Genomic DNA, 40,555 nt, shown 5'->3' on the forward strand with positions numbered 1-40,555 from the left:
CCGGAACCAGTGATTGGTTCCGGATTGTCCTACAGCAGAAGGATCGGTCAATGGATCCTTAACTGATCAGCATTGCGCCAATGCGGGGCCTTGTCGTATCGGGTCGTGGCCATCAGGCACTGAGGCGGAAGCGCTGGACCAGCCCCTCCTGCTGCTCGGCAAGGGAGTCGAGCTGCTTGCTGGTCTCGGCGACCCGCTCTATGCCCTGATAGTTGAGATCCGAGATGTCGGAGATGCGGTTGAGGTTGGTGGCGATGTCGGCGCTGGTGGCCTGCTGCTGCTCGGCGGCGGAGGCTATCTGGCTGGACATGTCGCTGATGAGCACCACGATGCCCTGTACCTCTTCCATGGCGTTGTTGGCCTGGGAGCTCTGATCCACGCAACTGTCCATCTCGCGGGAGCACTCCTGCATCACGTTGACTGCCCGGGCGACGCCTTGCTGCAGGTTCTCGATCATGGTCTGGATTTCGCTGGTGGACTGGGCGGTGCGGCCAGCCAGGTTGCGCACCTCGTCGGCCACCACCGCAAACCCGCGTCCCTGCTCGCCGGCGCGGGCCGCCTCGATGGCGGCGTTGAGGGCCAGCAGGTTGGTCTGCTCGGCGATGCCGCGGATGACGTCGAGGATGTTGCCAATCTGGCCGCTCATGGCGCTCACGTCGCCAATCACCTTGCCGGTCTGCTGCAGCTTGCCCGCGAGCTGGTGGGTGGTGGTGATGTTGCCTGCCATCACTTTGCGCCCCATCTCGGAGGCTTTCTCCACATCCTGCACCCGCTCCAGGGTCTGGTTGGCGGCCTGGGCCACCTCCCGCACCGAGGCCTCCATCTGGGTCATGGCGGCGGCGACCGAGGCGGTCTCCTGACGCTGTTTCTCCAGATCCGCCCGCACCGATTCGGTGGTGTGGCGGTTGTCGTGGGCGGCGCTGTTGAGCTGGGTCGACGCCTGGGAGAGCTGCTTGAGCACATCCCCCATCTGGTGGATCAGCAGGTTGATCTGGCTGGCGAGCTGGCCGAATTCGTTCTGGCTCTTGAAGCCGACGCGCTGGGTCATGTCACCCTGGGTCACCTCGGTCAGCACCCGCAGCAGCTCTTTCAGGGGGCGGCGGATGGCCTTGCCCAGGGTGAAGGCCACCAGGATGGCGACGAAGATGGCGATGGCGATGCTGATCCCCTGGGTCAGGGTACTCTGGGTCTGCACCCGATCGGAGGCCTGGATGCTGGCGTTCATCAGCTGCTGGCTCTGGGCGGTGATCCCCTCCAGCTTGTTCTGGATGCTGAGGATGAGCTGGCTAGCCTGCTTGCTCTGCTCGCGCATGGCCTGCTGCTGCTTCATCAGGGCCAGGTATTGGGAGAGCACGCCGTCATTGCCCGTGGTGTCGCGCACGAAGCCATGGACGTAGTGGCCCATGTTGTTGTCGAAGTCCTTGAGCTCCCCCTGGAGATCCTTGATGGTGCTGTTGAAGCCCTCGATCTGCATCTTGTTGCGCTTGAGCGCCGCCTCGATGGGGGCGGGGATGCTCTGGTTGAGGGCATCCATGGTGGAGAGCTCGATGGCGGATAGCTTGGTGGTCAGGGTCTCGGAGAGCATCTTGATGAAGCTGTCGTCGATGGTGACCATCATGTCCCCCAGGTTCTTCTTGAACTGGGGCAGGCTGACCTGGAACTGGCCCTTGGCCTGATTGACCTTGTGCAGCCGGGTGAGCAGGGCCTCGTGTTCGCCGGGCAGGGTCTGGGTCAGTTGCAGGTAGTCATCCACCAGCTTGACGAGGACTGTCATGTCCGCCTGCAATTGGGGATGCACCGCCACCTGCTGCTTGAGGCTGGCGACCATCTTGTCGACCTGGCCCTTGGCCTGTTGCAACTCGGCCACTTCCGCCGGCAGTTGCTTGAGATCCTGCTCGGTCAGCACGTCGGTGAGCCATTTGTTGGCGCTGAGCAGGCTTATCTGGGTCTGGCTGCTGGCGAGTACCAGCGGCATGGACTCCTGGGTCACCTGATCCAGGGCGCCGCTGAGTTCGCTCTGGCCGCGAAAGGTCAGTACCGCACTGGCGACCATGACGGCGACCAGGATGGCAAAGCCCAGATAGACTCTCTGTAGGATCGAGAGGTCTGACATTGTTTGTTTCATTATTGTCCCGCTGTCTGTGCAAAAGTCCCTTGCCTGAGTACCCCGTCCCTTTGATACCCTGCATGCCCCGAAGGGGATGCCGTTGTGGTTCGCGGGACGTCTCCTCGCTATCGGTATTCTTCACAATAACTGAAGCGATTGGGACAACGGCTGTGCCAAATGTCGGCTTGTGTCACACTTGGCGCGTTGCGGCGGCCTGTTTGGGAGCCGCTTGAGCTTTGTATTGAATTTTCTTTTTCCTATAAAGGAGTTACCCATGGCGCAAGAAACCATTTTCAGCAAAATCATCCGCAAGGAGATCCCCGCCGACATCCTTTATCAAGACGATCTGGTGACCGCGTTTCGCGACATCCAGCCCAAGGCCAAGACCCATATCCTGATCATTCCCAACGTGCTCATCCCCACCGTCAACGATGTGGAGCCGGATCACGAGCTGGCGCTGGGCCGGATGTTCACCGTGGCCCGCAAGCTCGCCAGCGACGCGGGCATCGCCGAGGACGGCTACCGCCTCATCATGAACTGCAACCGCCACGGCGGGCAGGAGGTCTATCACATCCACCTGCACCTGGTCGGTGGCGAGCCCCTGGGACCCCTGCTGAGCCTGTGATGCGCCTCGTCCCGTCGACCGGCCTGCTGTTGGCCGGTCTGCTGCTGGGAGGCTGTGCCTCCCAGTGGAAAGACATGTTCGTCTCCTACTCGGATCAGATGGTGCCTCTGCGCAACCAGCTGCTGCTGGGCCATGCCGCCGAAGCCCTGCCCGAGGTGCGCGAATCGACCCCGGGGGACGACACCTTCGTGCTCGACCAGCTGGAGAAGGGGCGCATCGCCTGGCTGGCGGGTCAGGACGGCCCCAGCAAGCAGGCCTTTGCCACCGCCGACAGCCGGCTTGCGTGGGAAGACAATCAGGCCGAGTACCGCCTGAGCCAGGGACTGGCCCAGGCGGGCAGCCTGCTCACCAACGATCAGACCCTGGCTTACCAGGCGCCCGATTACGAGCGCACCATGCTGCACCACTATCTGGCGCTCAACTACTTGCAGCGCGGGGATGCCGACGGCGCCCTGGTAGAGGTGCGCCGTGCCAACCAGGTGCAGGAGCAGGCCCTTAAACGGCGGGCCGACGAGGTGCGCAAGGCCGCGCAGGAGGGGGAGCAGGAGGACGAAGCCGGGGAGATGCGCCAGCTGATGTCGCGCGGCGCCCCCGAGCTCGATCGCCTGATAGGCCAGGTGAAAAACGGTTTCCAGAACGCCTACACCTTCTATTTCTCCGGCGTGCTCTACGAGGCGGCCGGGGATCTCAACGATGCCTGGGTCGATTACCAGCGCGGCTACCAGATAGCGCCGGACAACCAGAGCCTGCAGGATGCCTTGCTGCGCCTGGCCCGGCTTCGCGGCTCTCCCGAGGAGCTCAAGGAGACCGAGCAACGGATGGGCCGCAAGGCGCCGCCCTTGGCCAAGGATCAGGGCCAGCTGGTGGTGCTGTTTGAAGATGGCCTCATCCCGGCGCGCCGTGAGCTCTTCCTACCGCTGCCCATCTCCACCTCCAGCGGCGATTTTCGTACCTTTACCGTGGCGGTGCCCTATTACGACAATCGGGCCAGCGACGGCGCCCCGCTCACCCTGTCGGTGGGCAAGGGGGTGGCGCAGACCAGCGAGCTGGTGAGGCTGGAGGCGTTGGCGGCCAAGGATCTGCAGGAGCGGCTGCCTGGCATGCTGACCCGGCAGGCCCTGCGGCTGGTGGCCAAGGAGCAGGTGCGGCGCACCGCCGCCAAGGAGGGGGGGGATGTGGGCAACATCCTGGTGGGGATCTTCAACACCCTCTCGGAGCGGGCGGATACCCGCAGCTGGCTGACGCTGCCCGCCAAGGCCTCGAGCTGGCAGGGGATGGTCCCGGCCGGGAACGTCACCCTGACCCTGGGGGCGGGCAGCGCCATGCGTACCCTGCCACTCAGCGTCCACGCCGGGCGCACCACCCTGGTGTGGGTACAGCGCCTGGGGAGCGGGCTCACGACCCGGGTGATGCCCCTCTAGGGGGAACCGGATATGGCAACTCAGATGAATGACCGGTCGGGCCGACGGCCACCGGCAAGGAGAGCAAGATGAAAGCACAAGGGTTGGCCCTGGGCCTGGTTCTGCTGCTGGCGGGCTGTGCCACCAATACTTCCGGCGTGGCGCTCTATGGCGCGGCCGGTGCGGCGGCGGTGGCCGAGCAGCATCAAAACGTCAACGTCACCCTGACCGAACTCAGCCGGCGCCAGCAGAACGGCCTGTTGCAGGTCAACGTGGCGGCGGCCAGCACCCAGCGTGGTGACAACAGGCTGCAATATCTCTTCTACTGGTATGACGACGCGGGGCAGGAGGTGGCCAGCGATGGCCGCGGCTGGACCCCCCTCAAGTTGCATGGCTACCAGACCCGCACCCTGTCCGCCCTGGCGCCGAGCCCGGCCGCCCGGGGTTACCGGATTTACGTTCGCGAAGTGATGGAGGAATCCTACTGATGAAAATGAATCATGCCCTGCTGATCCTGACCGGCGCCCTGCTGCTGGGCGGCTGCTCCAGCACCACCGTCAGCTATGGCGATCCCACCGAGACCGAGACGGTGACCGTCGATTACGGCTCCTCCGACTTGCAGGCCATCGCCGACAAGATGGCGGATTCCATGCTGGCGTCCCCGGCCACCAGCGAGATCACCGCCGGGGGCCGCCCGGTGATGTTCATGGACTCCATCCGCAACAAGACCTCGGAGCACATCGACACCGAGGCCATCACCGACACTATCCGCACCAAGCTGCTGCGCTCGGGCAAGTTCCGCTTCGTGGACATGAGCAAGGTGGCGGCGGTCAAGCAGCAGCTCGAATACCAGCAGGGCAGCGGCATGGTGGATCCCGCCACCATGGTGCGGCTCGGCAAGCAGACCGGTGCCCGCTACATGGTCTATGGCAACCTCGCCAGCATCGTCAAGGACAACGGCAAGGTGAAGGACGTCTACTACCAGATGACCATGAACCTGATGGATGTGGAGAACGGCGAACTGCTGTGGGCCGATCAGAAAGAGATCCGCAAACAGGCCAAGAAGTCCACCTTTGGCTGGTGAGGACCCGCGGGGGCAGGGGGATCTGGCGGAGCTGGCGCTCCTCGCCAGCCTGCCGGCGCCCTGGGATCAGGGGCGCCTTGAGCCGCTGGGCCAGGGCCTGACCAACGGCAACTACCGGCTCTGTCTCCCCACTGGCGAGCAGGCCTTCCTGCGCCGCGGTCATCCGGATCCGGTGCGCCTTGGCATCGACCGGGCCACCGAGTGGCAGCTCTACCAGGGGGCGGTGGGGCAGGGGCTGGCGTTGCCCTGTCATCACGGCGATCCCGCCACCGGCCTGATGCTGCTGGCGTGGTGCGACGAACCCAACTGGGCCGAGCAGGCGCCGCCTCTCGCCGCGCAGCCCCGCCTGATGGCGGATGTGCTGGTGCGGCTGCACCGCCTGCCGGTGCCGACCGTGGTGATGGCGGTGCGGGCCCACAGCGGCGGGTATCGGCAGCGTCTGGCCCATATCCCTCCCTGGCTGCCCGCCCTGGAGCGGGCCCTGCTCGCGAGCCGGGAGCCGGACGACTGCTGGCTCCCTTGCCATCACGATCTCAATCCGGCTAACTTGTTGGGGGCGCGGCCCTGGGTCATCGACTGGGAGTACGGCGCCGCCGGTCATCCTGGGTTCGAGGTCGCCAGCATTCAGCGCACCCACGGCTGGAGCGAAGAGCAGCGGTGCCAGTTGGAGAGCTGCTATCTTGAAGCCATGGACGGGGCAGCGACGGGGCTGGGGCCCCGGGGATTCCAGGCCGATGCCTTCCTGCCCTGGGTCGATTACATCGGCCTGCTGTGGGCGCTGCTGATGGCCGAACAGCAACCCGGGCCCGAGTATCAGGCCCTGATCGACATCAACCGCCAGCGCCTGGAGTGATGCCCGGCAACGGCCCGCGCGACGCGTGTATTCAATGAATGGGAGGCATGCATGGTGACCACATTCTCATGGCGTCAACCGCGTAGCTGGAGCCTGCTGCTGCTCTGCCTGCTGCTGACGGGTTGCGCCACCCGGGTGATCTACTACTGGCTCGACTCGGCCATCGTCTGGCAACTGGACGACTACTTCTCCCTGGACCGCAGCCAGAAGAAGCTGCTGGACCAGGAGGTGAAGGGGCTGATGGCCTGGCACCGGCAGCATGAGCTGCCCATCTATGCCCGGGATCTCGACGCCCTGGCCAAGGCGGTGGCCAGCCCCATGAGCCCTGCCCAGGTGACCCTGCATCTGGACAGAACCCAGGCGAGCCTGACCCGTACCCTGGAGAACGCCATTCCCCGCACGGTGCGCCTCGCCAAGACCCTGACCGACGAGCAGGTGGCTCGCTTCATGGCCGATCGGGTGACGCGCCAGCAGGAGCGTCAGCACGATTTTGCCACCCAGTCGAAGGCCGAGATGATCAAGGGCTTTCGGGAGAAGATGAACGAGCGCCTGGTGTTCTGGATTGGCAAGGTGAAGCCGGCCCAGGAGCCCCTCATCACGCAGTGGGCCGAGTGGCAATACGAGATGATGGCCCCCTGGCTCGACTTTCAGGAGGCCTGGACCAAGGAGCTGGATCGGCTGATGAAACAGCGCCAGAGCCCGGATTTCGGCCAGGAGCTGACCCGCTTGCTCCAGCAGGGGGACGGCCTGATGGATGGCCGCTTCACCGGCTACACGGACCAGTCCCGCCAGCGCACCATCCAGTGGCTGAGTGATCTCAGCCACTCCATGGATCTCTCCCAGCGGGCCCACCTCTACACCCTGCTCAAGGACTATGCCGAGGACTTCGAGGGCATGACCCGCAGCCGCTGAGGACGCGATGAGACAACACAAGGGCGGCGGGCCCCGGGCCTGCCGCCCTTGTTCTTGTGGGGCAGGCTGTGGTAGCTTGCCCTTTCTATTGTGTGGGAATTAACTTTTGAACCTGACCGACAACGTGAAACTGGCGGCGATGACCCTGCTCATCACCCTCGCACTGTTGTTCTCTACCCTCTCGGTGGAGGGGGTCAAGGTACCCGCGTTCCAGCCCTCGGCCCAGCAGGCCCACTCGCTGGCGGAGGGGGCGGCGCCTGCCGACGCAAGCCCGGCGGCCCACGGCGTCAGCGGCAGTGACGATGGCATCGTCAAGTTCGTCGGCTCCCACCAGAATCACCTGCTGCGCCTCGAGCACTCCCTGAGCCGCGATCATCAGCCCGGCAGCGTGGTCTACGAGCTGGTGATGAGCTGGTCCCAGCAGGCGATCCTGCTGCTGCTGTGCGGCCTGCTGTTCTATGCCGCCCTCTTCTACCCGGGGACGAGCTTTCGCGATCACTTCGCCGGCATTCACAGGCGCCGCCTGCAGCGCCGGCATCTGCAGTACCGCTTCGCCCAGAGCTTCCTCGCCTGACCCCGATGGGGTCAGCTTGCCACCTGTTGCCTCATCTTCTCTCTGTTGCTGTTCACTTTTAGTGAACGGCTAGGCTGTCTTGTTTCATTTTTTTGCACGGCGCGACCCCGGTGTCGCCCCTTGCCATCGCCTGACAGAGGCCGATTTCATGAGAAAAAAGAGTCATACCGTGTTGAACCGCATGAGCCTGTGGCAGTACGCCCTGTTGCTGCTGATGCTGGTCACGTTCGCGTTCTATTCCCTGCCCACCTTCTTCGGTGAGCAGCCCTCCCTCGGTCTGCACGGCCAGTCGCGCCTGAGCGACGCGCAGCGCACCCTGCTGGCCGAGAACCACATCGACCCCCTCAAGCAGATCGCCCAGGGTGGCCGGATAGCGCTGGTGTTCGCCAGCCAGGGGGAGCAGCAACTGGCCAAGCAGTTGCTGGAGCAGCAGGGGCTGGACAGCGCCGCCCTGACCCTGGAGTTCTACTCCAACGCCCCGGCCTGGATCAGCCGGCTCGGCGCCGATCCCATCAAGCTCGGGCTGGACCTGCGCGGTGGCTCCCAGCTGCTGATCGGGGTGGACGTGGATTTTGTCATCGACAACCAGACCAAGAACCTGGTGGATACCCTGCGCACCCGTTTTCGCGAGGCCAACCTGCGCGGCGCCAGCGTGATGCGCACCGCCCAGGGGAGCGTGGCCGTCACCCTGCCCGACGTGACGGGGCAGGAGGCCTGGCTCTCCATCATCAAGGAGAGTGCCGGTACCCGCCAGGATCAGTGGACACTGAGCCGCTCCGGCAATGCACTGACCCTGGTGCTGAGCGACGCCGAGCGCACCTTGCTGGTGAACAACGCCGTGACCCAGAACCTGTCGATCCTGAAAAAGCGGATCAACGAGCTCGGCATCGTCGAGGCCTCGGTGGTGCGTCAGGGGCAGGACGGCATCCGCATCGAGCTGCCGGGGGTGCACAACCCCAAGCAGGCGAAAGAGGTGATCGGCGCCACCGCGTCCCTGGCCTTCTATGAAGCCAAGGCCGACAGCCGCTTCTTCATGGCGGATCGCAGCGGCCAGGCAGTGGGGCTGGCCCGCCAGCCGGTGCTGAGCGGCGAGCACATCGTCGATGCCCGCGCCAACATGGGGGAGATGGGGCAGCCCCAGGTCAACATCGTGCTCGACACCCTGGGGGGGAGCAAGATGAACCAGTTCAGCCGCCAGCACGTGGGCAAGCCCATGGCCACCGTCTTCACCGAGTACAAGACCAACGCCGAAGGCAAGCTGCGCGCCCGAAGCGAGGTGATCAACGTCGCCACCATCCAGACCGCCCTTGGCAACCAGTTCCGCATCACCGGGATTGGCAGCCTGCCCGAGGCCCAGGAGCTTGCCATGCTGCTGCGGGCCGGGGCCCTCACCGCGCCGCTGAAGATCCTGGAGGAGCGCAGCATAGGCCCGACCCTGGGTCTGCAGAACATCGAGGCGGGCTTCACCGCCCTGGCGTTCGGCATGGCGGGCATGATGCTGTTCATGATGGCCTGGTATCGCAAGTTCGGCTGGGTCGCCATCACGGCGCTGGTTGCCAACCTGCTGATGCAGGTGGGCATGCTGGCGGTATTGCCGGGGGCCGTGCTGACCCTGCCGGGGATCGCCGGTCTGGTGCTCACCGTCGGCATGGCGGTGGATACCCATGTGCTGATTTTTGAGCGGATCAAGGACCGGCTGCGGGAAGGGGGTTCGTTGGCCAACGCCATCGACTTTGGTTATCGCTCGGCGTTTCGCACCATCTTCGATGCCAACATCACCACCCTCATCTGCGCCGTGGTGCTCTATGCCATCGGTTCCGGGCCGCTGCAGGGCTTCTCCATCACCCTGATCCTGGGGCTCATCTCCAGCATGGTGACCGGCATCTGGGGCACCCGCGCCATCATCAACCCCCTGTGGGGCAACAGCCGCGCCAAGCTGCTGAGGGTATGACCATGAACCGACTTCATCACCATGACGCCGCGCCCGTGAGTCTGCATGACCTGCGCACCGACCGCTTCCTGCCGGGAAGCCTGAACCACCTGACGTCGAGGGAAGAACAATGCTGAGAATGATCCTGGCCATGGGGCTGACCCGCTGGCGCTATATCGGGCTGTGGGCCTCCGTGCTGCTGACCCTGGCCTGCGTGGCCATCCTTGCGACAAAAGGGCTCGCCCTCGGGCTCGATTTCACCGGCGGGATCCTGCTGGAGTTTCGCATCCAGACCCTGAAAGAGGCCCATGAGCTCAATGCTCTGCTGACGGCGCCCCTGGCGGGGGTGGTGGAGCTGCACGGCGCCGGTGTGCCCGGCGAGTGGCTCATCAAGCTGCCCCCCCACGCGCTGCCCTGGGCGGCGGAGGATCTGGCGACCATGCTGGGGCAGCAACTCGCCTTGCCGGTGGAGCTCTTGCGCACCACCATCGTCGGGCCCCAGGTGGGCGCAGAGCTGTTCCAGCAGGGGATGCTGGCGGTGCTGGTGGCCTCGCTCGCCATCTCCGCCTACCTGGCGGTGCGCTTCGAGTGGCGCCAAGCCATCGGCATCCTGGTGTCGGTACTGCACGACGGTCTGGTGGCCATCGGGCTGCTCGCGCTCTTTGACATCGAGTTCGACCTCAACGTCATCGCGGGCCTGATGGCGGTGATAGGCTACTCCCTCAACGACAGCATCGTCATCTCGGACCGGTTGCGGGACTTGCTGGGGTCTCGTACCCGCATGGGGATCCACGAGTGCTCGGACGTGGCCATCAAGGCCACCTTCAGCCGCACCATGATCACTTCGGGCACCACCCTCTTCACCGTGGGGGCCCTGCTCCTGTTCGGCGGCGACGCCCTCTACGGCTTCTCCTTCACCCTGTTCGCCGGCATCCTGGTGGGGACGCTCTCCTCCATCACGGTGGCCTCCACCGTGCAGGAGCTGCTGGGGCTCTCCCCCCAGGCCTACCAGAAAAAAGAGGATGAGCTGGCCGAGGCGGCGTGACCGGCGAGCGCCCTGTCACGGGGCTCATGGGCGGCCAGTGCGGCCGCCCCGGGCAAAAAAGGAAGGCGAATGCCTTCCTTTTTCCATTCTGCCAGAGGGGGGCGGCGGTCCCGAAGGCCGGGTTGGGGCGGCGGGTGTGACGCGGCCGAGCAGAAGTTGAAAAGTGTAATGAAATGCATGTTTTAGGCGCTATTTTCGGGGCCCGCATCGGCTACCCTGGCAGGGAGTCTATGGATGGAGTAAGCACTCATGAATATCGCTCGTCGGCTTCAACTCATTGCCCTGCTGGTCATGCTGGCCCTGGGGTGTCTCAGCTGGTTCAGTATCAGCAGACTCTCCTCCGCCAATGCGGATCTCAGCTATGTAACAGACAACACAGTCCCCAGCATTTCCACGATCAAGGAGATACAGACAGACTTCTACGCCCTGCATTCATTGATCCAGGCGCACGTGCTCAACACCGACGACGGCAAGATGAGTCAGATAGAGCAGAGCATTGCATCCCTTCACACCAAGATGGACGCCCTGCTGAGCCAGTATGAAAGCGGGATGATCTCCAATGAGGAGGACAGGCAGCTCGTCGCCGATGATCGGCGCCTGGTTGCGCAATATAACCAGTCTTCTGAAGACGTCCTGCGCCTGTCCCGCGAGAACAAGAATGTGGAGGCCAGAGAGGCGATCGACGCGGAGCTTGCCCCCTTATTTGAGCAGCTTTCCCAGGCCATCGACAAGCACGTCCACTTCAACATCCAGCAAGGTGACGCCGTCAAGCTGCGAGGCGAGCAGAATGCCGATAGCAGCATGCAGGCCCTGTTGTTCATCTCGGTGGGCACGGGAGCCCTCACGCTGGTGCTCTTTCTCTGGCTGTTCAGGCAGGTCGCCAATCCCCTCCGTCTGGCCATGGCGACCCTGTCCGAGATCCAGCGCGACCTGAACTTCACCCTGCGGGCCAATGTGAGCCAGTAGGACGAGATCGGCCAGACGCTGACGGCGGTCAACCGCCTGCTGGACACCTTGCAGCAGACCTTCACCGAGTTCTCGGTGGGCAGCCTGCAGATCAAGAGCACGGCAGAGTCCCTCTCCCAGGCGGCCCAGCACATGGCGGAGTCTGCGAGTCAGGCCAATGACGCCACCAGCCTTATCGCCGCCGGGGTGGAGGAGATGAGCGTGAGCATCACGGACATCTCCCAGCGCACCCAGGAGACCAGCCGCATCACCAATTAATCCGGCAAGCTTGCCAGTGACGGCGGGGCCACCATAGAGCGCACTGTGCTCGCCATCAACGACATCGCCGACGCCATTCGTCAGGCCTCCCGCGATGTGACGGCGCTGGGGGAGGGGATCTCCCGCATCGGTGGGGTGGTGAACGTCATCAACGATGTGGCGGGGCAGACCAACCTGCTGGCGCTCAACGCCGCCATCGAGGCGGCGCGGGCCGGTGAGCAGGGACGCGGCTTTGCGGTGGTCGCCGACGAGGTGCGCAAGCTGGCGGAGCGGACGGCCCAGTCGACCCAGGAGATCTCAAGGACGGTGGAGGCTATCCAGCAAGGGTCCGAGGCCACGGTGGCCAGAATGGTCCTGGTGGAGGAGAAGGTGGCGCAAGGGGTGGCCATGGCGACGGAAAGCGGGGCCATCATCACCCAGATCCGCCAGGCCTCCCATCGCGTCATGGATCAGGTCGGCGAGATCACCCTGGCCATCCGCGAGCAGACCTCGGCGGCGGAATCCATCGCCCTCCAGGTCGAGCAGATAGCCCAGGTGGTGCAGCAGACCAGCAGCACGGCGGAGGAGACTTCCGCCGCCGCAGAGGAGCTGAACGTGACCACGGAGAATATCCACCAGCAGATCTCCCGCTATCGCATCCAGTGATGCGCGGATCGGTTGTTCTCTCCCCGCCATGCCCATGGCGGGGATTTTTTTATGTCAGAACCCCGAACCGGGCTGTTGCAGGAAGGCGGCCTCTTCCTCCGTGCTCGCCCTGCCCAGGATGGCGTTGCGGTGGGGGAAGCGGCCAAAGCGCTCGACGATCACCTGGTGGCGCCGAGCAAAGTCGGCAAAGCCTTCGAAGGTGGCCCGGGCCGGGCCTGTGGCCTGCTCGTCGGCCAGGGCCTCGAACAGGGCGACGCTTCTGGCCTGCTGCTCTCTGGACTCCGCGTGCTCGAGGGGCAGATAGAAGAAGACCCGGGCCAGCGGCGAGAGCCCCTTGTCGACCCCGAGGGTGAGCCCCTTGAGGCACAGCGCCCTGGCCTTGTCGTCCTGGGCGAAGGCGGCGGGGGTGTGGCGGTGAAGGTTTCGCGGCAGCTGGTCCAGCAGCAGGATGAGGGCCAGGCGCCCTGCGGGATCGCCCTCCCAATGGGCGAGCTCGCCCGCTGCGGCACGGGCCGCCAGTTCGCCGAAGCGTGAGGCCAGCAGGGCATCGGTCTCGCTGCTCTTGCCCCACCAGAGGGGGGCCTGACGGGCGGCACGGGGAGCGTCGTCTGCGTCATCGCCAAACCAGAAATCGAGCAGAGGTTGCCAGGGTTGCATGGGAACTCCTTGGGCCGGTGGCCGTGAAGTGAAAACGGAGCAGGGGATCTGCCATGGGGGGCTGCCGCCGTGGCGGCTTCCCGTTACACTGTGCCATCTTTTGCCCCAAAGGGTGATCCCCGGATGGGCCAGTGATCCCCTGACCCCCTCATCACCCTGACCGGGGCAGCCCGGATGTGTCCCACTCAATAGAAGGAATGCCAGATATGGCCGGAGCCAGTTTGTTGACCCTGCTCGATGATATTGCCAGCGTGCTCGATGATGTCGCCCTGATGACCAAGGTGGCGGCGAAGAAGACGGCCGGGGTGCTGGGGGACGATCTCGCCCTCAATGCAGAACAGGTCTCCGGGGTGCGGGCCGAGCGTGAGCTGCCGGTGGTGTGGGCGGTGGCCAAGGGATCGTTTCGCAACAAGCTCATTCTGGTGCCTGCCGCCATCGCCATCAGCGCCCTTATCCCCTGGCTCATCACCCCGCTCCTGATGCTGGGGGGGGCCTACCTCTGTTTCGAGGGGGCGGAGAAGCTGGTCCACAAGTTCCTGCCCCACGAGGAGGAGGCGCATCAGGCGGCGCCGGTGCCCGAGGATCTGGCGGCCTATGAGCGCCAGAAGGTGAAAGGGGCCATTCGCACCGATTTCATCCTCTCGGCGGAGATCATCGTCATCGCCCTCGGAACCGTGCAGGGGTCGAGCCTGGGCCTGCAGATCGCCGTGGTAGCGGGCATCGCCCTGCTGATGACCGTCGGGGTCTATGGCCTGGTGGGGCTCATCGTCAAGCTCGACGACATCGGTCTGCACCTGCTGCAAAAGCCCGATGGCGGCGCCGTGCGCCGGGCGGTGGGGCAGGGGCTGCTGGTGACGGCGCCCCGTCTGATGCACCTGCTTGCCCTGGTGGGCACCATCGCCATGTTCATGGTCGGCGGCGGCATTCTGGTCCATGGCTGGCCCTTCCTCCATCACCTCATCGAAGGGACGGCGGGCACGGTGGCCGCCCTGCCCGGGGTCGGCGGGGTACTGGCCGTGGTGACGCCCACCCTGCTGAGCGCCCTGGCCGGCGTGGTGGCAGGGCTGGTGCTGGTGGTGGCCATGACCCTGGTGAGCAAGCTTCAGCCCGCCAAATAGGTCGCTTGTCGGGGGAGGGCCGACAGGGGCCGTCGCACCCGGGGGCGCTCTTCTGCTGGTTGCCTCGAATGGGGGCTAGGCAAGTGCCTGGCCCCCTTCGTACTATCCGGTTTCACCCGCCCGCAGAGGCGGGATGACCCGATATGGACGCAAACAGACAAGGACAACCATGAAACCACCCGTTTGGCGAGATGATCACATCTATGCCGCCCCCGACGATCCTGCCATCGAGGCCGCCTTCCAGGAGGCTGCCCGTGCCCTTACCCGGCTTGACGCCCTCCTGGCGGACCTGCCGGATCCCGCCCATCCCGTTGCGGATGCCAATGCCCTGCGCCACCTGTTGCGGGCCATCCGCCGCGAGGCCAACGGGGTGAAGACCCTGGCCTGGAACAGCCAGGTCTATGGTTACAACCGGCTGAGCCAGAACGGGCGCGACGAGGAGGCCCGGGTACTGCTCTCCCGGGGCCAGCAGCTGGAGGCTACCCTGGCCCAGCGCAGCAAGCCGGTGGACCTGTTCTGGGTTCGCGCCCCCGAGTCACTGGTGCGCACCCTGCTGCAAGACCCCGAACTCTTCGAGCTGGCCTACCACATCCATCACGACAGAGCGCAGCAGGATCAGTGGCTTTCGCTCGAGAGCGAGCAGCTCATCGAGGGGTTGGCGGTAGACGGCCTGCAGGGGTGGGGGGATCTCTATGACAACCTGGTGGGGCGGCTGCTGCCGGTGGTGGAGGGGGTGCCCATGGGGCTTGCCCAGGCGGACAACCTGCTCGCCCACCCGGACAGGGCGCGGCGCGCCAGTGCCTGGCACGCCATCCAGGGCGCCTGGGAGGCGGAGCAGGAGACGGTGACCGCCATTCTCAACGCCATCAACGGCTGGCGCAACGAGCTCGGCCGCCAGCGTGGCAAGGGGCGCAGGCTGGATGCCCTCGAGGTCACCTGCCATCAGGAGCACATCACGGGCGCGACCCTGGAGACCCTGATGGCGGCGGCCGGGGAGCACAGGGAGCTCGGGCGCCGCGCCTTGAGGGCCATGGCCTGTGCCCAGCAGATCACCGACTTCGCCCCCTGGGATCTCTTTGCCCCGGCGCCCCAGGCCGTGCACGGCAAGTTCGGCTTCGAGCAGGCGCTGAATCTGGTGATGGAGGCCTTTGCCGCCTTCGATCCCGAGATGGGGGCGTTTGTCCGCATGATGGCCGACAAGGGGTGGATTGATGCCGCCCCGAGCGAGCACAGGCGAAGTGGCGCCTATTGCACCGAGTATGCCGATCCGCCCGAGCCAAGGGTCTTCCTCACCTTCGAGGGGACCATGGACAACGTCATCACCCTGGCCCATGAGCTCGGCCACGCCTGGCACAGCTGGTTGCTGCGGGATCTTCCCTTCGAACAGCGGGGCTACCCCAAGACGCTGGCGGAGACCGCCTCCCTCTTTGCCGAGATCCTGGTGCGCGATGCCCTGCTGGCCGCCACCGACAAGGTGGAGCAGCGCCGGGCCATCGCCTGGCTGGACGGGGAGCGGGCCGCGAGCCTGCTTCTCGACATCCCCGCCCGCTTTGCCTTCGAGCGCGCCCTGGTGACGGCGCGGGAGGCGGGTTACGTGGGGGCGAGCCAGATGCGGGAGATGATGAAATCGGCGCAGCAGCAGTGGTATGGTGACGCCCTCAGCCAGTATGACGAGCTGTTCTGGGCCAGCAAGGGTCACTTCTCCATCGCCGAGTCCGGGTTCTACAACTACCCCTATCTGTTTGGCTATCTCTTCAGCCTGGGGCTCTATGCCCAGCATGCGCGGGCCGGGGGCGAGTTTGTGCCCGCCTATCGCGCCCTGCTGCGAGATACCGGCCGCATGAGCGCCGAGGCGCTGGTGGAGAAGCACCTGGGGGTCGACATCCGCGAACCCGGGTTCTGGCAGGAGAGCCTGCGCTATGTGGAAGAGGCGGTGGTGCGCCTCGAGCGGCTGGTGTGATGCCTGCCCGCGAAGGTGGTGGCTCTGGCCACCTGGATTTCACGACGGGCCAGGCCCGTCCCTGACGATGAGCGTTCGATGCAACAACGAGTCTATCCACAGCAGTGGCAAAATGATCACATCTACCCCTCCCTCGACAGCTGTGTCCTCGAGGCGGACATGAGCCTGGCCCGCGCCAGCCTGGCCGAGCTGAGCGGTTTTATCGAGGGACTGGCCCAGGTTCCGCGCACCCCAGGCGCCTTGCAGGACTTCCTCAGGGAGGTACGCCTGCGGGCCCGGCGCATTCGCGACATCGGCTGGAACATCGCCGTGCTGGCCGCCTGCAAGGGGAGCCAGGACGCCCGGGATCCCCTCGCCAAGCAGGTTGCCTCCCGGGCCCGTGCCCTCAATGCGGATCTGTTCAAGACGCTTGCCCCCATCGAAGATCTGATGCTGGGGCTGCCTGCGCCCGAGTTTGAGCAACTGATGGCCGACCCCCTGCTCGGGGAGGAGGGGTACCGGCTGCGCCACGAGCGTCGCCTGCAGGATCAGCGGCTGCCGGTGGAGGCGGAGCAGCTGGTCATCGGCCTTGGCACCGACGGCCTGCACGCCTGGGGCAACCTCTACAACGATCTGGTGGGCAAGATAAGGCTGGTGATCGCGGGTCGCGAGATGGGGTTGGCGGAGGCGAGCAACCTGCTCTCCAGCCCGGATCGTGCCCTGCGCAAAGAGGCCTTCGATGCCATCAGCGCCGGCTGGGAAGGGGAGCAGGAGACGGTGGCAGCCATCCTCAACGCCCTCAACGGCTGGCGCCTGGAGCTCTCGCGCCAGCGCGGCAAACACCGGCGCCTCGATGCCCTGGATCTCTCCTGCCACCAGAGCCACATCGAGCGGGCGACCCTGGATACCCTGATGGCGGAGACCTGGCAGGCCCGCCATCTGGGCCAGCGGGCCCTGGGGCTGATGGCCGGTCACCTCGGCCTCGAGGTGCTGGGGCCGGAGGATCTCTTTGCGCCGCCCCCTGCCGCCAGTCGCCGGGAGATCCCCTTCGAGGAGGCGGTCGACATCATCGCCCAGGCCTTCGCGCGCTTTGACCCCGAGATGGGGGACTTTGCCCGCATGATGGCCGAGCGCGGCTGGATTGATGCCGCCCCCACCCCCAACCGGCGCACCGGGGCCTATTGCACCAAGTTTGCCGAGCCGGTGGAGCCGCGGGTCTTCATCACCTATGCGGGCACCATGGACAACGTCATCACGCTGGCCCACGAGCTCGGTCACGCCTGGCACAACTGGCTCATCCGCGACTTGCCCATGAGCCAGCGCAGCTACCCCATGACGCTCGCGGAGACCGCCTCCATCTTCGCGGAGACCCTGGTGCGCAGCGCCCTCTACGAGCAGGCCCGAAGCGCCGAGGAGCGTCTGGCCATTGCCTGGGCGGATGCCGATGGCGCCGCCACCTTCCTGGTCAACATCCCGGCCCGCTTCGACTTCGAGCGGGCCCTGGTGGCCGAGCGCGAGCAGGGCTATGTGTCGTCGGCCCGGCTCAAGGGGCTCACCGACGAGGCCTGGGGGCGCTGGTACGAGCAGAGCCTCGACCGTTATCACCCCCTGTTCTGGGCCGCCAAGGCGCACTTCTCCATCGCGGGCTTCGGTTTTTACAACTACCCCTACCTCTTTGGCTATCTGTTCAGCCTCGGGGTCTATCAGCAGCTGATGAGCCGCCAGGCCGCAGGGGAGGCGGGGGTGGCGAAGGCCTACCGCGCCCTGCTGCGAGACACAGGTCGCATGAGCGCCGAAGAGCTGGTCGAACGGCATTTGGGGCAGGACATTCGAAAACCCGCCTTCTGGCAGGGGAGCCTGGCCCTGGTGGAAGCGGCGGTGGCGCGCTTCGCCCAGTGCGGCGGGTAACCTCGCCAGACCCGGTTTGCGCCATGTCCCGCCGGGGCATGGCGCTGCCACAGCGGCCCCGACGCGCGGTTTGGTGGCCCGAAGGGGCGTGATCCAAAGCAAGAAAGTGGGATGTTTTGGTGGCGCAAGGCCCTGTCGCTGGGGTAGTTTCGATAGAACCGACACAGTTTTTGAGGTCTTGTCCATGATCATCTATCTGCATGGCTTTGATGCCACCAGCCCCGGCAATCATGAAAAAGTGCTGCAGTTGCAGTTTATCGATGATGATGTGCGTTTCGTGCACTACAGCACGGTTCACCCCCGCCACGACATGAGCCACCTGCTCAAGGAAGTGAAGAAGCAGCTCGACATGAGCACCGATCCCAAACCCCTCATCTGCGGCGTGGGCCTGGGTGGCTACTGGAGCGAGCGGATCGGGTTTCTGTGCGGCATCAAGCAGGTGGTCTTCAACCCCAATCTGCACCCGGAAGAGAACATGCAGGGCAAGATCGACAGGCCGGAGGAGTACGAGGACATCGGCACCAAGTGTGTAACCGAATTTCGTAATAAAAATTCAGGAAACTGCCTGTGCATCCTTTCCGTTCAGGATGAAATCCGCGATAATCGGGACACTGAACGTGAATTGAAGAACTATTACGACATCGTATGGGATGAGCGCGAGACCCATAAGTTCAAGAACATCTCGCACCATCTGCAACGGATGAAGGCCTTCAAAGAAGCCTGAGCCATCACGTCAACCGATTTCGTTTTAGGGAGCCAATGGCTCCCTTTCGTTTTGAGGAACCAAGGAAAATCATCATGATGAATATTGTCGTTGTAGGCGGTGGCGCCGGTGGTCTCGAGCTTGCGACCAGCCTGGGCCGCAAGCTGGGCAAGAAGAACAAGGCCAGGATCACCCTGGTGGATCGCAATCGCACCCACCTGTGGAAGCCCTTGCTGCACGAAGTGGCCACCGGCTCCATGGATGCGGGCATCGACGCCCTGAGCTACCAGTCCCACGCCAAGAACCACGGCTTCGAATTCCAGCTCGGCAGCCTGACCGACATCAAGCGCGACGAGAAACGCATCGTGCTGGCGCCGATCCACGACGAGAGCGGCGCCCTGGTGGTCAACGAGCGGGAAGTGGCTTACGACATCCTGGTGATGGCCATCGGCTCGGTCTCCAACGACTTCAACACCAAGGGCATCAAGGATCACTGCATCTTCCTGGACAGCCCCTCCCAGGCGCACCGCTTCTACAACAGCATGATGAACCGCTTCCTGCAGTTCGCCACCGAATACCAGCCCGGTGACAAGGTGAAGATCACCATCGTCGGCGGCGGCGCCACCGGCGTCGAGCTCTCCGCCGAGCTCTACAACGCGGTGGAGCAGCTCTACGCCTACGGCTTCAAGAACCTCACCACAGACAGCCTCAAGGTGACCCTGGTGGAAGCGGGCCCTCGCATCCTGCCGGCCCTGCCGGAGCGCATCAGCGGCTCCGCCCATCAGGAGCTGGTGAAGCTGGGCGTGGACGTGCGCACCGCCACCATGATCACCGAGGCGACCAGCGATGGTCTGCACACCAAGGATGGGGAGCTGATTGAAGCAGATCTCATGGTGTGGGCCGCGGGCATCAAGGCGCCGGACTTCATGAAGGAGATCGCGGGCCTGGAAACCAACCGCATCAACCAGCTGGTGGTCCACGAGACCCTGCAGACCACCCGGGACGAGAACATCTTCGTCATCGGCGACTGCGCCGCCTGCCCACAGCCGGACGGCAAGTTCGTGCCGCCCCGCGCCCAGTCCGCCCACCAGATGGCGACCCAGGCGTTCAAGAACATCCTGGCCAAGATGAATGGCGGCGAGATGAAGCCTTACCGCTACCACGACCACGGCTCCCTGGTATCCTTGAGCCGCTTCTCCACCGTGGGCAGCCTGATGGGCAACCTGATGCGCGGCTCCATGATGGTGGAAGGCTACATCGCGCGCCTGGTCTACATCTCCCTCTACCGGATGCACCAGGTGGCCCTGCACGGCTACATCAAGACCGGCCTCATCATGCTGGTGGGCCGCATCAACCGGGTGCTGCGCCCGAGCATGAAGCTGCACTGAGTGCATGGCGGCTGCCGCTGCGAACATCAAAAAGGAGAGGCTTGCCTCTCCTTTTTTTATGGCCGACGCGGGGCGCTCCTGGCGGCGCCTGCCGCCGTTCAGGGCGAAGACGCAGAGGGCCGGTGCAGCTGCCGTCGTGTCTGCAGCATCAAGGCCCCGCTTTCATCGTGGCCGGAAGCCCTCTCCCCAGCACCGGTGCCCAAGGTCGCTTTGCGGGGGAAAGTGTCACGACACAGGCCCTATGGATGGCACCTTGATGAACCTGGCTGGCGCTGTGCTTGAAGCCCCTGGCCACGCCGGGCTTATGCTTTGGCAAACGCCTTGCTACCATGACGGCAACGGTGCTTCGCGCACCCAGTCCAACTCACAGGAGACCTCATGATCCTCTCAACCACCCCCACCCTGGAAGGCAAGACCATTCGCGAGTACCGCGGCATCGTCGTGGGCGAAGCCATCCTCGGCGCCAACATTTTCAAGGATCTGTTCGCCGGTATCCGCGACATCATCGGCGGCCGCTCCGGCGCCTACGAAAAAGAGCTGGCCCGGGCCCGGGAGATCGCCTTCGAGGAGCTCAAGGAGCGTGCCCAGGCGCTGGGGGCCAACGCCGTGGTGGGCATCGACATCGACTACGAGGTGGTGGGCCAGAACGGCAGCATGCTGATGGTCAGCATCAGCGGCACCGCCGTGGTGATCTAGCCCGCCAGTGCCCGGCCCTGCATGGCCAAACGCCCCGTCACAAGCCGACCCCGAGGTCGGCTTTTTGTTGGGTGTGACGCGCAAAGGTGGGCGCAAGTGAGTGGGGCTCAAGGCCTGAACGTATCGAACGCTCCGATGATTCTGGGCTGGCCGGGAATGAGGGAGAAAATGGCTCGGCCCGGAGAAGGTGCGGGAACATGGGGAGGCACAGGGCCTGAAGGTCGGCAAAGTTGTTCAATTTTGCTATTCGATAATGAGTTATCGTTTGATATATCTAAACAAAAAATGACCTGTCAGGGGTCGCAGAGCCCAGGTCGGGACGAACATGGCGAGGTGCAGGCGGCACTGTACTCGCATCCCGCCCATAAAAAGAGGTCGCCCGGGCGACCTCTTTTTCGTCTGCTAGTTCGCTGCGGATCAGGGCAGGGCATCGGCCCGGAAGGTGTTGCAAGGATCTGTGTCCCTCGTGTCTCAATCGATCAGGGCAATGCATCGGGCCGGAAGCTGGCGCGGATCTGCGGCACCAAGGGTGAGGGGTCGAAGCCTTTCTCCTCCCCGAGCACCGGGTGGAGCAGGGGTTGGTCCCGGATGGGGGTGAGGTCCCCCGCCAGCAGCTGCCTTGTTGCCTGGCCCATCTGGTAGAGCTGGCGCACCGGGTCGAACTGGCGGGCGAGATCCAGCCCGTCCCCGGCCCGGGTGAAGGCCATCATGGGGATCTGGTAGCTGGCATCCCGTGGCGGTTTGGCGCCGTGGATGCCCTTGCCCGCCGACATCAGGAAGGGCTGGTGGTCCCCGAAGGCCACCACCAGGTAGCGCTTGCCGGAGTTGTCCAGGGTCTTGAGCAGCCGCTCCAGGGAGGCCATGGCGTCCACCACCCCGGTGTAGTAGGTGTTGAGCAACTGGGTATCCGCCGGGCTCTGATCCGGGCAGGCGCCGCTGCGTTGCTGGGCCCGGTAGCGATCCCCGTCGAAGGGGCCGTGCCCCTGCATGGTGACCGCGTAGGCGAACAGGGGCTGATCGTCCTGGTTGCTGCGTTTGAGCAGGTGATCGATGAGGGCATCGTCGGAGATGTAGAGCCCCTTGTGCTCGAGGGCGCTGAAGCGGGTATCGAACCAGCGCTCCTCATAGCCGAGGGCCGGGATCGCCTTGGCGCGGCCCCAGAACTTCTCCACATAGGGGTGGGCGAACAGGGTCTGGTAGCCGCTTTGGGCTGCACTGCGCGCAAGGCCGGGCACCTTGTCCGAGAGGTAGTAGTAGGGCACCACCCCCTGTTTGAGCAGGCCCACCGGCAGGCCGGTGTTCATCTCGAACTCCGCCAGCACCGTCATGCCGCCCGTGGTGGGGGAGTGGATGGTCTTGCGCCATTGGGCCACGCTGGCGGGCAGGCTCAAGGTGGGGGCGGGGGCGCAGAGACGGCCCTGCCAGTCAAGCCAGAGCGACTCGTATTGCAGCACGATCACCAGATCGAAGCGGGGAGCCCTGGGCTGGGCGGGCAGGCTCAGCTCCGGGGTGCGCTCGTTGATCTGCAAGGGGTAGCGAAACACGTTGCCGCTTTGCAGCATCTCGTCCACCAGGTTGAACAGGTAGAGGCCGGGGCCGGCGCGGATGATGTCCCTGTGGTAGTTCACCGCCCTGTCCACGTAGCGGATGTTGGCCCCGAGCAGCTTGTTGCCGGTCTGGGTGGCGAACACGCAGAGGGCGAAGAAGGCGGCGGTGGCGGCGGCGGTGCGCAGCAAGCCCCGCAGGATCCAGCGGGAGAGGGCGAAGCGCCACACCAGAAAGAGGAGCCCCAGCACGACGAGCACCGGCACCACAGGGTGCTGATCGAGCAGGATGTGCAGCAGGGCCAGCAGGTTGCCCAGATCGTCCCCCCCCAGCGGCACCCCGTAGATGGCGATCTTCATGAAGTTGGCGAGCAGCCCGATGCCCGAGAGGGCGGTGAAGAGCAGCCCCATATAGAGGCTGAAGCCTGCGAGGGCACAGAGGCTCCAGCCCAGCACCATGCTGCCCCAGGCGAGGTAGTAGTGCTCTGGCCGAAAGCCCGACCAGAACAGGAATTCCCCCAGCTTGAACACCACGAAGCCGTGCAGCAGCACGAAGGTGAGGTTGCCAAGCAGCAGGCTGCCTGCCACCCGGGCGCGGTAGCTTCGGCGCAGCCGCGGCAGCAGGGCCTTGAGCACGGCGGCGCTCACCAGCAGCACCAGCAGCAGGCTGGTCATCAGGTAGAGGAGGTTGAAACCGCGCTCCGGCAGGGTCTGGAGGATCTGGCTGTATTCGGCGCTCTCCGGCCTGTCTGCCAGCAGCAGCCCGATGCGCAGCTGGTAGCGGCTGTCCAGGGCGTCGTCGGGGGCGCGCAGGGCGCTGTTGAGGCTCAGGGTGCAGCGCTCCTTGCGGCACTTCTGGCGCTTGTCCACCGCCTGGCTCAGCTGATCGATGCGCACCCCTTTGTCGTTGAGCAGCTCCACCCGCACCTTGTCCCCCTCCTGCAGGGGTTTGAGCAGTTGCCACTGGCTGCGCACCACCAGATAGAAGCCCCGGTTGTCACTTTTGTAGAGCAGGCTGTAGCGATTGAGGGTAGCGATGGGCTGATCCGCCGGGCCCAGAATGAGGGGGGCGGTACGCCCGAGCCAGCTGACGGGGTTGAGCAGCGGCAGGGCGAGGGTCAGCAGCAGCAGGGCGGTCAGCAGACCCAGCAACAGCCCGGCCAGGGGCTGGGAGGCGGGGCGGTGGCCGGTGACGGGGGCATTCATAAGGGCTCATCCTTGGAGCGGTCATGGCAGCGACAACTGCCTCTATTTTGACCCGATGGTGCGTGGCTTGTTCCTTGATGTCAATTTAATGACAACAAGATGAATATTCCGTGATGAGCACTGTGAAGCAATTTGTGATCCCGATCCGCCAGGGGCACTCATTCTGTGATGAAAGCGTCATCATGAGCCTTTGCTGCTGGTCTGGGAGGGGTGCGCTGTTTAGTCTCTCAGTAACGATTGGAGGTACATGTATGAATCCCAAAGTTGCGGCGCGTCAGGCCAGATTGCTCCAGATGCTGGAGAGCAAAGAAGAGATCCGGATCGGGCGGGAGCGGGACTGCCCCCTGCCGCTGCCCCAGCTCGTCCGGCTGACCGAGGATCACCCGGACGTCGTCAAGGTCTACGGTCACGGGCTCACCGCCGAGGTGTTCCATCTCAAGGTGGAGGGGCACCACTGGTGCCTGAAACGCTGCCGCCAGGACTCTCTGGTGGCCAATGTGGACGGCAAGACCGCCTTTCTCACCGAGCTGGAGCGCCGCCGGGAGATAGAGAGCCTTCGGGAGCTGCACCCCACCATCCTCTCCAACGTGGTCTGCACCAGTTTCGGCTCCGCCCGGGCCGGGGTGCTGGTCTCCCCCTGGCTGCGGGGGGAGCCGGTGCGCACGCTCTGCGAGCGCAACCTGGCGCAGATGCTGGCGGTGGAGGCGGAGCTGGCCCGCTGGGGCTGGTTTGACTGGGATCCGAGCCCGGGCAACCTGCTGGATGACGGCCAGCATATCTCGGTGTTCGATTTTGGCTACATGTGGCCCTTCGATCCCCTGCACGAGTTCAATTCCAACGGCCTCACCGATCCCGACTTCCATGTGCCTGAGCGGCTCGAAACCCGCACCCTCTCCGGGCTCTGGCTGGACGAGGCGGATCCCTTGCCGCTGTTTCGCCGCTGGCGCGAGCTCTGCCTCGCCTGGGCCAGGGGAGAGCTGCAATACCTGTCGCGGGAGGGGGCGAGCGCCCCCGTGCTGGCGCGGATGCAGGGACTGGTGGGGGAGTGGAGTGCGGCGCTGGCAAGCGACGAGGCGCTGGCGGCCAACTGGTGGCGCGACATGTACCGCAGCCATCGGCTCGACATCCTGGACGACCTCAGCGGCAAGAGCTGCGGCCCGCTCACCCTGCGCCGCCTCGACTGGCTGGAGCAGGCGGTACGGGAGCACTTCCCGGCCCTGGTGGACAATCTGGCCCCTGACGAAGCGGGGCTCGGTCAGGCCGGGTTGCTGCAACGGCTGGGAGGGCTGCGCGAGCAGATCCGGGCCAATCTGCTGCCCACCCGGGCCACCCTGGTCACCAGCTGATGGTGGAAGAAGAGTGACAAGAGGGGCGCCGCGGCGCCCCTCTTTGCTGAGTGGGGAAGGCCGCCCCGGGTGTGATGGGGCGGAGGAGGCTTGTGGTGTGCCAGCGCCGGGGCGACTCAGTCGAGCAGTTCCCGGTGCAGGCAGTTGACGATGTGGCCCGCCTCGTCCTCTTTGACCAGGAAGCAGAGGTTGTGAGCGCTGGCGCCGTAGCAGATCATCCGGATGTTGTGCTCGCGGATGGCGTCGAACACCTGGCTGCCTACCCCGGCCGCCTCGCTCATGCGGTTGCCGATGAGCGCCACCAGGGCGAAACCGGTCTCCACTTCCACCTTGCACAGCTGGCCGAGCTCCGCCAGCACCTTGTCGTTCAGGATGGGTTCGCCGTTGCTCTGGCTGCCGGTGTGATCCAGGGTCAGGGAGACGCTCACCTCGGAGGTGGTGATGAGATCCACCGAGATGCGGTGACGGGCCAGGATGCCGAACACCTCGGCCAGGAAGCCGTAGGCGTGGAACATGTTGAGGCTGTGCAGGGTCACCAGCACCTGCTGGCGGCGCAGGGCCACGGCCCGGAACAGCGGGTTGCTGCGGGTGGTGGCGCGGATCCAGGTGCCACCGGCGGCGGGATCCTTGGCGGAGCCAACGAACACCGGGATGTCCTGGCGCAGCGCGGGTTGCAGGGTGGCCGGGTGCAGCACCTTGGCGCCGAAGGTGGCCATCTCCGCCGCCTCCACGAAGCTGATTTCGGGGATGGGGCGGGCGCGGGTGACCAGGCGGGGATCCGTGGTGTAGATGCCGGGCACGTCGGTCCAGATCTCGATGCTGCCTGCGTCCAGGGCCTCGGCCAGGAGGGCCGCGCTGTAGTCGGAGCCGCCACGGCCGAGGGTGGTGGTGCGGCCATCGCCGTCGGCACCGATGAAGCCCTGGGTGATGACCAGGCTGTCACCCAGCAACGGGCCCACCGCCTGCTGGCAAAGGGCGCGGGTCGCCGCGAGATCCACGGTGGCCTTGCCAAAGCGGCTGTCGGTGCGCAACAGTTGGCGCGCATCCTGCCACTGGGCCTTGACCCCGCGCTGGTGCAGGAGTTCGGTGAAGAGACGGGTGGACATCAGCTCGCCGCAGGCGATGAGGCGATCGGCGAGTTCGGCGTCGGTGTGCTGACTGGCCTGACGGGCCATGGTGCGAATGTCGCCGAGCTGGGCATGGATGAGGGCGCTCACGTCGCTCGGGTTGCCAAGGGCGGCCAGAATGGCCAGCTGGATGTCGGCAAGCCTGGCAAGCTGGGCATCCTGCTCGGCTTCGTCCAGTTCACCCTGGGCCAGGCTCACCAGCAGGTTGGTGACGCCGGCGCTGGCGCTCAGCACCACCACCCGGGTCGCCGGATTGGCCAGCACCACGTCGGCGCAGTGGTTCATGGCCGCGGCATTGGCGACGCTGGTTCCGCCAAACTTGGCGACATTGATCGGGTTCATTGCATACTCCTGTCTCAAGGTGAAAATCCGGTTTCATCGGGCAAAAGAGAGGAGGAGGCAAAAAATGGCAGGAAAACGCGAGGATCCCGGCCAGAAGCACTCCACCTGCAGAGCCCATCCCGTACCCGCCCCAAGTGGGGCGCGGTGTGGGATGACCACTACCGATGACAACCCGGGGGATTCAGCCCCCGCAGCCGACGTGGCGGTGTCCAGTCATTCGCCTCGTCTCGGCGCTGCTCCCCCTGACCCAAGTTCACCGGACACTGGTGTCCTCCCCTGGGCTGCCTGGGCAGCGCTCCTCTTCTGGTGCCACCTGTGACAGGTGGCGTGCATGTACAAATACCTTGGTCTGGATTGCACTGTCAATCGAGTTCGTAAAAAAGAACAAAATTGACGGTAACCAGGCACAAGATCAATCAGTTACGAAATGGTCTTGGACAAAACCTTGGAGCGACGCTGCCAGTTGTAGAAGCGCTGGCGCTCCACCGGCAGATCTTCGACTTCCAGGGGATCGAAGCCCCGCTCCCGGAACCAGTGGATGGAGCGGGTGGTGAGCACGAACAGGCGACGGATGCCGAGCCGCCTGGCCCGTTCGGCCACCTTGGCGATCAGGGTGTCTCCCCGGTTGGAGTTGCGATACTCCGGGTGGATGGCGACGCAGGCCATCTCGGCCATGGCTTCTTCCATGAAGCAATAGAGCGCGGCGCAGCCGATGATGAGGCCGTCCCGCTCGATGATGGTGAACTTGTCTATCTCCATCTCCAGCTGCTCCCGGGAGCGGCGCACCAGGATCCCTTCCTCTTCCAGCGGACGGATGAGATCCAGGATGCCGCCGATGTCCTCAATGGTGGCGGCCCGGGCCCGCTCGGCGCTTTCGCGCACGATCTGGGTACCCAGCCCCTCGCGGCTGAACAGCTCCTGCAGCATGGCGCCGTCGTCCTGATAGCTCACCAGGTGGGAGCGGGGTACGCCACCCCGGCAGGAGGCGATGGCCGCGCGCAGGTAGCGGGCGGTGCCTGACATCTCTTCCCCCGCCTGCTCCAGCGCCACCAGCAGCTCTTCGGCCTGCTCGGGGAAGAGCTCGGAGATGGCCTCCCCGTGCCTGTCCATTACCCCCTGGGTGCTGCTGAAGCAGATGAGCTTGTCGGCTTTGAGATCCACCGCCACCCGGCGGGCTACCTCTTCCGAGCTCAGGTTGAAGCTCTCGCCGGTGACCGAGCAGCCAATGGGGGAGATGAGCACCAGGCCGTGCTGATCCAGCTGGCGGGTGATCCCCTCCACATCGATGCGACGCACCCGGCCGCTGTGGCAGAAGTCGATGCCGTCATCCACACCCAGCGGCTGGGCGGTGACGAAGTTGCCGCTCACCACGCTGATGCGGGCCCCCTGCATGGGTGTGTTGGCGAGCCCCATGGAGAGCTGGGCGGTGATGTCGTATTGCAGACCGCCGCACACCTGCTTGATGATGGCGAAACTGGCATCGTCGGTGACCCGGATCCGCTTGTGATACTGGGCCTGGATGCCGGCGCGGGCCAGGGCCTCGTCATTTTGCGGACGCGAACCAAACACCAGTACCAGGCGGATCCCCAAGGTCTGCAGCAGGGCGATGTCGCTGACGATGTTGGCGAAATTGGGGTGACAAATGGCTTCCCCGCCGATCATCAGGACGAAGGTGGCACCCCGGTGCACATTGACATAAGGGGTGGATTGCCGAAAGGCATGGACCAAGCTGGGTTCGCGTTCACGCACGTGTTTCATTCCATAAAAAAGCAGCAATTTGCCCAATATATGAAAATAAATTCACAAATCAAGACTAAATATCGACTTGGTGTTTTTTTGTCGCCATTTTGACCAGTGCGGGCGGGGAGGGGAAGACGCAGGCGAGGGCGGGAGGGTCGCCCCGGGGGCCGCTCCCTGGTTGATCCGGGCTAATAACCTGATATCTTCGGTGTTCCTTTTCGTCAGCCGCATTGCGCGGGGTTTTATACAAGGACAGGGCATATGGAGCAGATTATTTCACCGGCAGAGGCGCTGCCGGGACGGCGGGAAGCGCTGGAGATTGGCCAGGTGCACGCAGTAAACGGCCACCCGACCCAGGGGCCCTGGCCCGAGGGGATGGAGCTTGCCTGGTTCGGCATGGGCTGTTTCTGGGGTGTGGAGCGTCTGTTCTGGCAGCAGCCCGGGGTCTATTCCACCGCCGCCGGGTATCAGGGGGGGCTGACCCCCAATCCCACCTACAAGGAGGTGTGCAGCGGCCTGACCGGCCACGCCGAGACGGTGCAGGTGGTGTTCGATCCCAAGGTCATCAGCTATGGGGATCTCGTCAAGCTGTTCTGGGAACACCATGATCCGGCCCAGGGGATGCGCCAGGGTGGCGACATCGGCACCCAGTATCGCTCCGTCATCTTCGTCGGGGACGACACCCAGGAGGCGATTGCCCAGCAGAGCCTGGCCGCCTACCAGCAGGCCATGACGGCGAGCGGTGACGGGCGCACCATCACCACCCGCATCCTGCCGCTGGCCCCCTTCTATTACGCCGAGGATTATCACCAGCAATATCTGGAGAAGAATCCCGAGGGGTATTGCGGCCTGGGGGGCATCGGCGTCTGCCTGCCTCCCAGCCTGAATCGCTGAGGCGTCATTGCATACCACGGGGGCCATCAGGCCCCCGTGTCATTGTGATGAAAAATAATTGAAAAAAATGCGTCAGGTGGGGAACTAAACTGAACCCTGGCTGACCAACAGGGTAGCGACCACGGATGGTTGCCAAGACCAGACACATTTTTTTCCCCCGATATTCATTACTCTGACAAGCGCGATGAATTGACAATGCTAGCAAGCAGGGCTGCCCGATGAGGCGGCCCTTTTCATTGGGCGTCCTGCCTCACTCCTCGCCTTATTGCATCTCGTCCCCTTGCCGTCACGGCAGGGGTGGGGTCAGCTGATGGTGCTGTCGAACAGGTTCTTGATGAGGTCGATGAACTCGATGAGGAAGGCTTGCTGGGCTTCGCTGGGGGCGGACAACCAGACGGCGGAGAGCACCTCTTCCAGATCGGCGACCACGGCATCGGCCTCCTGCATGATCAGGAAGCGCACCTTGGGGTCGAGCTGGGGGTTCTGCTCGCAGATGGCCATCAGGTTGTCGGCCACCCGGCTGCTCACCAGATCCTCGATGGTCTGGGCGCCGCCGCCTTGTTGCTGGCTCTCGAACAGACCCAGACTCTCTACCAGATACTCGATCAGCGCAATGTAACCGTCGCTCTCTACCACCATGATGGCTGCCCTTTCTTCATTGCCTTGGGGAAATGGTGCGTATTTTAGTGGCTGAACCCGTCATGGCAAGCGGCAGTGGAGCCGATGGCGGATAAATTGGACACCGCCGCGCTCCACTGTCTCCAATCCGGTCAGCAGGAAGCCGTGACGCAGGAAGAGGGCGAGGCTGAAGGCGCTCGCCTCCGTGGTGAGGCTGCCAAGCCCCATCTGGCTGGCGGCTGCCAGCACCCGCTCCAGCAGCAGGGTGCCAAGCCCCTGGCGCGGATGATCCGCGCTCACGTAGAGCAGGCTGAGATGACCGTCATCGCTCAGGGTGGCAAAGCCAAGGGGCACATCGTCTTGCTCGATGACCCAGCCATGGTGCTCGCGCAACTGGCTGGCAAGCCCCGGGTGATGGGCGCCCCTGGCCCACTGCTCCACCTGCTCCGGGCTGTAGTGTGCAGGCCCCAGGCGGCGTACCGACTGCTCGAACAGATCCAGCAGCCTTGGTATGTGCGCCTCCTCGAGGGGGACGATGCGAGAAGAAGAAAGAGACGGCATGGGTCAACCCTCCCTGATGGTCGCGCGGGGGGCCTGGGGCCGCTTCGCCCTGGGCAGACCCGCCACCACCCGCTCATAGGAGTGGACTATCCAGCCCTGCCAGAGATCGTCAGACAGGCCTTCACTCAGGGTCACCGTGTTCCAGTGCTGCTTGTTCATGTGCCAGCCCGGTTTCACCTCGGGGTGGATCTCCCGCAGCAGCAGGGCGAGCTCGGGTTCGCACTTCAGGTTGATGGAGAGGGGCTCCGCCTGCCAGTCCACCAGGGCAAACATCTTGCCGGCGATGCGGTAGACCAGGATCTCCGGGCCGAAGGGGGTGTCCTCGGTGGCGCCGGGCTGGCTGAGCAAAAATTCACGCAATTGAACGAGGGTCATGGGGACTCCAGGCTGGTCCGATCATGGTGGAAGCATGTTCACCGGGGTGAGCCTTCTGTTAATATGCGCGCCGAGTATACCCCCCATCACCCCGGGAGCCCATGAGATGTTGTACCACAAGGCCTTTGAACTGGGTCCCGATCGGGATTGGGTGGTGTTCGTGCACGGTGCGGGCGGCAGCTCCTCCATCTGGTTCAAGCAGTTGCGGGCCTACCGGGAGCACTTCAACGTGCTGCTGCTGGATCTTCGCGGTCACGGCCAGTCCAACCAGCTGCAGCAGGTGGTAAAGGGGCACTACAGCTTTCGGGCCGTGACCGAGGACATCCTGCGCCTGCTGGATCACCTGCGCATCCCCCACGCCCATTTTGTCGGCATCTCCCTTGGCACCATCCTCATCCGCCACCTGGCGGAGCTTCGCCCCGAGCGGGTCAAGAGCATGGTGCTCGGCGGCGCCATCCTGCGTCTCGACATCCGCTCCCGGGTACTGGTACAGCTTGGCCGCCTCGGCCAGCACTTCCTGCCCTACATGTGGCTCTACCGCCTGTTCGCCTTCATCATCATGCCGCGCCAGCACCATCAGGAGTCCCGCAACCTCTTCGTGCGCGAGGCTCGCAAGCTCTGCCAGAAGGAGTTCAAGCGCTGGTTCCGTCTCGCCACCGAGGTGAACCCCCTGATGCGCTACTTTCGCGAGCGGGCCCTGCCTATTCCCACCCTCTACGTGATGGGGGAGGAGGATCACATGTTCCTCGCCCCGGTGCGCGAGCAGGTGGCCCGCGACCCTTACAGCCGCCTCGAAATCATCGAAAAGTGCGGCCACGTCTGCAACGTGGAGCAGCCGGATCACTTCAACCGCCAGTCCCTGGCGTTTCTCTCCCGTCAGGTGGCGTCATCCGCCCTCTGAGGCCCGACAAGGGCCTCAGATGAAGTAGTGGCCAATCTCCAGATAGCGCTGGCGGATGTGCTCGATGAGCAGCCTTATCTTGCGCGGCGGCTGGCGGGTGAAGGGGTAGACGGCGTAGATGCCGAGCTTCTTGCCCACCCGGTCGGGAAACAAGTCCACCAGATCCCCCTGCATCAGGTCGTGATAGACCAGACAGCGCGGCACATAGACGATGCCGCGCCCCCCCAGCGCCGCCTTGCGCAGGGCCCCGGCGTTGTCGGTTGAAAAGCTCCCCGACACCGACACCAGATAGTTGCCCTCTTCCCCCTTGAAGGCCCACTCCGAGGCCCCCGTGCTCTGGTAGGCGTAGTGCAGGCAGTTGTGGGTGAGCAAGTCTGACGGCTCGCGCGGCGCCCCGAAGCGGCGCACATAGGCGGGGGCGGCGCAGATGACCCACTGGGAGTCGAGAATGTGGCGGGCAATCAGGCTCGAGTCATCCAGATAGCCGGTGCGAATGACCAGATCGAATCCCTCTTCCACCAGGTTGACGAAGCGGTTGTCCAGGGACATCTCCACCGTGAGCCCGGGGTGCTGCTGGCAAAAATCGGCCACCGCATCGGCCAGCAGCAGTTCGCCGGAGATGGTGGGCACCGACATCCGCACATGACCGCTCACCTTTTCACCAAATCCCGCCACCGCGTCGAAGGCGTCCAGTGCGGCGGCCTTCACATTTTTGGCACCCTGATAGAGCGCCTTGCCCGCCTCGCTCAGGGTGAGCCGGCGGGTGGTGCGATAGAGGAGCTGCACCCCGAGCTCTTCCTCAAGACGCCCGATCCGCTTGCTAACCACTGAATTTGTCAGGGAATTTTGTTCCGCTACCTTGCTGAAGGAGCCGGCCTCCACCACCTGGGCGAAGAGGATGAGGTCGTCGGTACTGGCCATATTGATCAACTTTTGGAACGAATGTTGTTCATTATTTCCATATATCGCGAAAAAGGAACAGGGTAAGGTCACGTCCGCTTAACAAAACAACAACAAGGTGCGCCTCTGCACCCCTCTGGACAAGGACGCAATGATGACAGACACCCTGCTGGCCCTGGTGGCCTTCTCGCCGATCCTGGTGGCCGCCGTGCTGCTGGTCGGCCTCAACTGGCCCGCCAAGCGCGCCATGCCCGTCGCCTTTCTGTTGACCGTGTTCATCGCCCTCTGGGGCTGGCAGATGAGCCCGACCCGGGTCTTCGCCTCCACCCTGCAGGGGCTGGTGATCACGGTGACCGTGCTCTGGATCGTGTTCGGCGCCATCCTGATGCTCAATACCCTCAAACACACCGGCGCCATCACCGCCATTCGCGGCGGTTTTACCAACATCTCGCCGGACAGGCGCATCCAGGCCATCATCATCGCCTGGTGCTTCGGCGCCTTTATCGAAGGGGCCTCGGGCTTTGGCACTCCGGCCGCCATCGCCGCGCCGCTGCTGGTGGCCATCGGCTTTCCGGCGCTCGCCGCCGTGCTGCTCGGCATGATGATCCAGTCCACCCCGGTGTCGTTTGGCGCGGTGGGCACCCCCATCCTAGTGGGCATCAACAAGGGGCTGGATAACCAGGCCATCGGCCAGACCCTGAGCGCCGGTGGCAGCAGCTGGGACATCTACCTGCAACAGGTGACCACCAACGTGGCCCTCATTCACGCCACCGTCGGCACCCTGATGCCGGTGCTGATGGTGATGATGCTGATCCGCTTCTTCGGCCGCAACCGCAGCTGGACAGAGGGGCTCTCCATCCTGCCGTTTGCGATTTTCGCCGGGCTCGCCTTCACCGTCCCCTATGCCCTCACCGGCATGCTGCTCGGCCCCGAGTTCCCGTCCCTCATCGGCGGTCTGGTGGGGCTGGCCCTGGTGGTGACGGCGGCGCGAGCCGGTTTTCTGGTGCCCAAGAACTCCTGGGATTTCGCCCCCGAGAACGAGTGGCCCGCCGAGTGGCTGGGTTCCCTCAAGCTCGATCTCAAAGAGGCCGCTGGTCGCCCCATGTCGCTCATGCTGGCCTGGCTCCCCTATGTGGCGCTGGCGCTCCTGCTGGTGGCGAGCCGGGTGAGCCCGGAGTTCAAGGCAAGCCTCCTGTCGGTGAGCCTCGCCTTCACAGACCTTTTGGGGGAGAAGGGGGTCAGCGCCTCCATTGAGCCACTCTACCTGCCGGGGGGCCTGCTGGTGCTCTGCGCCCTGCTCGCCACCTGGCTGCAATCGCGCTCCCTCGCCCCCTTCGGTCGGGCGCTGGGGGAGTCCAGCCGCACCCTGATCGGCGCCGGCTTCGTGCTGATTTTCACCGTGCCCATGGTGCGCATCTTCATCAACTCCGGCGTCAACGGGGTGGATCTCGCCAGCATGCCGGTGACCACCGCCAACTTTGCCGCCGGGCTGGTGGGGGAGTTCTTCCCTGCGCTCAGCGCCACCATCGGCGCGCTGGGGGCCTTTATCGCCGGCTCCAACACGGTATCGAACATGATGTTCAGCCAGTTCCAGTTCGAGGTGGCCCAGACCCTGGGGGTCTCCACCGCCGCCATGCTGGCCCTGCAGGCAGTCGGCGCGGCTGCGGGCAACATGATCGCCATTCACAACGTGGTGGCGGCCTCGGCCACCGTGGGGCTGCTCGGCCGTGAGGGGGCGACGCTGCGCAAGACGGCGCTGCCGACCCTCTACTACCTGCTGGTCACCGGCCTTATCGGGCTGGTGCTCATGTACAGCTTCCACATCTCGGACGCACTGCTGCAGCTCAAGTAAGGAGAGCAAGTGATGAAGGTAATGCGGGTCTACCCGGCCAAGCCGGCCGATGTCTATCTCTACGCCACCTGTCTGGTGGACCTGTTCGACCCGGTGGCGGGGCTCGATGCCATCGCCCTGATCGAGCGGGAAGGGATAAGGGTGCACTTTGTCGAGAAACAGACCTGCTGCGGGCAGCCGGCCTACACCTCGGGTCACGAGGAGGAGGCGCGCAAGGTGGCGCAAAGCCAGATGGCGCTCTTCCCCGAGCCCTGGCCGGTGGTGGTGCTGTCGGGCTCCTGCGGCGGCATGATGCACCACCACTACCGCCGCCTCTTCCCCGAGAGCCCCGAGGTGGCCGATTTTTGCGATCGGGTGTTCGAGCTCACCGAGTTTCTGGCCCGGGTCTGCCGGGTGCGCTGGCACGGGGTGGGGGAGGCGAGCATCGTCATGCACACCTCCTGCTCGGCCCGGCGCGAGATGCAGGTACACACCACGGCCCGCAGCCTGCTGGGGCAGCTCGATGGCGTCACCTTGCATGAACAGGCCTACGAGAGCGAGTGCTGCGGTTTTGGCGGCACCTTCTCGGTGCGCCACCCCCACATCAGCCAGGCCATGGTGGAGGACAAGACCCGCCACCTGCTGGCCACCGGCGCCGACACCTTGGTGAGCGCCGACTGGGGGTGCCTCTTGAACATCAAGGGATCCCTGGCCTATCAGGGCAGGATCTTGCCTGCCACCCACCTGGCGAGCTTCCTGCTCGCCCACAGCCGCCCCGACAGTGACGAAATAGCTCATAACGGCGCCGCTGTTAGCGATTTGGCTCATACCAAAGAGGCCCAGCCCCATGTCTGATCACGCCAAGTATTCGCCGCGCCGCTTCCATCCCCAGGCCGAGGCGGCCCTGGCCGACCCCGTGCTGCGCCAGAATTTTCGCGGCGCCATGGATTACCTGCGCGCCAAGCGCCGGGATGCCTTCGCCGACCCGCAGGAAGAAGCGGCGGTGCGCGATGCGGCGGAGCAAATTCGCCAGCGCTGTCTCTCGCGCCTGCCGGACCTTTTGGAGCAGCTCGAAGCCAACTGTGAGCGCAACGGCATCCGGGTGCACTGGGCCCAGACGCCGGCCGAGGCCAACGCCATCATCCTCGGTATCGCCCAAAAAAACGGGGTGAGCAGCATCGTCAAGGGCAAGTCCATGGTGAGCGAGGAGGTAGGCTTCAACCACGAGATGGCGCGCCACGGCATCCGCTGCCTTGAGAGCGACATGGGGGAGTTTATCGTCCAGCTCGACGGCGACACCCCGTCCCACATCATCATGCCCGCCATCCACAAGAACAAGCAGGAGGTGAGCGACACCTTCGCAAGCAACCTGGAAGGCTTCACCCCCACCACGGACGTGGACGCCCTGATCCAGACCGGGCGGCGGGCCCTGCGCGAAGAGTTTCGCCGCGCCGGCATGGGGCTCTCCGGCGTCAACTTCGCGGTGGCCGAGACCGGCAGCCTGTGTCTCGTCGAGAACGAGGGCAACGGGCGTATGTGCACCACGGTGCCGAAAGTGCACGTGGCCATCACCGGCATCGAGAAGGTGGTGGAGTGCTTATCCGACGTGCCGCCCCTCTACAGCGCCCTGACCCGCTCGGCCACCGGTCAGGCCATCACCACCTACTTCAACGTCATCAGCGGCCCGCGCCGGGCAGGGGAGCTGGACGGCCCGGACGAGGTACACCTGGTGCTGCTGGACAACGGCCGCAGCCAGGCTTACCGGGATGAGGAGCTGCGCAAGACATTGCAGTGCATCCGCTGCGGCGCCTGCATGAACCACTGCCCGGTCTACACCCGCATCGGCGGCCACGCCTACGGCACCATCTACCCGGGGCCCATCGGCAAAATCATCTCCCCCCACCTGCTGGGGCTGGAAAGCACGAGCGATCTGGTGACGGCCTCGAGCCTGTGCGGTGCCTGCGGCGAGGTGTGCCCGGTGCGCATCCCCATTCCCGACATGTTGCAGCGCCTGCGCCGGGAGGCCAAGCACAACGCACAGCCCGGTCACGAACCGCTGGCGGGGCAGGGGGCGGCCAAAAGCCGGCTCGAGACCCTTGCCATGCAGGGCTTTGCCTTTGCCGCCACCCACCCGCGCCTCTACCACGCCGCAACCGGGGTGGCCGGTCGCCTGCGGGGCTTGATGCCCAAACACCTGGGCCCCTGGACCCAGTGCCGCGAGGCCCCCAAACCCGCCCCCCAGAGCCTGCACGCCCTGCTGCGCCAGAAGAAGAAGGAGTCCTGAGATGTCGAGCAAAGAGGCTATCTTGAACCGCCTGCGCGGCGCCGCCACCCCCATTGCCCACGCACCGCACGCCTGGCAGCCCTGGCGCGGGGTAGATGACAACGCACGGCGCGAGCGCTTTGTTGCCGGGATCTGCGCCAGCCACGCTGAGATCCTCACCGTCAAGGAGGCAAGCCTGGCCCGGGAGCTGACCGCCTGGCTGGATGAAGAGGGCGTGACGAGTCTGGCCTGTGGCCAGGGCGGCCGCTGGCAAGTCGAAATCGCGGCCGCTTGCGCCGGGCGATCTGTGTTGACCCCCTCTGGCGAGTTCGCAAGCTGGAAGGACGATTTGTTCGATGCCTGTCAGGCGGGCATCACCCACTGCGCGGGGGCCATCGCCGATACCGGGACGCTCGTGTTGCTGCCCGATGGCGGCGAGCCGCGCACCTTGTCCCTGGTGCCACCCTGCCATATCGCCCTGCTGGCGGCCTCCACCATCGCCGACAACCTGGCGGGGCTGGTAGAGGCCGGGCGCTGGCAGCAGGCCATGCCCACCAATCTGTTGCTGGTCTCCGGCCCCTCCAAGACCGCCGACATCCAGCAGACCCTGGCCTACGGCGCCCACGGCCCGAGCCGCCTCTTGGTCGTGCTGGTGGAGGATTGCTGATGCGCTGGAATGAATTTGACGCCGCCATGCTTGAGCGCATCCCGCCGGAGCGGCTGGTGAGCGACCCGGACTTGCGCCTCGCCCACGGCACGGACGCCAGCTTCTACCGGCTGGTGCCCGAGCGCATCGTGCGCCTCGACTCCCTCGATGAAGTGCGCTTTGTGCTGGCGGTGTGCCGCAAATTGCACCTGCCGTGCACCTTTCGCGCCGCCGGCACCAGCCTCTCGGGCCAGGCCCTGAGTGATTCGGTGCTCATCACCCTGACCGACAGCTGGCGCGGCCACCGCATTCTGGACGAGGGGGCGCGCATCGCCCTGCAACCCGGGGTGATCGGCGCCGATGCCAACCGCTATCTGGCGCCTCTGGGGCGCAAGATTGGGCCGGACCCCGCCTCCATCAACGCCTGCAAGCTCGGCGGCATCGCCGCCAACAACGCGAGCGGCATGTGCTGCGGCACCGCCCACAACAGCTATCACACATTGCACGCCATGACCTTGCTGCTGGCCGATGGCACCGTGCTGGAGAGCGGCGACCCTCACAGTCGCGCCGCCTTTGCGGCCAAGCGCCCGGAGTTGCTGGACGGGCTCGCCGCCCTGCGTGCCGAAGTGCTGGCGAATGCCGAGCTTGCCGCCAAGATCCGCCACAAGTACCGGCTCAAGAACACCACCGGCTACGCCATCAACGCCCTGCTCGATCATGAGGATCCCGTCGATATCCTCACCCACCTGATGATCGGCTCGGAGGGAACCCTCGGCTTTATCGCCGAGGTGGTGCTCGATACCGTGCCCGAATACCCCCACAAGGCCTCGGCCCTGCTGGTGTTCCGGGACGCCGAGCAGGCGTGTCTGGCCACCTCGCGCCTGAAAAGTGCGCCGGTGGCGGCGGTGGAGCTGATGGATGGGCGATCCCTTCGCTCGGTGGCGGGCAAGCCCGGTCTGCCGGACTTTATCAAGACGCTGGATCTGGCTGCCTGCGCCTTGCTTGTGGAGGTGCATGGGGAATCGAAAGAGGCGCTGGTGGATCGCTGCGAGCAGGTGATGGGCATGGCGGCCGAGTTCGCTCAGGTCGCCTCTGTGCCTTTTACCAGCGACAGCGCCGGGCTCTGGGCCATTCGCAAGGGGCTCTTCCCGGCGGTGGGGGCGGTGCGCACCACCGGCACCACCGTCATCATCGAGGATGTCGCCTTTCCCATCGAGCGCTTGGCCGAAGGGGTGGCGGGGCTGCAAGCCCTGTTCGATCGCTTCGAATACGGTGAAGCCATCATCTTCGGCCACGCGCTGGAGGGGAACCTGCACTTCGTCTTTACCCAGGGGTTCGACGATCCGGCCCAGGTGCTCCGCTACGGCGCCTTTATGGACGCGGTGGCGGAGCTCGTCGCGGTGCGCTTTGGCGGGTCTCTCAAGGCCGAGCACGGCACCGGCCGCAACATGGCCCCCTATGTGGAGCTGGAATGGGGGCCGGAGGGGATGGCGCTGATGCGCCACATCAAGGCGCTGCTGGACCCGGACGGCCTGCTCAATCCCGGCGTCATCATCAACGATGACCCCAAGGCCCACCTGGCCCATCTCAAGCCCATGCCGGCGAGCGATGCCATCGTGGATCCGTGCATCGAGTGCGGCTTTTGCGAGGCGGTCTGCCCCTCGCGCACCCTGTCGCTCTCGCCGCGCCAGCGCATCGTGCTCTATCGGGAGTTGTCGCGCCGTGGTCGCAGCGGTGAAGTTGCAGGAGATCTTGCCCGGCTGTTTGACTATCAGGGCATCGACACCTGCGCCGCCACCGGGCTGTGCGCCGATCGCTGCCCGGTGGGCATCAACACCGGAGCGCTCATCAAGAAGCTGCGCTCTGACAAGTACCAGCGCTTCGTGCCCATCGCCCGCTGGAGCGCCGATCATTTCGCCGGCGTTACCCGCACGGCCCGTGGGGCCCTCGGCTTCAAAGCCATTGCCGGGAAGGTGCTGGGAGACAAGGCGCTGGCAGGATTGGTGAACGGGGTTCGCCATCTGAGCGGCCAGCGCACACCCGCCTGGTTGCCCACACTGCCGGGGCCGAGCCGCTACCTGTGGCCGCAAGGGGAGGGGAGCCATGGCGGATCCAGCGAGGACATTGGAGAGGATCGCGCCGTGGTCTATCTGCCGTCCTGCGCCAGCCGGGTGTTCGGCCAGCAGGAGGAAGCCCCGTCACTGCCGGACGTGGTGCAATCACTCCTCAATAAAGCGGGTTGCCGGGTCATAGTGCCGCAAGGTATCGAGGGGCTCTGCTGCGGCATGCCCTATGACAGCAAGGGGATGGTCGAGGTGGCTGCCGCCAAGCGCAGTGAGCTGGCCGAGGCATTGTGGCAGGCAAGCGAGCAGGGCCGCTGGCCCGTGCTGCTCGATACCAGCCCCTGCGTGCAGCGACTGCTCTCGGGGGCACTCGGCAAGGGCCTTCGGGTGTTTGAGCCCTCTGCCTTTGTGCTGGAACACCTGCTGCCCCACCTTGAGCTGACCCCCATCGATGAGACAGTGATGCTCCATATCACCTGCAGCAGCCGGCGCATGGGGCTCGGCGATAAGATGCTGGCGGTGGCCCGCGCCTGTGCCCGCGAGGTGATAATCCCTGAGCATATCCAGTGCTGCGGCTTTGCCGGCGACAAGGGGCTGATGACGCCTGAGCTCAACGCCGCGGCGCTTGCCAGCCTGCCCGTTCAGGTCCCCAGGGATTGCCGCCAGGGATTCAGCAACAGCCGCACCTGCGAAATGGGGCTTAGCCAGCATGCTGGCATTCCCTATCACAGCATCCTCTATCTGGTGGATCAGGCGGCGAGATAGGAAAACAACAACGGCAGGACAAAAAAATCCTGCCGTTGTTGGAGACGTTAAACGCCTGGGGCGTTACTCCAAGGAGTTGCTGCGCGTCATAGTCAGAACCTGCATAGAGAAAGCGGATTATCCCATCCCTGCCGAATTGTGTGCGTCAAGCCCCTGCCGGTGAGCAGTTACCGCGGGTGCTGGTGCAGCTGGGCCGATTCGGCCAGCATATCCTGCCCTAGTATGTGGCTCTATCGGCTGTGTGCCTTCATCATCATGCCGCGCCAGCACCATCAGGAATCGCGCAACCTCTTTGTGCGCGAGGCCCGTAAGCTCTGCCAGAAAGAGTTCAAACGCTGGTTCCGCCTCGCCACTGAGGTTAACCCGCTGATGCGCTACTTCCGTGAACGTCCCAGCCCATTCCCACCCTTTATGTGATGGGGGAGGAAAATCATATGTTCCTCGCCCCGGTTCGCGAGCAGGTGGCACGCGACCCCTACAGCCGGTTGGCCATCATCGAGAAATGCGGCCATGTCTGCAACGTGGAGCAGCCGGAACACTTTAACAGGCTGTATGGAGATGGTATTCACCTGACAGTTGCCCACAAAAGGGAGTGGTCATACGGCTTCAAACCGGATAACAAAAC

32 protein-coding genes, 2 pseudogenes and 1 riboswitch are annotated in these 40,555 nt (G+C 64.8%); of the genes and pseudogenes, 25 read left to right on the forward strand and 9 right to left on the reverse strand.

The genetic code is table 11. The features are described from left to right. Positions 1-112: 112 nt before the first annotated feature. Positions 113-2,125 carry a methyl-accepting chemotaxis protein gene (locus PG879_RS17685; RefSeq protein ID WP_041212848.1) on the reverse strand — a complete coding sequence of 671 codons (2,013 nt, stop codon included), beginning with the start codon at positions 2,123-2,125 and terminating at the stop codon, positions 113-115. 256 nt (positions 2,126-2,381) lie between these two features. Between PG879_RS17685 and hinT the strand changes: the two genes are divergently transcribed. The 10 genes and pseudogenes from hinT (at position 2,382) to PG879_RS20550 (ending at position 12,399) form a co-directional block, all read left to right on the forward strand. Then, complete coding sequence (gene hinT / locus PG879_RS17690; RefSeq protein ID WP_010674343.1) at positions 2,382-2,732, forward strand: purine nucleoside phosphoramidase; 351 nt, start codon at positions 2,382-2,384, stop codon at positions 2,730-2,732. Continuing rightward, positions 2,732-4,153: a COG3014 family protein gene (locus tag PG879_RS17695; RefSeq protein WP_041212849.1), complete on the forward strand. Its 1,422-nt coding sequence runs from the start codon at positions 2,732-2,734 to the stop codon at positions 4,151-4,153. Before hinT ends, PG879_RS17695 begins: the two co-directional genes overlap by 1 nt. Positions 4,154-4,221: 68 nt before the next feature. After that, positions 4,222-4,620, forward strand: a complete 399-nt coding sequence (locus PG879_RS17700; RefSeq protein WP_041212850.1) for a YcfL family protein — start codon at positions 4,222-4,224, stop codon at positions 4,618-4,620. Then, a complete protein-coding gene (lpoB, locus tag PG879_RS17705) occupies positions 4,620-5,216 on the forward strand; it encodes a penicillin-binding protein activator LpoB (RefSeq protein WP_010674346.1) in 597 nt (198 codons plus the stop codon). The genes PG879_RS17700 and lpoB overlap by 1 nt, the downstream gene beginning before the upstream one ends. After that, a complete protein-coding gene (locus tag PG879_RS17710) occupies positions 5,206-6,069 on the forward strand; it encodes a phosphotransferase (RefSeq protein ID WP_041212851.1) in 864 nt (287 codons plus the stop codon). Before lpoB ends, PG879_RS17710 begins: the two co-directional genes overlap by 11 nt. Positions 6,070-6,120: 51 nt before the next feature. Next, the gene (locus tag PG879_RS17715) at positions 6,121-6,981 is read left to right on the forward strand and encodes a DUF6279 family lipoprotein (RefSeq protein ID WP_039038970.1); all 861 of its coding nucleotides are present in this window, start codon (positions 6,121-6,123) and stop codon (positions 6,979-6,981) included. Between the two features lie 106 nt (positions 6,982-7,087). Beyond that, positions 7,088-7,555 carry a hypothetical protein gene (locus PG879_RS17720; protein ID WP_041212852.1) on the forward strand — a complete coding sequence of 156 codons (468 nt, stop codon included), beginning with the start codon at positions 7,088-7,090 and terminating at the stop codon, positions 7,553-7,555. Positions 7,556-7,703: 148 nt separating this feature from the next. Then, positions 7,704-9,506, forward strand: a complete 1,803-nt coding sequence (secD, locus tag PG879_RS17725) for a protein translocase subunit SecD (protein ID WP_041212853.1) — start codon at positions 7,704-7,706, stop codon at positions 9,504-9,506. 109 nt (positions 9,507-9,615) lie between these two features. After that, positions 9,616-10,530: a protein translocase subunit SecF gene (secF, locus tag PG879_RS17730; protein ID WP_223952509.1), complete on the forward strand. Its 915-nt coding sequence runs from the start codon at positions 9,616-9,618 to the stop codon at positions 10,528-10,530. A gap of 249 nt (positions 10,531-10,779) precedes the next feature. After that, positions 10,780-12,399: pseudogene (locus PG879_RS20550) on the forward strand (methyl-accepting chemotaxis protein). Between the two features lie 54 nt (positions 12,400-12,453). On the opposite strand, the gene PG879_RS17750 reads toward PG879_RS20550, so the two are convergent. Next, a complete protein-coding gene (locus tag PG879_RS17750) occupies positions 12,454-13,056 on the reverse strand; it encodes a DUF924 family protein (protein ID WP_041215410.1) in 603 nt (200 codons plus the stop codon). A gap of 206 nt (positions 13,057-13,262) precedes the next feature. Here PG879_RS17750 and PG879_RS17755 point away from each other — a divergent pair, with 206 nt between their 5' ends. From PG879_RS17755 to PG879_RS17780, 6 genes are all read left to right on the forward strand, one after another. After that, a complete protein-coding gene (locus PG879_RS17755; protein ID WP_039038966.1) occupies positions 13,263-14,174 on the forward strand; it encodes a DUF808 domain-containing protein in 912 nt (303 codons plus the stop codon). A gap of 169 nt (positions 14,175-14,343) precedes the next feature. Then, positions 14,344-16,134 (forward strand): M3 family oligoendopeptidase, encoded by a 1,791-nt coding sequence (locus PG879_RS17760; RefSeq protein ID WP_223952503.1) that lies wholly within the window; start codon positions 14,344-14,346, stop codon positions 16,132-16,134. A 78-nt stretch (positions 16,135-16,212) separates the two neighbouring features. Beyond that, positions 16,213-18,021, forward strand: coding sequence for a M3 family oligoendopeptidase (locus PG879_RS17765; RefSeq protein ID WP_223952502.1), 1,809 nt, complete (start codon positions 16,213-16,215; stop codon positions 18,019-18,021). 184 nt (positions 18,022-18,205) lie between these two features. After that, positions 18,206-18,745 (forward strand): alpha/beta hydrolase YcfP, encoded by a 540-nt coding sequence (gene ycfP / locus PG879_RS17770; RefSeq protein WP_005331594.1) that lies wholly within the window; start codon positions 18,206-18,208, stop codon positions 18,743-18,745. 74 nt (positions 18,746-18,819) lie between these two features. Further along, positions 18,820-20,112, forward strand: coding sequence for an NAD(P)/FAD-dependent oxidoreductase (locus PG879_RS17775; RefSeq protein WP_223952501.1), 1,293 nt, complete (start codon positions 18,820-18,822; stop codon positions 20,110-20,112). A gap of 378 nt (positions 20,113-20,490) precedes the next feature. Beyond that, a complete protein-coding gene (locus PG879_RS17780) occupies positions 20,491-20,808 on the forward strand; it encodes a heavy metal-binding domain-containing protein (RefSeq protein WP_010674360.1) in 318 nt (105 codons plus the stop codon). Between the two features lie 479 nt (positions 20,809-21,287). Here PG879_RS17780 and PG879_RS17785 read toward each other — a convergent pair whose 3' ends face one another. Beyond that, the gene (locus tag PG879_RS17785) at positions 21,288-23,558 is read right to left on the reverse strand and encodes an LTA synthase family protein (RefSeq protein WP_223952500.1); all 2,271 of its coding nucleotides are present in this window, start codon (positions 23,556-23,558) and stop codon (positions 21,288-21,290) included. 251 nt (positions 23,559-23,809) lie between these two features. Between PG879_RS17785 and PG879_RS17790 the strand changes: the two genes are divergently transcribed. Continuing rightward, the gene (locus PG879_RS17790; protein ID WP_010674362.1) at positions 23,810-24,904 is read left to right on the forward strand and encodes a hypothetical protein; all 1,095 of its coding nucleotides are present in this window, start codon (positions 23,810-23,812) and stop codon (positions 24,902-24,904) included. A gap of 116 nt (positions 24,905-25,020) precedes the next feature. Here PG879_RS17790 and lysC read toward each other — a convergent pair whose 3' ends face one another. Together lysC and argA are read right to left on the reverse strand one after the other, a co-directional pair. Next, positions 25,021-26,373, reverse strand: coding sequence for a lysine-sensitive aspartokinase 3 (gene lysC, locus PG879_RS17795; protein ID WP_223952499.1), 1,353 nt, complete (start codon positions 26,371-26,373; stop codon positions 25,021-25,023). An 86-nt stretch (positions 26,374-26,459) separates the two neighbouring features. Beyond that, a riboswitch (Lysine riboswitch) is annotated at positions 26,460-26,684 on the reverse strand. 109 nt (positions 26,685-26,793) lie between these two features. Beyond that, the gene (gene argA, locus PG879_RS17800) at positions 26,794-28,122 is read right to left on the reverse strand and encodes an amino-acid N-acetyltransferase (protein WP_010674364.1); all 1,329 of its coding nucleotides are present in this window, start codon (positions 28,120-28,122) and stop codon (positions 26,794-26,796) included. Between the two features lie 252 nt (positions 28,123-28,374). On the opposite strand from argA, the gene msrA reads away from it, so the two are divergent. Beyond that, entirely contained in the window at positions 28,375-29,007 is a 633-nt protein-coding gene (gene msrA, locus PG879_RS17805) for a peptide-methionine (S)-S-oxide reductase MsrA (protein ID WP_010674365.1), read from the forward strand. 303 nt (positions 29,008-29,310) lie between these two features. On the opposite strand, the gene PG879_RS17810 is transcribed toward msrA, so the two are convergent. Genes PG879_RS17810 through PG879_RS17820 form a run of 3 tightly spaced genes read right to left on the reverse strand, consistent with a single transcriptional unit; the run spans position 29,311 to position 30,561 of the window. After that, a complete protein-coding gene (locus PG879_RS17810) occupies positions 29,311-29,646 on the reverse strand; it encodes a DUF3802 family protein (RefSeq protein ID WP_010674366.1) in 336 nt (111 codons plus the stop codon). A gap of 60 nt (positions 29,647-29,706) precedes the next feature. Continuing rightward, positions 29,707-30,186, reverse strand: a complete 480-nt coding sequence (locus PG879_RS17815) for a GNAT family N-acetyltransferase (protein WP_128274285.1) — start codon at positions 30,184-30,186, stop codon at positions 29,707-29,709. A 3-nt stretch (positions 30,187-30,189) separates the two neighbouring features. Further along, positions 30,190-30,561 (reverse strand): MmcQ/YjbR family DNA-binding protein, encoded by a 372-nt coding sequence (locus PG879_RS17820; RefSeq protein WP_039038958.1) that lies wholly within the window; start codon positions 30,559-30,561, stop codon positions 30,190-30,192. Positions 30,562-30,667: 106 nt separating this feature from the next. Here PG879_RS17820 and PG879_RS17825 point away from each other — a divergent pair, with 106 nt between their 5' ends. Continuing rightward, positions 30,668-31,462: an alpha/beta fold hydrolase gene (locus PG879_RS17825; protein WP_210556722.1), complete on the forward strand. Its 795-nt coding sequence runs from the start codon at positions 30,668-30,670 to the stop codon at positions 31,460-31,462. Positions 31,463-31,477: 15 nt separating this feature from the next. Here PG879_RS17825 and PG879_RS17830 read toward each other — a convergent pair whose 3' ends face one another. After that, positions 31,478-32,455, reverse strand: coding sequence for a LysR family transcriptional regulator (locus tag PG879_RS17830; RefSeq protein WP_210556724.1), 978 nt, complete (start codon positions 32,453-32,455; stop codon positions 31,478-31,480). 61 nt (positions 32,456-32,516) lie between these two features. On the opposite strand from PG879_RS17830, the gene PG879_RS17835 reads away from it, so the two are divergent. The 6 genes and pseudogenes from PG879_RS17835 to PG879_RS17860 form a co-directional block, all read left to right on the forward strand. Continuing rightward, positions 32,517-34,214 carry an L-lactate permease gene (locus PG879_RS17835; protein WP_270830522.1) on the forward strand — a complete coding sequence of 566 codons (1,698 nt, stop codon included), beginning with the start codon at positions 32,517-32,519 and terminating at the stop codon, positions 34,212-34,214. Positions 34,215-34,226: 12 nt separating this feature from the next. Beyond that, the gene (locus PG879_RS17840) at positions 34,227-35,048 is read left to right on the forward strand and encodes a (Fe-S)-binding protein (protein ID WP_080989992.1); all 822 of its coding nucleotides are present in this window, start codon (positions 34,227-34,229) and stop codon (positions 35,046-35,048) included. Further along, positions 35,041-36,477 (forward strand): LutB/LldF family L-lactate oxidation iron-sulfur protein, encoded by a 1,437-nt coding sequence (locus PG879_RS17845; protein WP_041212864.1) that lies wholly within the window; start codon positions 35,041-35,043, stop codon positions 36,475-36,477. Before PG879_RS17840 ends, PG879_RS17845 begins: the two co-directional genes overlap by 8 nt. Position 36,478: 1 nt before the next feature. Beyond that, positions 36,479-37,123 (forward strand): LutC/YkgG family protein, encoded by a 645-nt coding sequence (locus PG879_RS17850; protein ID WP_041212865.1) that lies wholly within the window; start codon positions 36,479-36,481, stop codon positions 37,121-37,123. Continuing rightward, complete coding sequence (locus tag PG879_RS17855) at positions 37,123-39,930, forward strand: FAD-binding and (Fe-S)-binding domain-containing protein (RefSeq protein WP_223952497.1); 2,808 nt, start codon at positions 37,123-37,125, stop codon at positions 39,928-39,930. Before PG879_RS17850 ends, PG879_RS17855 begins: the two co-directional genes overlap by 1 nt. 173 nt (positions 39,931-40,103) lie before the next feature. Next, a pseudogene (locus PG879_RS17860) lies at positions 40,104-40,478 on the forward strand (alpha/beta fold hydrolase); the annotation flags it as partial. Between the last annotated feature and the right edge of the window lie 77 nt (positions 40,479-40,555).

The sequence above is a fragment of the Aeromonas sp. QDB63 genome, from assembly GCF_027707425.1.
GTDB classification, from domain to species: Bacteria; Pseudomonadota; Gammaproteobacteria; order Enterobacterales; family Aeromonadaceae; genus Aeromonas; species Aeromonas caviae.

What these genes read in the sequence shown, in the direction of transcription:
- PG879_RS17685 (WP_041212848.1), bottom strand. Translation starts at nt 2,125, where the DNA reads ATGAAACAAACAATGTCAGACCTCTCGATCCTACAGAGAGTCTATCTG.
- hinT (WP_010674343.1), top strand. Translation starts at nt 2,382, where the DNA reads ATGGCGCAAGAAACCATTTTCAGCAAAATCATCCGCAAGGAGATCCCC.
- PG879_RS17695 (WP_041212849.1), top strand. Translation starts at nt 2,732, where the DNA reads ATGCGCCTCGTCCCGTCGACCGGCCTGCTGTTGGCCGGTCTGCTGCTG.
- PG879_RS17700 (WP_041212850.1), top strand. Translation starts at nt 4,222, where the DNA reads ATGAAAGCACAAGGGTTGGCCCTGGGCCTGGTTCTGCTGCTGGCGGGC.
- lpoB (WP_010674346.1), top strand. Translation starts at nt 4,620, where the DNA reads ATGAAAATGAATCATGCCCTGCTGATCCTGACCGGCGCCCTGCTGCTG.
- PG879_RS17715 (WP_039038970.1), top strand. Translation starts at nt 6,121, where the DNA reads ATGGTGACCACATTCTCATGGCGTCAACCGCGTAGCTGGAGCCTGCTG.
- secD (WP_041212853.1), top strand. Translation starts at nt 7,704, where the DNA reads ATGAGAAAAAAGAGTCATACCGTGTTGAACCGCATGAGCCTGTGGCAG.
- secF (WP_223952509.1), top strand. Translation starts at nt 9,616, where the DNA reads ATGCTGAGAATGATCCTGGCCATGGGGCTGACCCGCTGGCGCTATATC.
- PG879_RS17750 (WP_041215410.1), bottom strand. Translation starts at nt 13,056, where the DNA reads ATGCAACCCTGGCAACCTCTGCTCGATTTCTGGTTTGGCGATGACGCA.
- PG879_RS17755 (WP_039038966.1), top strand. Translation starts at nt 13,263, where the DNA reads ATGGCCGGAGCCAGTTTGTTGACCCTGCTCGATGATATTGCCAGCGTG.
- PG879_RS17760 (WP_223952503.1), top strand. Translation starts at nt 14,344, where the DNA reads ATGAAACCACCCGTTTGGCGAGATGATCACATCTATGCCGCCCCCGAC.
- PG879_RS17765 (WP_223952502.1), top strand. Translation starts at nt 16,213, where the DNA reads ATGCAACAACGAGTCTATCCACAGCAGTGGCAAAATGATCACATCTAC.
- ycfP (WP_005331594.1), top strand. Translation starts at nt 18,206, where the DNA reads ATGATCATCTATCTGCATGGCTTTGATGCCACCAGCCCCGGCAATCAT.
- PG879_RS17775 (WP_223952501.1), top strand. Translation starts at nt 18,820, where the DNA reads ATGATGAATATTGTCGTTGTAGGCGGTGGCGCCGGTGGTCTCGAGCTT.
- PG879_RS17780 (WP_010674360.1), top strand. Translation starts at nt 20,491, where the DNA reads ATGATCCTCTCAACCACCCCCACCCTGGAAGGCAAGACCATTCGCGAG.
- PG879_RS17785 (WP_223952500.1), bottom strand. Translation starts at nt 23,558, where the DNA reads ATGAATGCCCCCGTCACCGGCCACCGCCCCGCCTCCCAGCCCCTGGCC.
- PG879_RS17790 (WP_010674362.1), top strand. Translation starts at nt 23,810, where the DNA reads ATGAATCCCAAAGTTGCGGCGCGTCAGGCCAGATTGCTCCAGATGCTG.
- lysC (WP_223952499.1), bottom strand. Translation starts at nt 26,373, where the DNA reads ATGAACCCGATCAATGTCGCCAAGTTTGGCGGAACCAGCGTCGCCAAT.
- msrA (WP_010674365.1), top strand. Translation starts at nt 28,375, where the DNA reads ATGGAGCAGATTATTTCACCGGCAGAGGCGCTGCCGGGACGGCGGGAA.
- PG879_RS17810 (WP_010674366.1), bottom strand. Translation starts at nt 29,646, where the DNA reads ATGGTGGTAGAGAGCGACGGTTACATTGCGCTGATCGAGTATCTGGTA.
- PG879_RS17815 (WP_128274285.1), bottom strand. Translation starts at nt 30,186, where the DNA reads ATGCCGTCTCTTTCTTCTTCTCGCATCGTCCCCCTCGAGGAGGCGCAC.
- PG879_RS17820 (WP_039038958.1), bottom strand. Translation starts at nt 30,561, where the DNA reads ATGACCCTCGTTCAATTGCGTGAATTTTTGCTCAGCCAGCCCGGCGCC.
- PG879_RS17825 (WP_210556722.1), top strand. Translation starts at nt 30,668, where the DNA reads ATGTTGTACCACAAGGCCTTTGAACTGGGTCCCGATCGGGATTGGGTG.
- PG879_RS17835 (WP_270830522.1), top strand. Translation starts at nt 32,517, where the DNA reads ATGACAGACACCCTGCTGGCCCTGGTGGCCTTCTCGCCGATCCTGGTG.
- PG879_RS17840 (WP_080989992.1), top strand. Translation starts at nt 34,227, where the DNA reads ATGAAGGTAATGCGGGTCTACCCGGCCAAGCCGGCCGATGTCTATCTC.
- PG879_RS17845 (WP_041212864.1), top strand. Translation starts at nt 35,041, where the DNA reads ATGTCTGATCACGCCAAGTATTCGCCGCGCCGCTTCCATCCCCAGGCC.
- PG879_RS17850 (WP_041212865.1), top strand. Translation starts at nt 36,479, where the DNA reads ATGTCGAGCAAAGAGGCTATCTTGAACCGCCTGCGCGGCGCCGCCACC.
- PG879_RS17855 (WP_223952497.1), top strand. Translation starts at nt 37,123, where the DNA reads ATGCGCTGGAATGAATTTGACGCCGCCATGCTTGAGCGCATCCCGCCG.